We start from the raw sequence: 50,198 nt of genomic DNA, 5'->3' as shown, positions 1-50,198 counted from the left end.
ATCGCGTCCTCGTAGTTGTGGCCCTCCCACGGCATGATCGCCACCAGCAGGTTCTTACCCAGAGCCATCTCACCGTTCTCGGTGCACGGACCATCGGCCAGCACCTGACCCTGCTCCACCCGCTGACCCTCGTCCACGATCGGACGCTGATTCGAGCAGGTGCCCTGGTTCGACCGGTTGAACTTACGCATCCGGTAGCTCTTGCGCGTACCGTCGTCGTGCATCACGGTGACGTAGTCGGCGGAGACCTCCTCGACCACACCGGGCTTGTCGTTGACCACGACATCGCCCGCGTCCACGGCGGCGCGCAGCTCCATGCCGGTGCCGACGATCGGCGCCTCGGAACGGATCAGCGGCACCGCCTGACGCTGCATGTTCGCACCCATCAGGGCGCGGTTGGCGTCGTCGTGCTCGAGGAACGGAATCATCGCGGTCGCCACCGACACCATCTGACGCGGGGAGACGTCCATGAAGTCGATCTCGGTGGGCGCGACGAGCTCGTTCTCCTCGTTGCCGCGGCGGCACAGCACGCGCTCCTCGAGGAAGCGGCCGTCCGCGCCGACCGGCGAGTTCGCCTGGGCGCGCACGTGGCGGTCCTCTTCGTCGGCGGTCAGGTAGACCACCTCGTCGGTGACCCGGCCCTCGACGACCTTGCGGTACGGCGTCTCGATGAAGCCGAACGGGTTGACCCGCGCGTACACCGACAGCGAGCCGATCAGGCCGATGTTCGGGCCTTCCGGGGTCTCGATCGGGCACATGCGGCCGTAGTGCGAGGGGTGCACGTCGCGGACCTCGAGGCCGGCGCGCTCACGGGACAGACCACCCGGGCCCAGCGCCGAGAGGCGACGCTTGTGGGTGAGGCCCGAAAGCGGGTTGTTCTGGTCCATGAACTGCGACAGCTGGGAGGTTCCGAAGAACTCCTTGATCGCGGCCACGACCGGGCGGATGTTGATCAGGGTCTGCGGCGTGATCGCCTCGACGTCCTGCGTGGTCATCCGCTCGCGCACCACGCGCTCCATGCGGGAGAGGCCGACCCGGATCTGGTTCTGGATCAGCTCGCCGACGGTGCGCAGGCGACGGTTGCCGAAGTGGTCGATGTCGTCCACTTCCACCGGCACCTCGACGCCACCGGGGGCGGTCATGAGCTTGTCGCCCGCGTGCAGGCGGACCAGGTACTCGATGGTGTTGACGATGTCTTCCTTGGTCAGCACCGAACCGACGACCTGCTCGCCCAAGTGGATGCCGAGCTTCTTGTTGATCTTGTACCGGCCGACGCGCGCCAGGTCGTAGCGCTTCTCCTTGAAGAACAGGTTCTCCAGCAGGGTCTGCGCCGACTCCTTGGTCGGCGGCTCGCCCGGACGCAGCTTGCGGTAGATGTCCAGCAGCGCCTCGTCCTGGCCGGCGGTGTTGTCCTTCTCCAGGGTCGACATCATGATCTCGGAGAAGCCGAAGCGCTCGACGATCTCCTCGGTGGTCCAGCCCAGCGCCTTGAGCAGCACCGTGACCGGCTGGCGACGCTTGCGGTCGATGCGCACACCCACGGTGTCGCGCTTGTCCACGTCGAACTCCAGCCACGCGCCGCGGCTGGGGATGACGCGCACGCTGTGCAGGTCCTTCTCCGTGCCCTTGTCGACGCTGTGGTCGAAGTAGACACCCGGGGAACGCACCAGCTGCGAGACGACCACGCGCTCGGTGCCGTTGATGATGAACGTGCCCTTGTCGGTCATCATCGGGAAGTCACCCATGAAGACCGTCTGGCTCTTGATCTCACCGGTGTTGTTGTTGATGAACTCCGCCGTGACGAACAGCGGAGCCGCGTAGGTCATGTCCTTGTCTTTGCACTCGTCGATCGAGGCCTTGACCTCTTCGAAGCGCGGATCGGAGAAGGACAGGGACATGGAGCCGGAGAAGTCCTCGATCGGGGAGAGCTCCTCGAGCACCTCCTCGAGGCCACCGACTAGGCCGACGTCGCCGCGAGCGGCCGCACGCTCGCGCCAATCCGGCGAACCGATCAACCAGGCGAACGATTCCGTTTGTAGATCGAGAAGTCCGGGCACCTCCAAGGGCTCACGGATCTTCGCGAAAGACACCCGGGATGGGGCTCCGGGGATTCCGGCAACTGCCTTGGTCTGGGTGGAGACTGCCAAGATGCGTCCTTCCAGCACCTCACGCGCGTCGCGTGGTGGGTCCGCGACCGTCGCTTGTCTGCTACGAATTCCGCTGGTTACAACCCGAACGAAACTCGAACAGGCAACAACGGAAGTAACACCGGAAGGGTGAACTTACGTGTGCAAATCGAGGTATGGACAGGAGGCAGCCAGCGCAACGTCCAAACCTACACCCATCGACACGGAGGTGTCAAAGTACCACCCGTGTGATCCTCCACATGGCTGGCGCGCCGGGCCGAATTCGCTGGCCGCGTCCGGTGCCGCAATGCGCTGGAAGCCACTGTGACAGCTGCCGCTGTTGTGAATAGCGTGACGGGTCGGGCGAAACTCGTCAAGTGGCAGGCCCGACCGAGACGCTAGCGAGATCGCCTGCCGCGCTGGGCCATCCCAGGGGATCCTGGGCAGAGCTGGCGCAGCCGGACGTAGTCCGTCATCAGCCCGCGCATGGCCGGAGCGAAGGCGGAGGTACGCTTACCGGTCGACGATGTCGCTGGCCAGCCAGCGACCGTCCACCTTCTGCATGTGCAGGACGACGGGGCCCGCGACGCTCTGCTGTGCCACGCCGTCCTTGGTGGCGCTCACCACCAAGTTGACCAGCAGCTCCGCGCGATCATCGGTGAGCAACGTCACGGCGATCGGATCTGCCTTGGCATCGGCGCTGGTCTGGGCCTGCTTGACCGCCGAAATGGTGGTTTGGGCGTACTTGTCCAGGTCGGCGAGCATCTTCCCGGTGAGCACCTGCTTCGCGGTGTCCCGGTAGCCGTCGATGTTCTTCACGTCGTAGGCGTAGACGGTCCGCAGCGCGTTGTCGGCGGCCGCGCGTACCTCCTGGGTGGCCTCGTTGTTCACGTACGCCTGGTTCGAGGTGTCCACTCCGGGCCGCTGCGCGGCGAGCCATGCGAAGGCGCCCAGCAGCAGCGCGGCAACCAGCAATCCCGCCACCACGCCCCAGCGTGGACGTCCGGCCTCTCGGCGCTGGGGACGGCTCGCCTTCCACGGCATGCGCAATCGAGACAGTCCCGACTTCTCCTCGATGCTCTCGACGCGGGAGGCACCGGATGCCGTGGCGGGACGGGAAACGCCCGCCACGCGCGGCTTGCGGCCCGGTGCGGTGCGCTCGGTCCGGGCGGACGCGGTGCGCGACGGCTGCTCGGCGGCAGGACGGCGCTTGGAGGTAACCCGGTTGACCGGTCGGCGAGAAGTCATGGCGGTCCTCCTAAGATCCCGGCTTCGGCGCGGCGGGCTGATCCCCCGCGGGCGCGGACGCCTGCTGGACGGGTCCACCGCTCAGCAGCACCGGCTGGCCGAGCGAGGAGATCTGCTCGGCCTTCCACACCTCGCCGTCCTTGGCCACGTCGACGGTCCAGCTGTAGCGGTACTCCGCGGACGGCTTGTCCTTGGCCTGCTCCGTCACCTGCAGCACGACCAGCGCCGACGCCTTGTCCTGCTCGCTGTTGAGCGAGGTGAGGGCGGCGCCGAGCACCTTCGAGGTCATCCCGACCCCGCTCTGCTGGGCCAGCTTCTCCGCTTGGTCCTTGTTCTCGGTGGCCGAGTCCAGCAGCGCGCCGGTCATCGACGACCTGGCCAGAGCGAGCGAGCCGGGCACGTCATCGAGGTTCATCGACGTCATGTTCAGCGCGGCCTGCCGTGCGGCGTCCAAGGCGGTGTCGCGCGCGTCGGCACGCGGGCCGTCGGTGAGCGCGGCACGAACCCAGCCCGTGCCGAACCATGCGGCGGCGACCAGGGCGGCAACCAGCAGCGCCGCCGAGCCGGCGAACGCCACCCTGCCGAGCACCGACGCGGCGCCGGAGCGCTGCGCCGCGGCCTCGGTCCGGTCGTCCGCGGATGCCGCGACGGGCGCGTCACCCGGCTCCACGGTCGCTTCCGCCGTGGCCTCCACGGCCTCCGGCGCTTCCTGCGCGGAATCACTCACGCGAGCCACCCTAACGTCATTGCTCCTGGTCACCGCTTCGGCGTGACCCCCAGCAGGGTCGACAGCTGCACGGCGACCGGAGTCAGATTCAGCTTTTCCGGATCGGACTTGGGATTGCTGTCCCAGGGCTGCACAATGGCCGGATCGGCGAGCTCGGCGCGTTCGCCACCCCGGACGGCGGTCGGATTACCGAAGGGCACGAGACATTTGGCGTCTTTGTTGAACGGGAATTCGTCGCGCGTGTCGTCGAAATCCGGGTTCTGCGCCTTCATCTGTTCGAGGATCCGATACGTGCCCTCGTAGCCAACGGTACAGGCGGGCGGATTGTTGGTCTCCAGCACCAAGCCGAAGTGGCTGGTGCCGTCACCGGGCGCGGTGGAGGACCCGCCGATGGACAACTGCGGAAGGAATTGCAGCAGCGGTCGCAAGGCATAGAACTTCGGCGAGATCGCCTGCAGCACCAGCCGCAGGTTCGCCAGGTCCTGGGTGAGCGCGCCGCCGCTCTCGTTGATCAGCCCGCCGATCTGCTCACCCGCGTCGGTTCCGGTGCCGATCAACCTGCGCACGTCGGGATCGCTGGAGCGCAACTGGGCGGTGAGCTTGTCCAGACCGTCGCTGAACTCCCGGATGGCGGCGGACTGCTCGGCCTGAGTACCGAGCGCGATCCTGCCGTCCTGGATCAACTGGATGGTCTGCGGCAGCGTCGCGTGAAAGGTCTCGGTGAACTGGTTCAGCGATTCGATCAGCACCTGCAGATCGTCGCCCTTGCCGTCGAACGCCTTGCCCAGTTCGCGCACCGTGGTGTTGAGCGCGTTCAGATCCACCGACCGGGTGAAGCTGTCCACACTGGCCACCAGCTGTTCGACCGGAATCGGCGTGGTCACCGAGGTGATCACCGAGTTGTCGTGCAGATACGGACCCTGGTCGGAGGTGGGTTGCAGATCGAGGTACTGCTCACCGATCGCGGATCGGTTGGCCACCACCGCTTTCGCCGAGGCCGGGATATCCGGCGCACTCGAATTGATGATGAGGTTCATCACCACGCCGTCGTCGGTGAGCTCGAGCTCGCCGATCCGGCCGACCGGAACACCACGGTAGGTCACCTCGGCGCCCTTGTAGATGCCGCCGGTCTGCGCCGCCTGCACGTGCACCGTGTAGAAACCGAATCCGAGCATCTGGTCGAGCCGGATGTACTTGGCGCCGACGAACACCACGCCGAGCACCGCGATCACCACGAACGTGATCAGCTGCCACCGGACCAGACGCGTCACCGCGGACCACTCCCTACGCCTAGTTGCTCGAGGATCGCGCCGACCGGACCCGCGGGCACGCCCGGCGCCGGCGGCTGCGCCATGAGCGGCGGCAGGGGCAGGATCGACACCGTCGGCCAGCCGGGCCGCGGGCCGTTGCCGCCGTAGTACGGATTCGTCGGGTCCACCGGCACCGGTGGACCGAGCGGTGGGATGTAGACCGGATCCGGCTTGCCCACACCGAGATTGCTGAGCGTGACGCCGATCTGCTGGTCCACCGACAACCAGGTGTTGACCGACCCGCCGAAGGTGCTCTCCAGCGCTGAGTCGGGGAACGGATAGGTCGGAATCAGCGGGAACGCGCTCACCAGATCGGGCGCGGAGCGGCCGAGTTCCTGCAGCGTGGGCCGCAGCGCGGTGAGATCGCGAATCAGGTCGTTCTTCGAGGTGTTCAGCACGTCGAAGCCGGCCTGGCCGAGGCGATCCAGCTGGGCGAGCAGGCCGATCAATTGCGGTCGCTGCTCTTCCAGGATCTTGATGCCCTCGGGCAACTGCTCGAGGATCTTGCCGATCTGCTCGGTCTGCGTGCTGACTCTGGCGCTGAGCACATCGAGGCCGTCCAGCGCCCTCGTGATGTCGTCCACCTGGTCGTTCAGGCCGTTGATCAGCGTGTTCGCCTGCTCGATCAGCGAGCGCACGCGATCCTCGCGGCCCCCGAAGGTCTTGTTCAGCTCGGTGATGATCGGCTGCAACTGCGCGACACCGCCGCCGTTGAGCAGCAGCGACAGCGCGCCGAGCACCTGCTCGATCTCGGTGGCGTGCCTGGTGCGGTCGATCGGGATCACCGACCCGTCGCCAAGGCGGCGCGGATCCGGGTCGGCGGCGGGCCGGGACAGCTCGATGAACTTCTCCCCGAGCAGATTCGACTGCCTGACCTCGGCGTGCGCGTTCGCGGGCAGGTCCACCGACGACTGCACCAGGGTGCGCACGGTCGCGGTCCACTGATCCTTGCCGATGGTGATCTCCTCGACCCGGCCGACCGGCACGCCGTCGACCTTGACCGCCGACTGCGGCACCAAGTCGAGTACGTCGTCGAACTGGATGTCGATGTGCATCGGGTGCTCGCCGACATCGGCGCCACCGGGCAGCGGCACGCTGTAGATGCCGTCGGCGGCGCACGAGGTGACCAGTGCGGTGGACAGGCCCAGCGCCAGCGCAACGCCGAGACCTCGTGCGATGGAACGGATTCGGGCGGTCATCGGTCCCCTCCCTGCGACGGCGGAAGCCGATCCGACTCGGTGCCGGGCACCGTGCCCGGCACCGGGTCGCGCTGCTGGTTCTCGCCGCTGAGAATGCCGAACGGGAGGATCAGCGTCGGAGTCTTCACCCCGGCGGTGATCTGGTCGGTGATTTCCTTGCAGTGATCGAGAATCGGCCGCATCTGCCTGCCGAGCGCCTCGAACTTGGGGTCGCCGGGCATCAGCTTGGACAGGTCGAGCATCTTGCACACCACGCCGAACGGGTCCTGCAGGTCGGTGAAGTTGGCGCGCATGTCGAGAGTGCCGGATTCGGCGTTGTGCACGTTGATCAGATTGCTCAGCGCCAACGGCAGCACCGGCAGCAGGGCGGCCAGGTCGGCGCGCTGGTCGGCCAGTGTCTTGGTGAGCGTGATCAACCCTTCGGCGTTGCTCGCGATCAGATCCCGGTTGTCGTCGATGAACCGGGCGATGTCACCCAGCGCGATCGACAGCAGATGCAGTGCGGCGCCGAGATCTTCGCGTTCGTCGGCGAGGAACGTCGACAGGTCGGCCAACTGGACGTTGAACTGCCGCACCTGCTGGTCGTTCTGCGCCAGCATGGTGATGAAGGCTTGCAGATTCTTGACCGTGTCGAAGATGTCCCCGCGCGCGTCCGACAGATACCGCACCGCCCGTGACAACTGGGTGAGGCTGTTGGCCAGCGCCTCGCCGTTGCCGGCCAGGTTCGCCGCGCCGGTGCGCACGAGTTCGTTCACCGCGCCATCGGCGTTGGCTCCCTTGGGCCCCAGCGCGTCCGACAGTTCGGTGATGCTCTTGTACAGCTCATCCACTTCGACCGGCGTAACCGTGCGGTCGCGCGGGATCGTCCCGTTGCGCGGCATCTTGGGGCCGTCTTTATAGACCGGGGTCAACTGGATGTAGCGGTCGGACACGATCGACGGCGTGATCTGCGCGGCTCGCGCGCCCGCGGGCACGTCGTACTTGCGATCCACACTCATGACGATCTTGACCTGATCGCCCTGCGGCTCCACCGAGTCCACCGAGCCGACCGGTACACCGAGAATGCGCACGTCCGAGCCTTCGTAGATGCCGACCGAGCGATCGAAGTAGGCGGTGATCTTGGTGGTGTTCAGCCGGTTGAACAGCCACCACAGCACTCCGGCCACCAGCACGGCAAGGACGACGACCAACGCGATGGCCACCTTGGCGCCGCGGCTGGAACCGCGCACCGCGCCGACGGGGTCGCTGCGCCAGTTCTCCGCCACGTCAGTTACCTCCCAGGGTGCGGACCGGCGGACGGTAGCCGGGGATCTCGGGCAGCGCGGGCGGAACCAGGTTGACGATCACCGCGTCGAACCAGCGGCCCGTGCCGAGCACGTTGGCGTAGAGGCCGTAGAAGGGCGCCGCGAGTTCCAATGTCTTGGAGATGTTCTGCTGGTTGGCGTTGAGCAGGTCGATCGAGGCACGCAGGTTGGTCAGCGCGGGCCCGATCTGCTCCTCGTTGTCGTGCACCAGCGCGGTCAGCTCCGCCGACACCGTCCTGGCTCCGTCCAGCAGCCGCGAGATGGACTGCTGGCGGATGTTCAGCTCGGCGAGCAGCTGACCGCCGGAGGCCAGCAGCCGCTCGAACTCGGCGTTGCGGTCGGCGAGGACCTGGGTGGTCTGTCTGGTCGCGGCGAACAGCCGCTTCAGCTCCTGGTCGCGTTTGGCGAGTGTCTCCGACAGCCGGGCGACACCGTCGATGGAGCCGCGGATCTCCGGCGGCGTCGTCGCGAACGCCTCCGACAGCACCTGCATGCTGCGGGCCAGCTGCGCGGTGTCGATCTGGTCGATAGTGCGGGCCGCGTCGGTGAACGCGTCCACCACGTCGTACGGAGACACCGTGCGCGACAGTGGAATCCGGGTGTCCGGGTCGGCGGGCTTGGATCCCCTCGGGTCGAGCGCCAGATACTTCTGCCCGAGCAGCGTCTTGATCTGGATCGACGCGGTGGTCTCGTTGCCGATCCAGGCGTCCTGGGTACGGAAATCCACGACCACGCGGTCGCCGTCGAGCCGGACATCGGACACCGAACCGACCTTCACGCCTGCGATCCGGACTTCGTTGCCCCGCTTGAGGCCAGCGGCCTCGGTGAACTCCGCGGTGTACTTGGTGCCCGCCCCGATGATGGGCAGCCGGTCGAGGAAGAACGCCGACACCGTCACCAGAAGCACGATGGCGATGCCGAGCACGCCCATGAACGCCGGGCTGCGTTTGCCGAGTAGGTTGCGATCTTCCATCAGCGAGCCCTCCCCTGGCAGCGCGGCGCCACGTTGGTGTACAGCGGCTGGTTGATCGTGGGCATGCCGGCGGGCAGGTTGAGCTGCGGCGCGTCGACCGCACCGGGACCGACGACGATATCGATGCCACAGAGATAGAACTGGAACCAGGAGCCGTAGCTGCCGGCGCGGCCGAGCTTCTCCATCTTGATCGGCAGGTTGTACAGCGCTTCGTTCACATCGTCTCGGCGTTCGTCGAGGGTGCCGGTCAGCTGGCTCAGGCCGGCGATCGAGCCTTGCAGCGTCGGACGGACCGGCACCAGCAGGTCGGAGGTGGCCGAGGTCAGGTCGGCGAGCGAGGTCACCGAGCGCCCGATGGTGTCGCGTTCCGCGGCCAAGCCGCTGATCAGCGCCTCGGTGTTCACGATCAACTGGTCGAACTGATCGTCGCGCTGGTTGACCGTGTCCAGCACGGCGGTCAGGTTCCGGGTCAGCTCACCGATCACGGCGTCCTTGTCCGCGATCTTGTTGGTCAGATTCGCCGTGGTCGCGACCAAGTCTTGGATCGTGCCCTGCTCGCCCTGGAAGACCTGGATGATCTCGAAGGACAGCTTGTTCACGTCCTCGGCGGTCAACGTGCGGAACAGCGGCCGGAAGCCATTGAACAAGGTGGTGAGGTTCAACGCGGGCTTGGTGCGCTCCAACGGGATGGTGGCGCCCTCGGTCAGCTTGCGGCCCTGCTCCCCGGTCCCCTGTTCCAAGGCGATGTAGCGCTGGCCGACCAAGTTGCGGTACCTGATCGTCGCGGTGGTCGAGGCGGGCAACCAGTCCCGGTCGGTGAGATCGAACTTCACCTCGGCCACGCGCTTGTCCACGATCCGCACATCGGTGACCTTGCCGACCCGTACGCCGGCGATGCGCACGTCGTCACCGCGATTGACCGAGGTGACGTCGGTGAATCTGGCTTTGAACCCGGTGCCGCCACGGCTGTAGTTGGCGATCGACAACGCGAGCATGGTGGTCACGAACAAGGTCACCACCGCGAAGATGATCAGCTTGGCCAGTGGCCCGCCCAGGCCACGCAACGGCTGCCTCATCGCACGCTCACCTCGCTTCCGCGGAATGCGGGCGCACCAGCCCGGGTCACCCAGCCGGGCACCTGATCCGGCGCGACACCATTGGCCGCGCCGTAGATTGCGCCGAGCGACTGCTGCTCCATCGGCGAACCGGCGATCGTGGGCATCTTGCTCGCCGGGTAGACGCCGAACTGCGGCGGCTCCAGTTTGCCGGTCTCCTGGTCACCGGGGTTGCGGCTGGGCACAGCGTAGGACCCGTCGTTGTTCGGACCGCCGGTGTACTGGCCGGGGTCGACACCCAACGGCATCTCGGGGATACACCACGGTCCCCTGGTGTCCAGCCAGCGCGGTTCGTCCTGGTTCGGCAGGTACTTGCCGCGAGTATTGGTCAGCTCGATGGTGACGCGCGAGCCGGGCCGATCGGTGCCCTTGCCGAAGATCTTGTCGATGCGTGGCTTCAACTGCGCGAAGTTCGCGAATGAGCAGGCGAAGTTCGGCGAGTAGTAGGCGAGCTGTTCCAGTGCCGGACGCGAGTCGGCGGCCACGTCGATGATGTTGTCGCGGTTGGCGATCAGGAACTCGGTGGTGGTCGCCGAGGACGGCGTCAGCGTCGCGTAGAGCACATCGATGTCGGTGCGCCGCTGGACGATCGTCGCGTTGGTGGTGCGCAGGTTGTCCAGCGCCTGGATCAGCTGCGGGGCCGCGTCCGAGTACGTGGCGGCGACCTCGGCGAAGCTACGCAGGTCGGCTCGCAGATCGGGAAGCACGACGTTGATCTGTCGGAAGATCTCGTCCAGCTTGTCCACGCTCTGGCCGAGCGCGGTGCCCTGACCGGCCAGGGCCTGGGACAACGCGCCCAGGGTGGCGGCGAGATCCTGCGGCGGAATCGCCTGCAGCAGCGGCAGCAGGTCATCGAGCAGCTTGCTCAGCTCGACCGCGTTGCCGCTGACGTCCTGGTGCAACGTCACGCCGTCGGTCAGGTGCTTCGGACTCGGGTCCGCCGGGATCACCAGGTCCACATAGCGCTCACCGAACAGCGTCTTGGGCAGCAGCCGCGCGGTCGCGTTGACCGGAATCTGCTTCGCCTTGTCCGGATCGATGGCCAGGCGCAACGTCACCTCGCCACCCTCGGCGCTGCTCGAGCGCACCTCGCCGACGGTGACGCCGCGGGCCTTCACATCCGCGTTCCGGGTCAGCGCGTTGCCCACGGTGTCGGTGATCAGATCGACCTGCACGCTTCGCACGAACTGCTTGTTGTAGATCGCGACCGTCGTCCACAGGAACAGTGCCACCACGGCGAAGAACGCGATGCCAAGCACCCGGACGCGCAGCTTCTCCGTCGAACGCCAGGCCTGGCCGCCGCGGGTCATCCGGCCACCCGCACCGTGGTCGTGGTACCCCAGATCGCGAGGCTCAGGAAGAAGTCGAGGATGTTCACCAGCACGATCGCGGCGCGGACCGCGCGACCGACCGCGACGCCGACGCCGGCGGGCCCTCCGGTGGCATGGAAGCCGTAGTAGCAGTGCACCATGATGATCACGAATGCGAAGACCAGCACCTTGAGGAACGAATAGAGCACGTCCTCCGGTGGCAGGAACAGATTGAAGTAATGGTCATACGACCCGCTGGACTGCCCGCTGAACCAGATGCTGACCATTCGGGAAGCGAGGAACGTGCCGAGCAGGCCCACGATGTACAGCGGGATCACCGCGAGGAATCCGGCGATCACGCGGCTGGTGACCAGGAACGGGATGCCGGGCACGGCCATCACCTCGAGCGCGTCGATCTCCTCGGAGATCCGCATGGCGCCCAGCTGCGCGGTGAAACCAGAGCCGACCGTCGCCGACAGCGCCAGCGCGGCGACCAGCGGTGCGATCTCACGGGTATTGATGTAGGCGGTGAGGAAGCCGGTGAGCGCCGAGCTACCGAGTGCGTCGAGCGCCTTGAAGCCCTGCAGGCCGACGACGACGCCGACCGAGCCGGACATGAACACGATGACGCCGATGGTTCCGCCGATCACCGCGAGCGCTCCGGTGCCGAAGGTGACTTCGGCGAGCAGCCGCATGACCTCCTTGCGGTAGTGCACGGCGGTGCGCGGGATCCACGCGATGGCCCGGGAATAGAACGACATCTGGTCGCCCGCGCGATCGATGACGTTCAGCGGCATGCGGATAACTTCCCCCGCCCGCCGCATCGACCTGGCGACCGGGGTGCGATATGAGGTGGCCATCGATCAGGCACCCTTGGCTGGGACGACTTGCAGGTAAACCAGGGTCAGGATGAGGTTCACGAAGAACAGCACCATGAATGTGATCACCACGGATTGGTTCACCGCGTCACCGACTCCTTTCGGACCCCCCTTGGGATGCAACCCCTTGTACGCGGCGATCACACCGGCGATGAGGCCGAACACCGCTGCCTTGATCTCGCCGATCCACAGGTCCGGCAGCTGAGCGAGCGCGGAGAACGACGCCAGGTAGGCGCCGGGCGTTCCGCCTTGCAGCAGCACGTTGAAGAAGTAGCCGCCCGCGATGCCGACCACCGACACCAGACCGTTGAGCAGCAACGCCACCAGCATCATGCCGAGCACGCGCGGTACGACGAGCTTTCGCACCGGATCGACGCCGAGCACCTCCATGGCATCGATTTCCTCGCGGATGGTGCGCGAGCCGAGATCGGCGGCCACCGCCGACCCGGCCGCGCCGGCGATGATCAGCGCCGTGACGACCGGAGCCGCCTGCTGGACGGTGGCCAGCACGCTGGTTGCACCGGTGAAGGATTCGGCGCCCAGCTGTTTGATGAGCGAGCCGGTTTGCAATGCCACGACCGCACCGAACGGAATCGCGACCAGCGCGCTGGGCAGGATCGAAACACTCGCGATGAACCACGATTGTTCGATGAACTCCCGCCACTCGAAGGGCCGACGGAATGTCTTGCGAAGAACGTCGATGAACAGCGCAAAGATGTTGCCGGCCTGGGCAAACCCCGACTCCAGTGGAGCTCGCAATCGCGCCAGGGTGGAATTCACGATCGCAGATGTTACCCGTTAGTTGTGTTGTGTCGCACGGTGGCGTCGTACGCGCCGCCTTGATAATTCGCCAGGTCGCCACCGTTATATGCCATCACCTGCGTGTCATCGTTCTCAGCAAGTGACTCGCGAATCGCAACCTGAGCCGCGTGCGGCAGGGTGTGCATGATTTCCCGGACGCGCTCTTTACGCCGTAGGACCGCCTGGCGTACCGGCATGCCCGGTGTTGCCCGCATCTGCGGGATGATCCCCTCGACCTCCTCGGCGCCGCCATGGTGGTGCCCGGCGTCCACCAGCGCTTGCTCGCGCGCCATCTGGGCCTCGTCCTTCTCCTCGGACATGCCGATCGGGCCGATCATCCGGCCGTTGAGGAACTGCTTGACCACCGGCTCCTCAGAGGTCAGCAACACCTCGCGCGGGCCGAACATGACCAGTTGGCGGCGGAAGAGCATGCCGATGTTGTCCGGCACGGTACGGGCCAGGTTGATGTTGTGCGTGACGATCAGGATCGTGGCGTCGATCTGGGCGTTGATGTCGATCAGCAGCTGGCTCAGATACGACGTGCGCACCGGGTCCAGACCGGAGTCGGGCTCGTCGACGAGGATGATCTGCGGGTCGAGCACCAGGGCGCGGGCCAGCCCGGCGCGCTTGCGCATACCGCCGGAGATCTCGCCGGGCAGCTTGCCCTCGGCCCCGAGCAGACCGGTCAGCTCGAGCTTCTCCATCACGATCTTCTTGATCTCGGATTCGCTCTTCTTGGTGTGCTCGCGCAACGGGAAGGCAACGTTGTCGAACAGGTTCATCGAACCGAACAGCGCACCGTCCTGGAACAGCACACCGAACAGCTTGCGAATCTCGTACAGCTCCTTATTGGAGCAGGTGGTGATATCGGTGCCGTCGATATAGATGGAGCCGCGCTCCGGACGCAGGAGACCGATCAACGACTTCAGGAACACCGACTTACCGGTGCCCGACGGGCCGAGTAGCGCGCTCACTTCGCCCGACGGCAACGTCAGAGACACATCCTGCCAAATTCGCTGCGAACCGAAGGACTTGGTTACTCCCTCGGTCCTGACCTCGACGCCCACGCCAACCTCCACAATTTCTCAACGAGCTGCCCACCGGCGGAACCGCGCGCTCGGTCATCGCGGTGTGTCACGTCACAGTGGGTGCGGTCACTGTAACCCATGAGAGAGACGGGGCACACCCCTCACTTGACTGAAGAGTAACTCCACAAAGCCGTTTGTATTCAGGACAGTGCCGAAGCCCAAAAAAAGAGCAAAGATTTGCGGAAAAATAACAAACGGGCGGTCCCCTGAGGGGACCGCCCGTTCGCGTGTTTTCGCTCTGGAATTACTTGACCGCGACCTTGGCGCCGGCCTCTTCCAGCTTCGCCTTGGCAGCCTCGGCGGCTTCCTTGGCGACCTTCTCCAGGATCGGCTTCGGAGCGCTCTCGACCAGGTCCTTGGCTTCCTTCAGGCCCAGGCCGGAGACGATCTCGCGGACCACCTTGATGACCTGGATCTTCTTGTCGCCTGCACCCTCGAGGATGACGTCGAACTCGTCCTGCTCCTCGGCGGCCTCGGCCGGGGCGGCGGCACCGCCGACGGCGGCGACGGCGACCGGAGCAGCCGCGGTGACCTCGAACTTCTCCTCGAACTTCTTCACGAAGTCCGACAGCTCGAGCAGGGTCATGTTGCCGAAGACCTCGAGCAGTTCGTCAACGTTGGCCATTGTTGTGTTCCTTTCGGTAGTTGATGTCTATGCGGGCGAGTCTTGCCGCACGGGTTTACTCGGCGGCAGTTCCGCCTTCTTCGGCCTGCTTCTTCTCCTGCAGCGCGGCGGCCAGGCGGGCCACCTGCGAGGCGGGAGCGTTGAACAGACCGGCGGCCTTCGCCAGGTTGCCCTTCAGGGCGCCGGCGAGCTTGGCCAGCAGGACCTCGCGGGTCTCCAGGTCGGCGATGCGCTCGACCTCGGACACGGACAGCGGAGCGCCGTCCATGTAGCCGCCCTTGATGACAAGCGCCTTGTTGTCCTTCGCGAAGGTCTTCAGCGCCTTGGCCGCGTTGACCGGCTCACCACTGATGAAGGTGATCGCGGTAGGGCCGACGAACAGGTCGTCGAGACCCTCCACGCCCGCCTCGGCAGCGGCCCGCTTGACCAGGGTGTTCTTGGCGACGGAGTACGTGGCGTCGGCGCCGAGCGCGCGCCGCAGCTCGGTGAGCTTGCCGACCGACAGGCCACGGTATTCCGTGACGACGGTGGCCGTCGAGCTCCTGAACTGCTCCGCGATCTCCGCGACCGCGGTGACCTTCTCGGGTTTTGCCATACTTCGCCTCCTCTCTGATGGTCGGTTCGTACACGCGAACTACCGATCAGGGTCGGCGACAAAACAAACGCCCCGAACGCAGAGCGTTCCGGGGCGCAATAGAAAACCAATCCAGGACGCAATGCACTGGATCAATTCCCAGCCTCGGCTCTCCCTGCGTGGGCCGCCGGCAATGTCGCCGGACCTTCGACCGAACCCATGCGGGATCGGCGACCAACGGTCTTCGGTAGAACGGATTTGGGTAGCGATCGAACGTGTCGATAACTGACGTCCAATGTACCCGGACGGGTTCCCATCTGCCAAAACGGCCCTGCACAGAAAACGACGCGCTACCCATCCGCCTTCAGGAAATCGTGTGCGGCATCACATTTCCCGCCGAGTGTGGCCGACATCGCCGAAAGAATCTGTTACCGAGAGTGACAGCTACCTCTTAGACTGCCCAGCTATGGCAACCTCCATAGTCGATCCACCGATGCTGCTGGAACGACGCACCGCGCGCTTCGTCGCCCTGGCCGTGATCTGCCTGGCGGAACTGCTGGTCGTCCTGGACAACACCATCGTCAACGTGGCGCTGCCCTCGCTGGGAGTCGAACTCGCCACCGGAATCAGCGGGCTGCAATGGGTCGTCGACGCCTACACGCTCACCTTCGCCGGGCTTTTGCTCGCCTTCGGAAACCTCGGTGATCGCTATGGGCGCCGCCGCGTCATGATGATCGGCCTGATCGGCGTCGCCGTCATGTCGATCGGCGGAGCGCTGTCGAATTCCATGGCGGCGGTCATCGCGGCACGCGCCGCCATGGGCGTCTTCGCCGCCGCCGTCTTCCCCGCGACGCTCGCCCTGATCATCAACATCTTCATCGACCGCAGGGAGCGCGCCCTCGCCGTCGCCGCGTGGACCGCCATGGCGGGCTTCGCGATCGCCATCGGCCCGATCTCGGGCGGCTGGCTGCTCGAGCACTTCACCTGGCACGCGGTGTTCTGGATCAACGTGCCCGGGGCGCTGTTCGCCTTGGCCGCGACGCTGACCTGGGTGCCCGAGTCGCGATCGGATCGGGTGGGACGGCTCGACATGCTCGGCATCGCGCTGTCCATCGCGGGCATCACGCTGCTGGTGTGGTCGATTATCGAAGCGCCGCGCCATGGCTGGCTCTCGGCGACCACACTCGGCGTCGGCGCGTTCGGCATCGTGCTGCTCGCCGCATTCGTCATATGGGAATTGCGGACCGCCGCACCGATTCTCGATATGCGGCTGTTCCGCGACCGCCGCTTCTCGATGCCCGCCTCGGCCATCGCGGTCGGCTATTTCTCGATGTTCGGATTCCTCTTCCTGATCACCCAGTACTTCCAGGGCGTCCGGGAGTACACGCCGCTCGAATTCGGCGTCGCCTCTTTGCCTTTCGCGTTCTCGGTGGCGATCGGAGCGCCGATCGCCACACTGCTCGCACAGCGGCTCGGCACCACGCCCGTCATCGTCTTCGGACTGCTGCTGACCGGTCTGGGCCTGTATCTCGGTGGCCAGGTGACCGTGGACAGCGCCTATGTGACCGAGGTGCTGCCATCCATGGTCTCGATGGCGCTCGGCGTGGCCATCGTGCAGGGCCCGGCCACCGAATCCATCATGGGCTCGCTTCCGCTGAACGAGGCGGGCGCCGGGTCGGCGGTCAACGACACGACCCGTGAGATCGGCGGCACGCTGGGCGTCGCCGTGCTCGGCTCGATCGTGGCCTCGTACTACAGCACCCGGATCGGGCCGCGCATCGATGCCGTACCGGCCGGGATGATGAACGACACCGAGAAGGGCCTGGTGAAAGCCAGCCTGCTGAGCGTCATCGAGATGCGCAAACGACCACTGGCGCCGTTCTTCGAGACCCAGCGGGAGAACTTGATCCTCGCCATGAAGACCGCGATGCTCCAGGGTTCGCACGCCGCGTCGCTGGTGGCCGCAGGCGCGGTCGTCGGGTGCGCGGTCCTCGTGGCGATCTTCCTGCCCTGGGGAGTGCCGGACCGCGATTCAATTCTGCTCGGATGGCGGAAAGCCGCGGAATCGCAGGACGATTCGTCGCGGTAGCGCCGACTGGACACCGCCGCCGACCCAGGATGCCGCGCCTGGGCAGGATACGGGCGGCGGAGCGCCGGTACACGGGTTGCCCGTCCGTGTACCGGCGCGTGCGGTTCTCAGGGCGTTGCGCGTTGCGCATGCCGGACGAGTCGGCCGAGCAAGTCCAATGCACCGGAGCGGAACTCGTCCGCGACCACCAGCCCATCCGGGCCGACGTCCTCGCGAAGCACCGGCAGGCGCCCGCAGGCCTCGAGATGGATGTCGGCGCCTACGTACCCGAGCACGCTCCGCAGCGTCGCGGCCGCACCGTCGCCCCGGCCGAGTGGCGCGACAGTGATCCACGCAACGGGCTTCTCGTAGAGGTCACCGGTGCCGACCGTCCAGTCGAGCAGGTTCTTCAGACTGCCGGGCAGTGTGCCCGCGTATTCCGGAGTGCAGAACAGGACCGCATCGGCGTCCGAAATCTGTTCCCGCAGCGCGAGAACCGATGGATGCGCCGAGCCGTCGTCGTCCGGGTTGAAGGCGGGCAATGCCGCGAGATCGTCGTACCACCGGGTTCCGATGGCGTCCGGCGCAATCGCCGAGACCGTGCGCAATGCGGCGGAATTGGTGGACGCGGCGCGTGTGCTGCCGGAGATCAACAGGACGACTGTCACATCGAACCCAACGCCGCCGCCGGGCGAATTAGTCCGGAAACGGCAATGGCGGGAACGCGATCTGCGTTCCCGCCATTGCGGTGGTGTTCAGGTGCTGCTTACGCGTCCTCGTCGAGGAGGTTGCGGGTGCGGTTCGGGTCCACCGGGATGCCCGGTCCGGTGTTCGTCGAAACCGTCACCTTCTTGACGTAGCGGCCCTTGGCCGTCGACGGCTTGACGCGCAGGATCTCGTCCAGCGCGGCGCCGTAGTTCTCCACCAGCTTGGTGTCGTCGAATGACGCCTTGCCGATGACGAAGTGCAGGTTGGCCTGCTTGTCGACACGAAAGTTGATCTTGCCGCCCTTGATGTCGTTGACGGCCTTGGTCACGTCGGTGGTGACCGTGCCCGTCTTCGGGTTCGGCATCAGACCGCGCGGGCCGAGGACACGCGCGATGCGACCGACCTTGGCCATCTGGTCCGGGGTGGCGATCGCGGCGTCGAAGTCCAGCCAGCCGCCCTGGATCCGCTCGATCAGGTCCTCGGCGCCGACGGCGTCGGCGCCTGCGGCCTCGGCCTCGGCGGCCTTCTCGCCCGCCGCGAACACGATGACGCGGGCGGTCTTACCGGTGCCGTGCGGCAGGTTCACGGTGCCGCGGACCATCTGGTCGGCCTTGCGGGGATCCACACCGAGGCGCACGGCGACCTCGACGGTCGCGTCGGTCTTGGTGGTGGCGGTCTCCTTCGCCAGGCGCGCGGCGCTCAGCGGGGAGTAGAGCTTCGTGCGATCGACCTTCTCGGCCGCGGCGAGGTATGCCTTGCTTCGTTTTGCCATAATTCTCTGTCCTTGTGTGTGGTTCAGACGTGGTTATCGGGCCTGGCCGGCCCTCCCACCGTGCGGCGAGTGCGCTCAGCCCTCGACGGTGATGCCCATCGAACGGGCGGTACCCGCGATGATCTTGGCCGCCTGATCGAGATCGTTGGCGTTCAGATCTTCCTGCTTGGTCTTGGCGATCTCGCGCACCTGGTCCATGGTCACCTTGGCGACCTTGTTGCGGTGCGGCTCGGCCGAGCCCTTCTGCACTCCCGCGGCCTTGAGCAGCAGCTTGGCGGCCGGCGGGGTCTTCAGCTTGAAGTCGAAGGACCGGTCCTCGTACACCGAGATCTCGACCGGGATGACGTTGCCACGCTGCGACTCGGTCGCGGCGTTGTACGCCTTGCAGAACTCCATGATGTTGACGCCGTGCTGACCGAGCGCGGGGCCGACCGGAGGGGCCGGGTTCGCCTGGCCGGCCTGGATCTGAAGCTTGATGATCCCGGCGAGCTTCTTCTTCTTGGGGGGCATCTTTCTTTCCTAGGTGTTTGTTGTCCCTTGCTCTTTGCAAGTCGTGGTGTTGCGATCCTCGACCGGGCGAATTCACCCTGCCGCTGACAGAACTGTGTCTAGATCTTCGCGACCTGGGTGAACGCCAGCTCGACCGGCGTCTCGCGGCCGAAGATCGACACGAGGACCTTGAGCTTCTGCTGTTCGGCGTTGACCTCGGAGATGCTGGCGGGCAGCGTCGCGAACGGGCCGTCCATCACCGTCACCGACTCGCCGACCTCGAAGTCGACCTCGATGACCGGCTTCGGCGCGACCTCGCCGCCCGCGGCCTCGGTGGTCGCCGCGGCGGCGGCCGCGGCGGGCTTCTTCTGCTGCTGTGCGGCCGGAACGAGGAACTTCACCACGTCATCGATGGACAGCGGCGACGGGCGCGAGGTGGCGCCGACGAATCCGGTGACGCCGGGGGTGTTGCGCACGGCGCCCCACGACTCGTCGTTGAGCTCCATCCGGACCAGGATGTAGCCGGGCAGCACCTTGCGGTTGACGTGCTTGCGCTGCCCGTTCTTGATCTCGGTGACCTCTTCGGTGGGGACCTCGACCTGGAAGATGTAGTCCTCCAGGTCCAGGTTCTGCACGCGAGTCTCGAGGTTGGCCTTCACCTTGTTCTCGTAGCCCGCGTAGGAGTGGATGACATACCACTCGCCGGGCGCGCGCCGCAGCGCTGCCTTCATCTCGGCGACGGGATCGGCGGGCTCGGCATCGATGGCAGCGGTGGGGGCGGACGCAGCGGGCTCCGATTCCTCGACCGGGGACTCGTCGGTCGCGAACTCCTCGACGGAGTCGGTGGGCTCGGCCACCGCGTCGTCGGCCGGGAACTTGTCGTGTGTGTCGTTCTCCGGGGTGCTCACTGGGGCACTCGCTTCCTGTGTCGTCACGTACATCGTCTGCGTGCCGGGCCGGGCGCGGCGAAATGCTTCCGCCCGTGTCCGCCCCGGGATCGGCTACCGGCTGCGGCGTCGTTCAGCTAGCCGAACAGCCAGTTGACACCCTTGATGAACGCCAGATCCAACCCGCTGATGAACGCGACCATGAAAATCACGAACACCAGAACAACGCTCGTATAGGTGACCATCTGCTTCCGGTTGGGCCAGATCACCTTGCGCAGTTCCGCGATGACCTCACGCAGGAACTTGATCAAACGCTTGAACGGATTACCCGACTTGCGCTCGGCCCGATCGGTTGTCTTGGCTGCCTTCCGCGACGGGCGATCGAGCGTGGCGATCGCGCCCGTGTCGGCCGGCGAGGACGTGCGAGTCCGCCGGGCGGACCGCTTGCCGCTCGGCCGAGTCGCTGCAGCGGTGCCATCGCCTTCGTCGGCATGCGCGCCGCGGCGAGTGTCCCGCTCGTCCACGTCGATCCTCTCTCGTCGCTGGCATCCAGGGCAGGGGCGACAGGACTTGAACCTGCAACCTGCGGTTTTGGAGACCGCTGCTCTGCCAGTTGAGCTACGCCCCTTCGGTCGGACGGTGTGAGCTGTCCAACCACTCTTCGGTATTCAGTTGTGTCCTGGTGTCACACAACACGCGCGCCACTCCGGCAGTTGCCGGCCCCGTCGGCGATCCGGGTGGACCGCCTGGAACCAGCCCTACAGAGCAGCGCGCAGCGGCTGGTGACCCCAGAAACCTGAGTGTACGTTACCGCGCGCGGCATTAGCCAATCAGGGTCGGCCGACCAGGTCAGGCCAGTTGCACCGTCGCGGTGGCGCGGCCGAAGATCTTCTTTCCCGCCGACTTCGCCACGATGGCCACGACCGCGGTCTTGGCTTCCGGATCGACCGATTTCACCTTACCGGTGTACTCGACCTCGGCGGCCTCGTCGGTGCCCACGTAGACCGGGCTGGTGAAACGGACGTTGTACTCCTTGACCGCACCGGGATCACCGAGCCAGGAGGTGACGAAACCGCCGCCGAGGCCCATGGTGAGCATGCCGTGCGCGACGACGTCGTCCAGGCCGACCAGTTTCACGACCTCGTCGCTCCAATGGATCGGGTTGGCGTCGCCGGAGACGCCCGCATAGTTCACCAGATCGCCGCGGGTGAGCCGGACGGTACGCGGAGGCAGCTCGTCGCCGACCGAGACGTCCTCGAAGCGGATGGCGTGCTTGGTGCGGAGCCCTTCGGCGGCAGGGGCGACCGGCGCGGGCGCCTGGCTCGCGGGAGCCCCGGTGCGCGGGCGGTGTCCGGGCTCCTCCTCGCCGATGCCGTGCATGAGCACGTTGCGGACGGCGGCGGTGAGGTTCGGGTCGATGTCGCCGCCGCTGCGGCCGACCAGCGTGGTGTAGGTGGTGAGCACCAGTTCGTCGTTCTGCGCGGTGACGATGTTCTTGGTCACGATGATGTCGCCGCCGAAGGCCTGCCGGAACGAGTGCAGGTAGACGTCGCAGGTGAGCTGGTCGCCGACCTTGATCGGGCGGTGGAACTCCAGGATCTGGTCGGTCTGCATGATCTGGCTGAGGTCGTAGCCGGTGACGACCTGTTCGAACAGCTTGCGCTGGGCCAGGATGCCGACCAGGGAGATGAACGTGACCGGCGCGAGCAGGTTGTCGTAGCCGTATTCCTGGGCCACGTCCTCGTCCCAGTGCACCGGGTGGTAGTCCTGCACGGCACGGGCGTATTCCCGCACCTTCTCGCGGCCGACCTCGTAGTAGTCGTCGACGCGGTAGTGGTGACCGACCATCGCCGCGGCGTGGGCCGCGGGGTCGAGCGCCTCGCCCGTCTGGACCGCTTCGTCTGTACCGGTGTTGATTGTCACGGGAGGACTGTACCTATCTGACCCCGATGCACGGAGTCGGTGGAGCGCTCACCACCGCACCCACACCGTGAAAATGCGTCAGGGCCGGACTATTGTCCGGCCCTCGCGGTGTCACGGCCCGAGATACCGGGATGCGACTCCCGGCGCCATTCCACGCGGTAGTTCACGCGTGGAGAACTAGCGGGATTCGCGGTGCGCCCGGTGGGTGCCGCAGTTCGGGCAGAACTTCTTCAGCTCCAGCCGATCCGGATCGTTGCGCCGGTTCTTCTTGGTGATGTAGTTGCGATGCTTGCACTGCTCGCAGGCCAAGGTGATCTTTGGCCGGACATCGGTGGACTTCGCGGCCACGATATGCCTTCTTTCCGGTACCTGATGGGCTTGATCGGTTGTGGTAGCGATGGCCGGACTTGAACCGGCGACACAACGATTATGAGTCGTTTGCTCTACCGACTGAGCTACACCGCCACGGCGTCGCATTGCCATGGTGCCGAGCCCAACCCGCAACTACGGAAGCGATGCCGAGTCGGTCACCACCGGCAATCCGGCGAGCCCCCTAACGGAATCGAACCGTTGACCTTTTCCTTACCATGGAAACGCTCTGCCGACTGAGCTAAGGGGGCATGACTACTTCCGCACCGAGCCCCAAACGCTCGACCTCAGCGCGGTGAAGTCTTGAACGAGGTTACACACTCACCGGTCGCACCACCAAACCGCGTGGTCAGAGCTGCATTTTTGGCCGCGCGGGCGCGGCGTGTCCGCTCTCGCTTCGCTCGAAAACGAGAGTTGGGCCTATCGGGTCGCGTGAAGTGGCAATGGCGACCGTGGTGTTTGCGAATCTTTGGCCGCGCCTAGTTGCACTGCGTGTTCCCGTTGTAGCTCGCGTCCGAACGACTACGGTGCCGTGCGCTTGGAAAACCCGCGCCCGGCCGACCAACGCAACCACGGGAAGGGGGGTCCGGGGGGCGAAGCCCCGCCGGGCGGGGCGTGGGGGTTGCACCCCCACAAGAGAAGACGAAGCGAGCCCCGTACGCGCATTCTGCGTACAGGGCTCGCCTATCGAGCGGAGTGGCAGGTGTAGGATTCGAACCTACGTAGGCTTTCACCGACAGATTTACAGTCTGCTCCCATTGGCCGCTCGGGCAACCTGCCTTTTGCGCATTGTTTCTGCGCGCTGAGCAGAATACATCGAACCCGCACCCTGAATGCAAACCGGCTGGCTATCGGCTGTGCGGCGCGACTACCCTCGGCCCTGGCGGGTAGAACTGACGAGGGCCGGAAGCCTCCGGTTCAGATGACCTCCTCGACCGTCAGAACAGGAGCGCAGCGTGGCTGATTCGTCTTTCGATGTGGTGAGCAAGGTCGACCGGCAGGAGGTCGACAACGCCCTGCATCAGGCGGAGAAGGAGCTCAACACCCGCTACGACTTCCGCGGCACCGGCGCGTCCATCGAGTGGTCGGGCGAGGACAAGATCGTGCTCACCGCCGAGGCGGAGGAGCGGGTCAAGGCCGCGCTGGAGGTGTTCAAGGAGAAGCTGATCCGGCGGGACATCTCGCTGAAGGCGTTCGACGCGGGCGAGCCGGTGTCCTCCGGCAAGGTGTACAAGATCACCGGTTCGCTGGTGCAGGGCATCGATTCCGAGCACGCGAAGAAGATCTCGAAGAAAATCCGCGACGAGGGCCCCAAGGGTGTGAAGGCACAGATTCAGGGTGACGAGCTGCGGGTCACCAGCAAGAAGCGCGACGATCTGCAGGCGGTCATCGCGCTGCTGAAGGGCGAGGATTTCGGCATCGCGCTGCAGTTCGTCAATTACCGCTGACCGCGGGTCGCAGCGCGGCCGGGTCGGTCGCGTTGAGCGCTTCGACCAGGGTGTCTTCCTCGTAGTCGAAGTGGGTTTCCAACGCCGTTGCCAGGCGGTCGAATTCAGTGCGCAGCCGAGCCGGGTCGGCCGGTTCCGGCTCGTCCAGCAGGGTCCGTAGCCCGGTCAGTGCCGTGGCCACCGTGCCGTGTTCGCGATGCAGTCGCTCCACCACTGGCGCGAGTTCGGGCCGCAGCCGGATCAAGGCCGGAAAGACACCGTCTTCGCTGGTGTGGTGCTCGCCGAGCGCACCGCAGAAAGCGACGCAGTGGGCGCGCAGATCCTGCGGGAATGCGGGTTTCGCCTTGGCGTCGGGTGCGCGGAGGTATTCGTCGAGACCTGTGCGGACGGTGGTGAGGTCGCGGCGCAACTGGGCATGCACCTGGCGCAGGTGGTCGCCGATGGCCGCGGCACGCTGCCGAGCAGGCGCGGCCGCATCCGGCGAGCCGCCCGTGAGCACCCCCGCGGCTCCGGCCGCGACGGCCGCGGTGGCGCCCGCGCCCGCCAGGAAGCGCCGCCTGCGCAGCTTCGGCTCCGCTACCCGATCCAGTGCGACCACCGGGATGATTCGCTCTGTCGCCGCTTGGTAAGCGGCGAAGGCCGGATCGTCGCTCGCCTGTGCGGCGTAGTGGCGATCCCGTTCGGCGCCTTCGAGGATTCGGGCGTGTGCGGGATAGGTCTCGATCCGGTCCCCCATGCCGATCTCCACGGTCACTTCCGGATTCGCCCGCACGTTGTGAAACCAGGTGGGATGGGCGTCGGCGCCGGCGTTGGACCCGAACACGAGGACGCGTGCGCCGTCGCGGCGGTAGACGACCGGCACGGTGTGCCGACGGCCGGTTCTGGCCCCGACAGTGGTCAGCAGCAGGAGCGCAGCCCCTTCGAACATCCCGCCGACCTCGCCCGCGTTGGCGCGGAACTCCGTGATGATCGCGCGGTTGAAATCCGCTGGCCGAGCCTCCGGATCGGTCATCGCCGACGCTCCTTCCCGGCGCGGCGCACTCGCCGCGACCGCTGGTTATAGCCTGATGTCGAAATCGAATTTTGCTTTGCAAGCAAATCTACTTTGTAAGCAAAGACTATTTGGGAGGTGCGTGGCGTGTCAACCGAGGAGCGGGCGGGACTCGGCGTCGATGAGGGCATCCGCACTCTGCTGTTGCTCATGCCCAGGGTGGTCGGGCGGGCCAAGAAGCTGGGCATTCCGAAGGAACTGGAAGCCTTCTCACTCGCCCCCCGGCACCTATCGCTGCTGGCCAACCTGGTATTCGATGGACCGACCACGGTGACCGATCTGGCCGCGCGCCTGGAGGTGGCTCCGACCACGGTGAGCCTGATGGTCGGTGAACTCAGCAGACAGGGTGTGCTCGAGCGCGGCGCGGACCCGGACGACCGCAGGCGCACCATCGTCGCCATAGCGGCGGCTCACGAGACGTCGGTGCACAAGTGGCTGGGCCGCAGCGCGCGGGCTTGGCGAACGGTGCTGGAGCCGCTCACGCCGGAGCAGCGGCGATTGTTCGTCGATACCTTTCGCGCCTACGAAGACCAGTTGGCCATGGACGACTGAGGCGAACGCCGGGAAGTCAGTACCGGCGCGGGCCGCCCGCCATCTCCTCCAGCCGTTCGACGCGTTCGGCGATGGGCGGGTGCGTGGAGAACCAGCGCGTGGCCCGCTCACCCGGGCGGAACGGGTTGGCGATCATCAGGTGCGACTGTGCCGCCAGCTTGGGCTCGGGCGGCAGCGGAGCGGCGTGGACGCCACGCTCGATCTTGCGCAGCGCAGAGGCGAGCGCCAGCGGGTCGCCGGTGAGCTCGGCGCCGGACTGATCGGCTTGGTATTCGCGCGAACGGGAGACGGCCAGCTTGATCAGCGTGGCGGCGATCGGACCGAGCAGCGACACCAGCAGCACGCCGAGGATGTTCGGGCCCTCACCGTTGCGGTTCCCGCCGAACATGGACGCGAAGAAGGCCAAGTTGGCCAGACCGGAGATGACAGCCGCCAGCGCGCCGGCGATCGACGAGATCAGGATGTCGCGGTTGTAGACGTGGGAGAGTTCGTGGCCGAGCACGGCGCGTAATTCGCGCTCGTCGAGAATCTGCAGGATGCCGCTGGTGCAGCAGACCGCGGCATGCCGAGGGCTGCGTCCGGTGGCGAACGCGTTGGGCGCGTTCGTCGGGCTGATGTACAGCCGCGGCATCGGCTGGCGGGCGGTGGTGGCCAGCTCGCGCACGATCCGGTAGACGACCGGCGCCTCCAGCTCGCTGACCGGCTGGGCGTGCATCGCCTTCAACGCGATCTTGTCGCTGTTGAAATAGGCGTACGCGTTCATGCCTACCGCCAGCAGGATCGCGATGACCAGGATGGTCGGGTTGCGGAACATCGCACCCGCGAACACGATCAAGGCCGAGAGACCCACCATCAGCCCGAAGGTCTTCAGTCCGTTCGCGAACCCGTGCACCTGCTGTCCCGCCTCACTCCCCCGCCTCTCCGAGTATTCAGGCCGTATTGCATGACACAAGGTCAACGATAGGAGCCCTGGGCAAAGTTCCGGTGAACCATGGTGGCCGCGCGGCCGACGGTTCAGCCGACGCGTTCGATGGTGTAGCGGACCAATCGCTCGAGTGCGTCGTTGGCTGGGCCGTCGGGCAGCGCGGACAGTTCGGTGTAGGCGAGCTCGGCGTAGCCTTGCAGCTTCTCCTTGGCCAGCACCATGCCCCGGGAGCGGGAGAGCAGATCGAGCGCCTCGGCCACTTCGTCATCGGTTTCCAGCGGCCGGGCGAGCAGCTTGCGCAGGCGGTCGCCTTCGACGCCCTCTTCGCGCAGCGCGTACAGCACCGGCAAAGTGTGCACGCCTTCGCGCAGGTCGGTGCCCGGTGTCTTACCGGACTGCTCGGCGGCCGAGGAGATGTCGATGATGTCGTCGGAGATCTGGAAGGCGGTGCCGACCGCGTCGCCGAGCCGGGCGAGTCGCTCGACGTGCTCGGGGTCGGCGCCGGAGAAGGTGCCGCCGAAGCGTCCGGCGGCGGCGATGAGCGAACCGGTCTTCTCCCACACCACGCGCAGGTAGTGCTCGACCGGGTCCTGGGACTCGCGGGCGCCCATGGTCTCGCGCATCTGACCGGTGACGAGTTCGGCGAAGGTCTCGGCGATGATGCGCACGGCATCGGGGCCGAGGGTGGAGGTGAGCCGGGAGGCGTGCGCGAACAGGTAGTCCCCCGCGAGGATGGCGATGTTGTTGCCCCACCGCGAGTTCACGCTGGGAGCGCCGCGGCGCATCGGGGCCTCGTCCATGACGTCGTCGTGGTACAGCGTGGCCAGATGCACCAGCTCCACCACGGTGCCCGCGGTGATCAAGTCGGGATCGGCCGGGCGCGGGCCGAGCTGGCCGGTGAGGATGGTGAACAACGGCCTGAACCGCTTGCCACCGGCCTTGGCCAGGTGCAACGCGGCTTCCTGGAGGAATTCCGCACCGTCGGACAGCTCGTCGACCAGGAGTTTCTCGACTTGCTCCAAGCCGTCGCGCACCGTGGCGGCGAGCTGGTCGTCACCGAGATCGACGCCGGCCACCACCGTGTTCCCGGCGTTGCCTGCGCCGTCGTGCGCATCCACGATTCGCTCGCTGCGCTCGGCTGTGTCCATGTTTCGCTCGCTGCGCTCGCTCATGCCTGCGCCTCGCTGACGCTCGGCTCCGGCACGAGCGAGATGCTCGGCTGTGTCCATGTTTCGCTCGCTGCGCTCGCTCATGGCCGATCTGCTCATTTCTTCTCCCAGCGACGCGTCCGACCCCACGGTAGAGAACCTAGCGTGTCCCCGGCCGATGGCCCATGAACACCGTCACTCTGCGGCGGATCTGTCTTGTCGCCGTTCGCCGTCGGGGCCCTCGGCGCGGCCGCCGTCGACAGCGACGAGACGGCCCTGCGAGTATGGACCGCATGGGTTCACCGGAAGCGACTCCCGCGGGCGGCGACGAGGACGCGCTGCCCAGCCGGGCCGAGGTGCTGGTCGTCGGTGCTGGTCCCGCGGGCGCGGCGTCCGCAGCGTGGGCGGCCAGGGCGGGACGGGACGTGGTGCTCGTCGACTCCGCCGTGTTCCCCAGGGACAAGACCTGCGGTGACGGACTGACCCCGCGCGCGACCGCGGAACTGGAGCAGCTCGGCCTCGGCGAGTGGGTGCGGGCACACATCGTCAACCACGGTCTACGGATGACCGGCTTCGGCCGCGAGGCGCTGCTGAGCTGGCCCGGCGGTTCCTTCCCGACCTACGGAAGCGCCGTTCCGCGAACCGAACTCGACGACAAGCTGCGCGAGACGGCGGTGAAGTCCGGCGCGCGCATGGTGGACGGAACGAAGGTGGTGGACGTCACCCGGGATGGCGACCGGGTCACCGGCGTGACGGTGCGCACGGCCGATGGCGTGCGAACGATCGCCTGCCGGACGCTGGTGGTCGCCGACGGGGTGCGCTCGCCGATCGGGCGGCTGCTCGGCCGCACTTGGCACCGGCAGTACGCCTACGGCACCGCGGCGCGCGCTTACATCAAATCCGGCCGCAGCGATGATCAGTGGATCACCTCGCATCTGGAGTTGCGCGACGCCTCCGGTGCGCTGGTTCCCGGTTACGGCTGGGTGTTCCCGCTCGGGAACGGCGAGGTGAACATCGGCGTCGGCTCCCTGGCCACGGAGCGGCGGCCCTCGCATATCGCGCTGAAACCGCTTCTGGCGCATTACACGGCGTTGCGCACGGAGGAATGGCAATTCGAGGGCTCGCTGCGCGCGGTGGCCTCGGCGCTGCTCCCGATGGGCGGCGCGGTGTCGAATGTCGCGGGCCGCAACTGGGTGCTGGTCGGCGACGCCGCGGGCTGTGTGAACCCGCTCAACGGCGAAGGCATCGACTACGGCCTGGAAGGCGGCCACCTGCTGGCCGATCTGCTGGACGAGCCCGACCTCACCACGATCTGGCCGCAGGTGTTGCGCGCACGCTATGGCCGGACCTTCTCGGTCGCGCGCCGGATCGCGGGCCTTGCGACCCATCCGCGCATGGTTCCGCTCGGCGGCCCTCCGGTGATGCGCTCGAAGTACCTGCAGCGCACAGCCGTTCGCGTGATGGGCAACCTGGTCACCGACGAGGACGTGGACCTGACCGCGCGGGCATGGCGCGCGGCCGGACGGACATCGATGCGTTTCGACGAACGCCAGCCGTTCGCCTAGGAATCCTGGTGGCGCGATGGGCGAACAACCAGCTCGCGGATTGCCGGCGCTGTATCTGCTCCCGCATCTGCGCCGCGCCAGGGACCTCGCGGACCGGCATTACGCCGACCCGCTGAATCTGGACGAGCTGGCGGCGGCCGCGGGGGTATCCAAGTATCACTTCTTGCGCGCCTTCGCCGCGGTCTACGGCCTGACTCCCGCCGCGTATCTGGCGCAGCGGCGCATCGAGCGCGCGCAGGATCTGCTGCGCGCGACCAATCTCACGGTCACCGAGGTGTGCATGATGGTCGGCTACAGCAGTCTCGGCTCGTTCAGCAGCAAATTCCGCCAGCTGGTCGGGATCACACCGTCGCAATATCAGGCGAATTTCGCCGACGGCGCACCGCGCATTCCCGGCTGTTTCGTCTTCATGCACGGCCTGTCCGACCGCAAGCCGGCGGACTGAGCGAACAACGCAATTTCGGAGAAGCCTCGGCAATGTGTCCCGCCATAGCCTGGGCGCATGACGACGATCACAAATGTTTCCCTGGTCACGGTGTATGTGACGGATCAGGACGCGGCCAAGCAGTGGTACATCGACAAGCTCGGATTCGTCGAGACCGCTGACGTCACGATGGGCGATAACGGCTTCCGGTGGGTCACGGTCGCGCATCCGGCACATCGGGAGCTGGAGATCGCGCTGATGCTGCCGGGGCCGCCGCTGGACGAGCACTACGCCGACGCTGTCCGGCGCGCGCTGGCGAGCGGCACGCACGGCTCGCTCGGTCTGCGGACCGAGAACTGTCAGAAGACTTTCGAGGAACTCACCGCCAAGGGGGTCGAGTTCATTCAGCCGCCCGCCGAACGGCCCTACGGGACCGAGGCGATCATTCGGGACAACTCGGGGAACTGGCTGGTCCTGGTGGAGCCGAAGGAGTACTCGACGGAGGACTTCGCGTAGTACCCGGCCGGGCGATCGAGGCGTTGCCCCGGCTCGCGCTGGGGCAACGGACGGATTCGTCAGGCGGTCGGTTCGGTGGTCAGCCACTCCTCGATGAATTTGCGCTCGCTCTTGAGCACCCGGTGGTGCAGTTGTTCGGCGAGCGGCTCGATGGCGCCGCCGACCAGAGGGACCTTCACCTGCACGGTGCCTGCCACCTCGAGCTCGGAACCTTCGGCGGTGGAGCGTATTTCGTAGGTCCCGGACATGGCGGTGTTGATGCCGCCGGTACCGGCCTCGAAGGTGCCCTTGGCGACCTCGCCGGCCAGGGGCTGCCAGTTGTCGGTGCGGGAGAAGGTGAGCTCGCTTTTGAGCACCTTGCGCACCAGCGCGGGAATCTTGTCCTCGGCGGCCTTTTCGGTCATGTGGATGCGGATGGTGCCCGCGCCGTCGGGATGCGATACCTGCAGCGTCGCGGTCGGGGCGTCGGCGAAGCGGGCCTGCCAGACGTCGTCGGTGATGAGTGCCCGGTGGAGATCTTCGACCGGGACGGTGTAGGGCACGGTGAAGCTGAATTTTCGGGACATGGCCGCCACCGTAGCCGAGCGGGTCGGTAGCCTGTGGCGGTGTCGGAAACCAGCCAGTCCACCGGGCGGCCGATCCGCCTGCGACGGGCCAGGATCGGCGTGCTGATCGCCGCGACCGCCGTCAGCGTGCTGGTCGCGCTGCTGGTGCTGGCCGCGTGGCGCAACGACTACCTGATCAGCTCCGACAAGGGCAGCACCACGGCCGAGGTGCTCTCGGCGGGGCGGCTGCGCTCGGCCGTCATGTACGTCACACCGGACGGTGAGACGCACAATCCGAAGGTCGGCGTGCTGTATCCGACCAACCTCACCGCGGGCGAGCGCATCCGCGTGGAGTACAGCCGCAGCGACCCCGACCTGGTGCGCGTGGAGGGCCGCGACGTGCGCGTCGCGATTCCGCCCGCGCTGTCGGTCATCGTGGCGGTCTGGCTGCTGGCGCTTCCGGCGTTGTGGCTGCTCACGCGGGTGAGCAAGCGCAGGCCGACGCCGGTCGGCTGAGCCGTCCCGGTGCGGCTCGCATATCCAGGGTCGAGTGTTCCGGCGCGTTGATCTGACCGGCGGGTCGAGCGTTGCGGTGGCTGCACACTTCCCGGCCCACGACCGTTGCCGGTGACTTGCGGCGCCGATAGTTCGCCGGAACTTTCCGTGCGCTTCACTTCGGCGTGACGGCGCGGCGCGATGCGGCGGTCAGGCTGGGAGCGTGCGAGTTGCGATCGTCGCGGAGTCGTTTCTGCCGAATATGAACGGCGTGGTCAACTCCGTGCTGCGGGTGCTGGAGCACCTGGACCGGCACGGACACGACGCGCTGATCATCGCGCCGGACACCCCGCGCGGGCTACCCGCCGCAGCGCCCAGCTACGAGCGGTTCCCGGTCCACCGGGTGCCTGCGATCATGGTTCCGAAGGTCAGTTCGCTTCCCGTTGGACTGCCGCAACCGGGCATCGTCTCGGCCATCGACGACTTCGACGCCGACGTGGTCCATCTGGCCTCGCCGTTCCTGCTCGGCGCGGGCGGCCTGGGCGCGGCGCTGCGTTTGGACCTGCCGACCGTGGCGGTGTACCAGACCGACGTCGCGGGCTTCGCGAAGAGTTATGGACTCGGACTGGCGAGCCGGGCGGCCTGGGCATGGACCCGGCGCATCCACGAGGGCGCCACCCGCACCCTCGCCCCGTCCCGGGCAGCGGCTGAGGACCTGGCCAGGCACGGTATCCCGCGTGTGCACCGGTGGGGCCGCGGTGTCGACATCGCGCGTTTCACACCCAGCGCCCGATCCGCCGAGCTGCGCGACGCCTGGCTCGCCGGACGCGAGCGGTTGCTGGTCGGTTTCGTGGGACGGCTCGCGCCGGAGAAGCATGTCGAGCGGCTCGCGGTGCTCGCCACCGACCCGGACATCCAGCTGGTCGTCGTCGGCGACGGGCCGGAGCGCCAGCGGCTGGCCCGGATGATGCCGACCGCGGTGTTCACCGGCGAGCTCGGTGGCGACGAGCTGGCCCGCGCGTACGCCAGCCTGGACGTGATGGTGCACGCGGGCGAGCACGAGACGTTCTGCCAAGGCGTGCAGGAGGCGCTGGCGTCGGGCGTCCCGGTGATCGGTCCCGACGCGGGCGGTCCGCGCGATCTCATCGCGCACTGCCGCAACGGCTACCTCCTTCCGGTGGACCGGTTCTGCGAGCTGCTGCCCAGCGCCGTGGGAGCGCTGCACGATCCAGCGCTGCGGACCCGATTCGCGGGCGCGGCCAGGAAATCGGTGCTGTCGCGCACCTGGCCCGCCATTTGCGATCAACTGATGGGCCACTACGCCGAGGTGACCGGGACCCGGATCCGCTTGCCGCATACGGCTTGACCGGGACGCGGATCCGCTTGCCGCATACGGCTCGAGACCGCGATCGGACGTGACCGACGTATCGTCGTGCCGTGCTGGGTTCGTCCCGGGCCGGGAGTTAGTGTCTTGGCGTGGCGAAAACGCAATCGAACCGGGCCTCGTTGGACAAGCAGCCGCGGGAAGTCGCGGCGATGTTCGACGGCGTGGCCCGGCGATACGACGTGACCAACACGGTGATCTCCGCGGGTCAGGATCGCTACTGGCGCTGGGCGACCCGCAAAGCGCTCGCGCTGCGACCGGGTGAGCGGTTGCTCGATCTGGCGGCCGGGACCGGCGTGTCCACCCTGGAGCTGCGGAAATCCGGCGCGTGGTGCCTGGCGGCCGACTTCTCCAAGGGCATGCTCGCCGCAGGCCGGTTCCGCGACGTGCCGATGGTGGCGGCCGACGCGATGGCGCTGCCGTTCGCCGACAACTCCTTCGACGCGGTGACCATCTCGTTCGGGCTGCGCAACGTAGCGGACACCGACCTCGCGCTGCGGGAAATGCTGCGGGTCGCCAAACCGGGCGGCAGGCTGGTGGTGTGCGAGTTCTCCACACCCGTCATCCCGGTGTTCCGCACGCTGTACCTGGAGTACCTGATGAAGGCGCTGCCCAAGGTGGCACGCGTGGTCAGCAGCAATCCCGACGCCTACGTCTACCTGGCCGAATCCATCCCGGACTGGCCGAACCAGCGCCGGCTGGCGATGCGGATCGCGGCCAACGGGTGGGCGTCGGTGAAGTGGCGCAACCTCACGGGCGGTGTCGTCGCCTTGCATCGCGCGTACAAACTCGGCTGATCCGGAGACCCCCATCACACCTCACCGCCAAATTTCTGCGCGGTGAGGTGGAATGTCACCTGCCGATAACGCGGGGTAAATCCGGCGCAATCGGCGGTCCGCATGATCGAAGGCATGTCTGACGCAGTGACCGGCCGCAGCGACGGCAACGCCCGAACGGCGTGCTCGTACTGCGGCGTCGGCTGCGGGATGACGGTGCAGACCAGCTCCGGCGGCGTGGGCAAGCCGGTGATCGCCAAGGTCAGCGGCGACAAACTGCACCCGGCGAACGCGGGGCGGCTGTGCACCAAAGGCGCGACGCACGCGGAGCTGATGCGCACCTCCGGCCGGATGGAGACCGCATACCGGCGGTCGGAGCGTGGCCAGGTCCCGGTGCCGTTTCCCGTCGACGAGGCCGTGCACGAGGCCGCCACCCGGCTGCGGGCAATCCTGGACGAGCACGGTCCGGACGCGATCGCCCTGTACGTCTCCGGGCAGATGTCGCTGGAAGCGCAGTACCTCGCGACCAAGCTCGCCAAGGGCTATCTGCGCACCATGCACATCGAGGCCAACTCGCGGCTGTGCATGGCCAGCGCGGGGACGGGGTACAAACAGTCGCTCGGCGCGGACGGGCCACCCGGCTCCTACGACGACTTCGAACACGCCGATCTGTTCTTCGTGATCGGCGCGAACATGGCCGACTGCCACCCGATCCTCCATCTCCGCATGGCCGACCGACTCAAGGCGGGTGTGAAGCTCATCGTGGTCGATCCGCGCCGCACCGAGACCGCCGCGCGCGCCGACCTGTTCCTCCAGATCGCACCCGGCACGGATCTCGCGCTGCTGAACGGGCTGCTGCACCTGCTCGTCGAAAACGGCGACATCGATGCGGAGTTCATCGCCGAGCACACCGAGGGCTGGGACGCGATGCCGGAGTTCCTGGCCGACTACCCGCCTGCGCGGGTCGCCGAGATCACCGGACTCGCCGAAGCCGACATCCGCACCGCCGCGCAGTGGATCGGCGCGGCGGGTGAGTGGATGTCGCTCTGGACGATGGGCCTCAACCAGTCCACGCACGGCACGTGGAACACCAACGCCCTGTGCAACCTGCACTTGGCCACCGGGGCCATCTGCCGTCCCGGCAGTGGGCCGTTCTCGCTCACCGGCCAGCCGAACGCGATGGGCGGGCGCGAGATGGGCTACATGGGGCCGGGACTGCCCGGTCAGCGCAGCCTGCTCTCCGCCGACGACCGCACGTTCGTGGAAACCGAGTGGGGCCTCGAACCGGGCACGCTGCGCACCGAGGCCGGGCCTGGCACGATCGAGATGTTCCGCGCGCTGGCCGAGGGCACGATCAAGGCGGCGTGGATCATCTGCACCAATCCCGTTGCCACCGTGTCGAACCGGAAGACGGTGATAGCGGGCCTGGAGGCGGCCGAACTGGTGATCGCCCAGGACGCCTACACCGAAACCGCGACCAACGCCTACGCCGATCTGCTGCTGCCCGCCACGTTGTGGGCGGAAGCCGATGCGGTGATGGTGAATTCCGAACGCAACCTCACCTTGTTGCAGCAGTCGGTCCCGCCCACCGGCGACGCGCGGCCGGACTGGCAGCTGATCGCCGATGTCGCCACCGCGATGGGGTTCCCCGGCTTCGAGTTCGCCTCCAGCGCCGAGATTTTCGAAGAGATCAAGCGGTTCGCGAATCCCGCGACCGGCTACGACCTGCGCGGCGTGAGCTACGAGGCGCTGCGCGACGGGCCCATGCAGTGGCCGTGCGCGCAGCCCGAGCGCAGGCGCAACCCGATCCGGTACATCAACGATGGGGTCAGCCAGACGCTTTTCGTCGACGAGAACGGCCATCAGCCCCGGCTCGCTTTCGCCACACCGAGCCGCCGGGCGGTGTTCTGGCCGCGGCCGCACATGCCGCCGCGGGAGATGCCGGACGACGACTACCCGTTCTTGCTCAACACCGGCCGCCTGCAGCACCAGTGGCACACGATGACCAAGACCGGCAAGATCGACAAGCTGACCAAGCTGAACGGGGCGCCGTTCGTCGAGGTCCACCCGGCCGATGCCGAGCGGCTCGGCCTGCGCAAAGGTGACCAGCTCGAGATCGCCTCGCGTCGGGGTCGAGCCGTGCTGCCGGTGCAGGTCGGCGACCGGGTTCGCCAGGGCGATTGCTTCGTGCCGTTCCATTGGAACGACGAGCAGGGCGAATACCTGACCATCAACGCGGTCACCAACGACGCGGTCGACCCGGCGTCGCTGCAACCGGAGTTCAAGGCGTGCGCGGTGGCGCTGCGCCGGATCGCCGCCGCGCCGCAGCCGGAGATGCCCGCCGCACTGCCCACGGTGGAGTCGGCGCACCCGCTGGCGGCCGTGCTCGGCCTGGACAGCGGCACCGCACCCACGCTCAGCGAGACCGAGCGGATCTACCTCAGCGGCTATCTGGCCGCGCTGCAAGCGCTTCCGGTGACCGGGCAGCCTGTGCTTCCGGAGTCGGCGCCGATGTCCGCACACACCAGGCTGTGGGTCGACGGCCTGCTCGCCGGCATGTACTCGCGCGACACGGCGGTCCCGGTGGCCGCGCCGAGCGCGAGTGCCGCCGCACGTGTGATCACGGTGTTGTGGGCTTCCCAGACCGGCACCGCGGAGGAATTCGCCGCCAAGGCCGCCGCGCGCTTGGCCGAGGGCGGTTTCGCGCCCCGGCTGCTGGACCTGGATTCCTGCGACCTAGCCGCGATCAGCGGCGACGTGGTGCTGATCAGCAGCACGTTCGGCGACGGCGGGCCGCCGGACAACGGAGCCGATTTCTGGGATCGGCTGGCCGAGAGCGCGGCGCGGCTGACCGGTGTGCGCTACGCGGTGTTCGCTCTCGGCGACTCGTCCTATGACGACTTCTGCGGCTACGGCCGCAAACTGGACCAGAAGCTGGCCCAGCTGGGCGCGACACGGCTGCTCCCGCGCGTCGACAGCGAACCCGACTACCAGGACGCCGGCGAGCGCTGGCTCGCTGACGTGCTCGCCGCGTTCGGCGACGGTCCGGCAGGCCCGTCCGACGAGCCAGGGTCCCCCGCCGATCCGCCGGCACGCGGCGGGCTCGGCTCCGTGCGCACAACAACTCACACCGGTTCGGTAGCCACGATGGAGCGTCCGACCGCCGCGCCCGCGCTCGGCCGGACCCGTACCGCTCCCGCGCCGTTCACCCGCAGCGCGCCGCTGCGCGCCCCGCTGGTGCGCAATGAATTGCTGTCGGCGGGGGATTCGCCGAAGGAGGTGCGCCGGTTCGGGTTCGATCTGCGTGGTCTCGAGGCCGGATACGAAGTGGGCGATTCACTGGGCATCTGGCCGGTGAACTGCACCTCGCTGGTCACCGAATGGCTGACCGCCACCGGCCTGGACGGCCGCCGGGTGGTCGAAGTCGACGACCGCGAACTACCGCTGGCCGAGGCGCTGCGCACGCATTACGACCTCACCAAGGTCAGTCACGACCTGCTCGGATTCCTCGCCGAGCGCAATCACAGCGGCAGGCTCGCCAAGCTGCTGCGCAGGGACAATCGCAACGAGCTGGCCAACTACCTGTGGGACCGGCAGGCCGTCGACGTGCTGCGCGATTTTCCGGTGCGGGCGGACCTGGTGGAGTGGCTCGGCACGCTGAAGAAGCTGCAGCCACGGCAGTATTCGATCTCGTCGAGCCCGCTGGTGAGCCCGGATGAGGTGGAGCTGACCGTCGGCATCGTCCGCTACGGCGACCCAGCGGCCATCGGTTCGGCCGCGCGCCGTGGCGGGGTGTGCTCGACCTTCCTGGCCGACCGGGCGGGTGCCGACCTCGCCGACGCGGCGGTGCCGATCTTCTTGCAGCGGGCTCCGCACTTCCGTCCGCCCGCCGACCCGGCCACGCCGATGATCATGGTCGGGCCGGGCACCGGCATCGCGCCGTTCCGCGGGTTCCTCCAGGAACGCAGAGCCCTCGGCTGCACCGGACGCAACTGGCTGTTCTTCGGCGATCAGCACGCGGCACACAACTTCTACTACCGCGCCGAACTGGAGGACATGTTCCGCTCCGGCTTCCTGACCCGGCTCGACCTGGCCTTCTCCCGCGATCAGCGCGAGCGGATCTACGTGCAGCACCGGATGATCGAGCACGGCGCCGAGCTGTGGTCCTGGCTGCGCGAGGGCGCCCACTTCTATGTCTGCGGCGACGCCAGCCGCATGGCGAAGGACGTCGACGACGCGCTGCTGCGGATCGCGCGCATCCACGGCAAACTCGACGAGGACGGCGCGCTGGCGTTCAAGAAGCAGTTGGTCGCCGAAAAGCGCTACGTCCGCGACGTTTACTGAGCTGGAACGCCAGTTCCTGGGTGCCGCCCGCGTTGTGCCGACCGCCGGCTAGTCGGCCAGCAGGTATTCGCGGAGTTTCGCGCGGTCGGGCTTGCCAGGGCCGCGGAGCGGGATCTCGTCCAGCACGGCCAGCTCGCGCGGGGCGGCGATGGTGTCCAGTTCCGCGATCACGTGTTCGCGTAGCTCGTCCAGGCTGGGTGCGGCACCAGAGGCGGGCACAACGGCGGCGGCGACGCGCTCACCGAGCCGTTCGTCCGGCAGCCCGAGTACCACCACCTCGCTGATCGCGGGATGGGTGCTCAGCACCGCCTCGACCACCTGTGGGATCACCAGCAGGCCGCCGGTCGTGATCGCCTCGTCCAGCCGCCCGGTGATGGTCAGCACGCCGTTCTGGAACGTGCCCGCGTCCTCGGTGCGGAACCAGCCCGGTTCCGCGAAGGCGGGATGGTCGGGCTGATTGCGATAGCCGGAGGCGATCATGGCGCCGCCGATCACCACCCGGCCGTCCTCGATGCGCACCTTCGTGCCGTCCAGCGGCACGCCGTCGTATACGCAACCTCCGCAGGTTTCGCTCATGCCGTAAGTGCGGACCACGGTAATGCCAGCGGCTCGGGCGCGCTCGTACACCGGAAGCGGTGTGGCCGCGCCGCCGACGAGCACGCCGTCGAGCTCGGCCAGCGCCGCGGCGGCGAGCGGGGAGTCGAGCGCCTTGATCAGCTGGGTCGGGACCAAGGCCGTGTACCGGCGCTCGCCGCGCATGCCGGAGATGGCGCCCGCGAGCGCTTCGGGCAGGAATCCGCCCGACACGTCCAGCACCGTGGGTTCGGTGCCGGCCAGGATGCTGCGCAGCAGCACTTGGATGCCCGCGATGTGATGGGTGGGCAGGGCCAGCAACCAGTTGCCGGGCCCGCCGAGCCGCTCATGCGTCGCGGTGCAGCTGGCGCGCAGGGCCGCCGCGCTGAGCATCGCGCCCTTCGGCACACCTGTGGTGCCGGAAGTGGTCACGACCAGGGCGACCTCGTCGTCGATCGGTTCTCCCGGCGACAGCGCGTCGCTCAGCCGTCTCGCCTCGCGCCGGTCGCTGGTGGGAATCGGCAGCCACGCGGCCCCATTGCCCTCCAGCGCCTGCCGCAGGTGCGGCATGACGTCGCCGAGACCCGATCCGGTGGGCATCGGCAAGGTTCGCAGTGTCTTACTCATGACCGATCTCGCCGTTCGCCCGGCTCGGTCGTGCCCAGAGCCGCTGTGCCCATGGCTCGCTCGCTGCGCTCCCTCACAGTAGGGATCGTGTCATGCCCGCGTCGCCGCACGCGGAACGGGTCGGTTTGCTGGGGTGGCGCCGCAGCGGTGCGGCCACCCGGACGGATCGGGGCTCGAGTACGACTGGCATCGGGACTGCGATTCACTCGTCGGACGGGACGCGGACACGGCACCCCGGACGTCGGCGGTCGGGTGGCCGTCTGAGCGTTATCGTCCTCGCCGGTTGTCGCGTTGGCAACTCGACGCGACCCGCCGAGCTACCGAACGGAACCGATGTCACGAGGGTGACCAGCGAGAATCCCGTCGTATCGGATGGGAGGGCGGTACTTCGACGAACACGATCGGCACGCCGTCGGGATCGCGCACCCACATCTCGACCAGGCCCCATGGCTCCTCCACCGGGGCACGGTCGATCACGATGCCTTTGAGCGAGAGCTCCGCGGCGGCATCGGACAGATCGCGGACCTGGAGCCAGATGGCGCCTTCGAACGACGACGAGCTACCCGATCCGCCGTGCGCCGCCACCTCGATCAGCGACTGTCCGGCGAAGAAGACCGTGCCGCCGGGATACTCCCGCGCGATGGCCAGCCCCAGCCCGTCCCGGTAGAAGGCGAGCGTGGCCGCGTAGTCGGCGGGACGCAGGATGATCCGGCTGCTGAGGATGTCCATGTCAGAAATACCAGGGATAGGGGGTCCAGTCCGGCTTGCGCTTCTCCAGGAACGCGTCGCGGCCTTCGACGGCTTCGTCGGTCATGTACGCCATCCTGGTCGCTTCGCCCGCGAACAGTTGCTGGCCGACCAGACCGTCGTCGAGCAAATTGAACGCGTACTTCAGCATGCGCTGCGCCTGCGGGGACTTGCCGTTGATGTCGGCCGTCCATTCCAGCGCCACGTCTTCCAGCTCGGCGTGGTCGACGACCTTGTTGACCGCGCCCATCTGGTGCATCTCCTCGGCGGTGTAGGGACGGCCGAGGAAGAAGATCTCGCGGGCGAACTTCTGGCCGACCATCTTGGCCAGGTATGCGCTGCCGTAGCCGCCGTCGAAGCTGCCCACGTCGGCGTCGGTCTGCTTGAAGCGGGCATGCTCGCGACTGGCCAGGGTGAGGTCGCAGACCACGTGCAGGCTGTGGCCGCCGCCCGCGGCCCAGCCGTTCACCAGCGCGATCACCACCTTCGGCATGAAACGGATCAGCCGCTGCACCTCGAGAATGTGCAGCCGGCCCGCGCGGGCCTGGTCGACCGTGTCCGCGGTGTCGCCACTGGCGTACTGGTAGCCGTTGCGTCCGCGGATGCGCTGGTCGCCGCCGGAACAGAAGGCCCAGCCGCCGTCCTTGGGGCTCGGGCCGTTCCCGGTGAGCAGCACCGCGCCGACGTCCGGCGTCATCCTGGCGTGGTCGAGTGCCCGGTACAGTTCGTCGACCGTGTGCGGGCGGAACGCATTGCGCACCTCCGGCCGGTCGAACGCGACCCGCACGGTGCCCTGATCGATATGCCGGTGGTAGGTGATGTCGGTCAGGTTCTCGAATCCCGGAACGGGGCGCCACAGCGTCGGATTGAACGTCACGCTCGTGATTATTGCTGTTGTCCAATTTGCAGTGCCTGCGGCATTCCCCGTTCGCGGCCCCCTCGTGGCTCGCCTTCGAGCGACCGCCGCCGGCGACTGCGTCGCGGACGCGGCGGCCACTCGGACGCGAGCCGGGCCGCGCAACGGGGAATGCTCGGTCCCGCTGCGCTCGAAAAGGGAAACTGCGCCAGCGTGGTTGGGCGGCGAGGTGTGGTGTCCGACCGCGCCCGCGGTACGGCGTGTCCGCTGTGTCAGCGAGGTCACGACTTGACGGTGTAAAACGACGCGTTACCGTGCAGGTATGAGCGAACGAGTGAAACCTGTTATCGACCGGAGCGCGGTGGACGAGTCCCGGTACGAGAAGCACGGCGGATTCCCGAAGGTCACCGCGGCGCGGGTCGGGCCGAACTTCGGCGCGTTCGTCGAGGCCATGCGGACGCTGCAGGATCTCGCGGTCGCCGTGGACGCGCCGGACGACGTCTTCGGAGCGGCGCAGGCCAAAGCCCGGGAGCTGATCGACCTGCTCGAGCCGTACCGCGCGCCGGAGTTGCAGGGCCCCGCGGGCCGGGCCGTCGAATTGCCCGGACGCGGGAGCCTTTTGCTGCTGCCATGGCGGGTGGTCGAGGCCGGACCGGACGGAATCGAGATGACCGGCGTGTTCCGCCGCTTCCACCTCGGTGGGAACGGGGCCGCGCACGGCGGCGTGCTTCCGTTGCTGTTCGACGACCTGCTCGGCATGATCGTGCACTACGCCGGACGGCCGATCAGCCGCACGGCGTACCTTCACGTGAACTACCGCAAGATCACCCCGCTGGAGGCGCCGCTGACCGTTCGCGGGCGGGTGGACCGGATCGAGGGGCGAAAAACTTTCATCACCGCCGAATTGCGCGATGAGCAGGGCGATCTGCTCGCCGACTGCGAGGGATTGATGGTGGAGTTGCTGCCCTGGCAGCCGTAGCCGGGTGAACGCTGGCGCGGGTGCGTATAGTTGCCCTCGCTCGTTCATCGATATCGATCCCGGAGGAACCCCAAAGTGGTTGCAGCACTGTCTGAATCCCTGCTCGACGACGCCAAGCGCCCGGCTTTCCTTGCCGATGCCGTCGAGGTTCTCGACGCCGAGGTCTCGGACAAGGGTGGTGCGTCCGGCCTGGCCGTGAAGGGTGGCTACGCGGCGGTCAAGAAGATCAGCCCGACCATCGTGTCCGATGCGCTGGAGTCGTTGGCGCCCAAGCTCGTCGCGCAGCTGGAGCCGTTCTGGCAGGAGTACGCCGCGTCGGGCTCCGGCAAGTTCGCCGATCTGCTCGTCGCCAAGTCCGACGAGGTCGCCGAGGCGTTGCTCGCCGTCACCGACGCGCGCGCCGATGCCTCCACCCGGCCCGCCCTGAAGAAGGTCTACTCCTCGATGCGCTCGTCGGCGAAGAAGAACGTCGTCGAGGCGCTGCCGCGGGTCGGCGACCTGATCCAGAAGCACGCCAACTGATTGCGAGGTCGCACATCGGGGCGCTCCGGCCTCCCGGCCCTCGATGTGCGACGCACGCGCGACATATCGATCCGCACCGAGCAGCCGAGATCGACTCCCGGACCCAGAACATCACGAACGGCGCTGCCGCTCGCCCAACAGCACCGCTCGAGCCGGACCCACGTCCAGCACGAATCCGGTGCCGCCGACGTGGCCGAACAACGTCGCTCCGGTCCGGGCCAGGGCTCGCGAATCCTGCCGCGCTGTGGACGTGGCCCAACAGACACTGAGATATGCCCCTCCCGGACGTCGAACAGGCCGAACTGTCTGCCAGTCTGGAGGCGTGAACCCGTCTACAGCACAAGCGCAGGTCGTCGTCGACGAACTCGTGCGCGGGGGCGTGCGGGATGTCGTCCTGTGCCCCGGCTCCCGGAACGCTCCGCTGGCCTTCGCCCTGCAGGCCGCCGACGCGGCCGGGCGGTTGCGGCTGCACATGCGGATCGACGAACGAACGGCGGGCTTCCTCGCCGTCGGACTCGCCGTCGCGAGCAGGCTCCCGGTCCCGGTCGTGATGACCTCGGGCACCGCGGTGGCCAACCTCGGGCCCGCCGTGCTGGAGGCCAACTACGCCAGGGTCCCGCTGGTGGTGCTGAGCGCCAACCGGCCCTACGAGCTGCTCGGCTCCGGCGCCAACCAGACCATCGAGCAGTTCGGCCTGTTCGGCAGCCAGGTGCGCGCCACCATCTCGCTCGGCCTGGCCGAGGAGGAGGCGGGCGACGCCGACCATCCGCCCTACGGTAAGCAGAACAGCCAGTGGCGCTCGACGGTGTGCCGGGTGCTCGCCGCGGCACGCGGCACCCGCTCCGGCAACGCGGGTCCGGTGCACTTCGACGTCCCGCTGCGCGAACCGCTCGTCCCCGACCCGATGCCGAACGAGTCGGCTCCCGCGGGCCGCGCAGGCGAGTGCGCCTGGACCGAGACCCAGTACGCGACGCTGGACGTACCGCTCGATCTCGATCTGTCCCCCGACACCGTGGTGATCTCCGGACACGGCGCCGGGCTCCGGCCGGAACTGGCGGCGTTGCCGACCGTCGCCGAGCCGACCGCACCCATGCACGGCCCCGCGCTGCACCCGCTCGCGCTGCCGCTGCTGCGGCCCCGGCAAGCGATCATCACCGGCCGTCCGACCCTGCACCGCCAGGTGTCGAAGGTGCTCGCCGACCCGGACGTCCGCGTGTACGCGCTCACCACCGGCCCGCGCTGGCCCGACGTGTCCGGCAACGTGGTCGGCACCGGAACGCGCGCGGTCACGACGGGCGAACCGAGCGCCGAATGGCTGAACCACTGCCACGAACTGAACGCGAAAGCCGACCAAGTGGTGCGCGCCGAACTCGCGCGACACCCGAAGCCGACCGGACTGCACGTCGCCGCGGTCGTGATGGACGCGCTGCGCGACGGCGACCAGCTCCTGCTCGGTGCGTCGAACCCGGTGCGCGACGCGGCGCTGGTATCCCACCCCCGCCCCGGCATCAAGGTGCTGTCGAATCGCGGCGTTGCCGGTATCGACGGCACGGTGTCCACGGCGGTCGGCGCCGCACTGCACCACCCGGGCCGCACCATCGCGCTGATCGGCGACCTCACGTTCCTGCACGACGCCTCCGGCCTGCTCATCGGGCCCGGCGAACCGCGACCGGCCGATCTGACCATCGTGGTCGCCAACGACGACGGCGGCGGCATCTTCGAGTTGCTCGAGCAGGGCGATCCGCAGTACGCGGGCGTGTTCGAACGGGTCTTCGGCACGCCGCACGGCATGGATCTGGCCGCGCTGTGCGCCGCCTACCGCATCCCGCACCGGCAGGTCGATCCCCAGCAGCTGGCCGTCGAGCTGACCGGGCACGCACACGGCATGCGGGTGCTGGAGGTCGCCACCGAACGGTCGAGCCTGCGTGAACTGCACGCGACGGTGCGAGCGAAGATCCAGCCCTGACCGGACTCGGGTCCGGTCAGTAATCGAATTCGTCCTCGACTTCGTCATCCAGCGGGACCGAGATGGATTGTTCGACCACGTCCGCCGGATTGGCGTCCCACACGTCGCGCTCGATGACCGCCCGCTCCGCGCTTTCTTCCCGCTCCGAGACGTCGTCGGGTAGGACCGGCTCCTCCGGATACGCCGGAATGGACTGCTCCGCGAGATCGGCCTCGGGAACCGCGTCCGCAAGGGGATCTGTCATCGTGCGCTCCTTTCCGCGTAGGACTCTCGATCGGCATACCCGCCGTGGCACGCCGCAATCATGTGCGTTATCCCGCCTCGTCCGCACGCGGGGCCGCTGTGTTCGCGGGATGCTCCACCAGTGCGAGTGTGCGCCCGGCCATGAACCGCGCGGTGCGCACCGCCGTCCCGGACCGCGTCACCTCACTGACTTCGACCACGCCGCGCGCGATCCGCACCTCGACGCGCCGCCCGGCCCGCGTAGCCGCGATCTCGTAATTGCGAGACCCGTCGCCGACATCGACGACGATCTCAACCCGATCACCCTTCATCCTCCAATTGTCCGCTTTTCCAGGGGTTTTCGCCGCTACGGCTGGATAACGGCGGTACAGCGCGGGTCGTCTCGAGCGCTGGTCAGGACAGCCGCGTCAGGCACGGGCGGCTACGCCGCCGCCCGGCGCAGACCGAGTCCCAGCATGCGCGCGATGCGGCTCATGAGCTGGGACATCGCGGCCGGAAAGGAATCCGGCTCGGGGACCGTGACCGGGCGGACCCGGCCGTTGTGGATCGCGCTGACCCGCCAGCCCCCGGGCGTGCACACCAGCACGAGCGTCTGACGCGAGAGCCTGCGCTTGGGCAGCCGGGAACGCCATGGCATCAGCACCGACGCGGTGCCGTGCAGGATCGCGACGTCCGGAGTGACGAAGCGGATCGACTCCACATCGCCGACCAGTGCCGAGCCCGCCAGCACGCCGCGAAAAAGCTTGTCGTGATTGCGCTGATGCTCGGCGCGGCCGATCGCGCGGGTGCCGTCGTAGGACACATAGTCGGAGTCTTCGGTGAACAGCGCGGCGTACGCCGCGGCGTCGTTGGCGGTCCAGGCCCGCATGAGGTCCTGGAACAGCGCCCGGATCTGGGCGGCGTCGGTGGCGGTCTGGTCGGTCATTTCTGGTGTCCCTGCCTGTGCTATCGTTTCGATGAACGAAATATACGCTAACAGAAAGTTTCGAATGTCGAAAGATGACCTCATCGGCGAGATCGGTACGCAGTTGCGGCTGCTTCAGCAGAGCTTCGACCTCTTCGACGAGGCGGTCGCCGCGCGTCTCGGTGTGAACCGCACCGACCTGCGGTGCTTGGATGTCGTGCTCGGCCGCGGCCCGCTGCCCGCCGGCGAGCTGAGTGCCGCGCTGAAACTCAGTCCGGCGGCAACGACTACGGTCATCGATCGCTTGGAACGTGCCGGGTTCGTCGCTCGCGGCCAGGATCCGGCCAACCGGCGCCGGGTGCTGGTGACCGCCACCGACGCCGCGAGCGAGGTGGCGCAGCGGATCTTCGAACCGGTCGGCCGCGCGGGCGCACAAGCTCTCGGCCGCTACGACACCGGCCAGCTCGCGCTGATCCTCGACTTCCTGCACACCGCGCTCGCCGTCCATCATGAGCAGACCGATCGCGTCGTGTCGGAAGGCTGACCCGGTCCGCGCTGTCAGCCCACGGGGCGTAATTCGCTGCCGATGAATTTCGGGAGGCTTGCGCGTCCAACCAGGTGGAGACGTCCCCTCGCTCAGGAGATTCGATGAAACCGGAATTCGATTTCGAACCGGCGGCTACCGCGCTCGAGGCGGTGGTCGCCGGCATAGCCGATGATCAGCTTGCCCTGCCGACGCCCTGTGCCGGTACCACAGTGCGCGACCTGCTCGTGCACGTCATCGACCTGACCGAGGCATTCCGGCAGGCTGCCACCAAAGAAGCCGTCGGCCGTTCGGTCGCCCCGAACACGAGCCCGGATCGGCCTCTCGTGCCCGAGTGGCGCGGTAGGATTCCCGCGCAGCTGAAGGCACTCGTCTCCGGGTGGCGGGAACCCGCGGCATGGGACGGCGTGACCGAAGCGGGCGGCGTCACCATGCCCGCCTCCGCCATGGCCAGGGTCGCGCTGGACGAATTGGTCATCCACTGCTGGGATCTGGCCAAGGCGACTGGTCAGGAACCGCGCTATGACCCCGCCGACCTCACGGTGCTCGTCGAATTCCTGGCGGATACGCCGCCCGAAGGCACACCGGGGCTCTTCGGCCCGGTCGTGCCGGTCCCGGCCGAAGCACCTGTCCTGCACCGGGTGCTGGGTCTCACCGGGCGCGACCCGGCTTGGACCCCCTAATCTGCGTCGCGTCCGGCCGGCGGAACGAACATTCCCGCTTGCGCCGCACTGGCTGCGGCCGCCGCGGTGGTCCGAATGGTGTTGTCGTCGATGGGATCGCCGCTGGCCAGCAGCCTGTAGTAGAGCGGACCGGATACCGCGGACAGGACGGCGCGAGGGTCGGTGCCCGAGGGAGCCTCGCCCCGCGCTATCGCGGCCGCGACGCAGGGAGCCCATTCGGTGAGCCGGATGTCGTAGAAGCGGCGCAGCGCGGTGGCGGCGGTCTCGTCGCAGGTGGCAGCGGCGATGACGGCCTGGAACAGCCGCCCTTGCCGAGGGTCGGTCAACGTCGAGGCGACCAGATGGGCGTTGGCGGTGAGATCGCCGAGCAGGGAACCGGTGTCGGCGTGCGGCAGCGACTGTTCGGCCATGTCGGCCAGCAGATCGGCGACCAGCCCGGCGGGCGTGCGCCAGCGGCGGTAGACGGTGGTCTTTCCGACCTCGGCGCGCGCCGCGACCTCGGCGAGATCCAGCTGGGCGAAGCCGCGTTCGGCGAGGACGTCACCCGCGACGCGCAGCACGGCCTCGCGGACCCGCGCTGTGCGTCCACCAGGGCGAATCGATCCGGGCGCGGACTCTCCTTGCTCCATAACGGGACTCCAGTTTCATTTACTGCTCAATGGGTGTAATGTCCAAGTTGTTAATGGAACTATAGACCCTTTAGTGGTCGCTTGGATGTCAGGAGGGCGGTTCCTGTGAACCTTCAGACAGTGGACGCGCAGATGGAGTACCGGCGGCTCGGCGCATCGGGTCTGCTCGTCCCGGCCTTGAGCTTCGGCGCGGGCACCTTCGGCGGACGGGGTGAGTTGTTCAGCGCGTGGGGCGACACCGGTGCCGAGCAGGCCCGGCGGCTGGTCGATATCAGCCTGGACGCCGGTGTCACGATGTTCGACACCGCCGACGTCTACTCCGACGGCGCCTCCGAAGAGGTACTCGGCGCAGCCGTCAAGGGCAGGCGTGATCAAGTGCTGCTGTCTACCAAGGCGACGTTGCCGACCGGCCCCGGCCCGCTGGACGCCGGTTCCGGACGGGCCAGGTTGATCGGTGCGGTCGAAGCGTCGCTCCGCAGGCTGGGCACCGACTACATCGATCTGTTCCAGTTGCACGCCTTCGACGCGGGCACCCCGGTGGAGGAAGTCGTCGCCGCATTGGACGACCTGGTGCGCGCGGGCAAGATCCGCTACGTCGGCGCCTCGAACTTCGCGGGCTGGCAGCTGATGAAATCCCTTGCCGCGGCCGATCGCAACGGCCTGACCAGGTATGTCGCGCACCAGGTCTACTACTCGCTGATCGGGCGCGACTACGAATGGGAGCTCATGCCACTCGGGCGGGACCAGGGTGTCGGCGCGGTCGTCTGGAGCCCGCTCGGCTGGGGCAGGCTCACCGGCAGGATCCGGCGCGGCCAACCGCTTCCGGAAGGCAGCCGTCTGCATCGGACCGCCGAAGCCGGTCCTCCGGTCGACGACGAGAAGCTCTACGACGTGGTCGACGTCCTCGACGAACTGGCGGCCGAAACCGGTAAGACGGTCCCGCAGATCGCCCTGAACTGGCTGCTGCGCCGCCCCACGGTCGCGACCGTCATCGTCGGCGCCCGCAACGAGGACCAACTGCGCCAGAACCTCGGCGCCATCGGCTGGGAACTCGACGCCGGCCAAATCGCCCGCCTGGACAAAGCAAGCGCCACCACCCCGCCCTACCCCTACTACCCGTACTACCGCTTACCGGACTTCACCCGCCTGAACCCGCCCGCGGTGTGAGCGAACGCGCTGTCCCCCGATCGGCGAGGCCCTGCGGCCGGTCTCGCCGGTCGCGATGACCCGACGCACCCGGCACGACAGGGCCGCGCAAGGGCCGCGCAAGCAGAGACCGGCACAGTCGTCGGCATGACTTCTTTCACACCATATTCAGCGCTCGCCGTGGAGGCGGACGGCCTGGTCAAGGTGTTCGGGGAACAGCGCGCCGTCGACGGTGTGAGCCTGGCGGTGCCGCGGGGCTCGGTGTACGGCGTGCTCGGACCGAACGGCGCGGGCAAGACCACGACCATCCGCATGCTGGCGACCCTGCTGCGCCCGGATGGCGGCAGCGCCCGGATCTTCGGCCACGACGTGGTGGCGGAGCCGACGGCGGTCCGCTCGCTGCTCGGCGTCACCGGACAGTACGCCTCGGTCGACGAGGACTTGACCGCCACCGAGAACCTGATCATCTTCTCCCGCCTGCTCGGCCTGAGCCGGATCGACGCCCGGCGCAAGACGGTCGAACTGCTGGAGGAATTCGACCTTGTCGAGGCGGCGGACAAGCCGCTGCGGAACTTCTCCGGCGGCATGCGGCGCAGGCTCGATCTGGCCGCCAGCCTGATCGCGACGCCGCCGCTGCTGTTCCTGGACGAACCGACCACCGGCCTCGATCCGCGCACCCGCGCCCAGATGTGGGAGACCATCCGCCGCCTCGTCCGGGAGGGCGCGACGGTGCTGCTGACCACGCAGTATCTGGACGAAGCCGATCAGCTCGCCGATCGGATCGCGGTGATCGACCACGGCAAGGTGATCGCCGACGGCACGGCCGACGAACTCAAGGCATCGGTGGGCGGTTCCTCGCTGCACTTGACCCTGGCCGATCGCGGCCAAGTGGACGAGGCGCGCCGGATCATCGGCGATTTCCTGGGCACCGAAACCCAGATCACGCCGGAGGCGGGACGGCTCACCGCGCCGCTGCCCGACGCCGGTATCACCGCCGATCTGCTGATCCGCCTGCGCGAGTGGGAGATCGGGATCGACGAGATCACCGTGAGCAAGCCGAGCCTGGACGAGGTCTTCCTCACCATCACCGGCCACCCGGCCGACGACACCACCGACGAGTCCGAGAGGAGCGCGGCATGACCACCATCACCGCGACCGAGACGCGCCGTACCCCGCCCGCCCCGATTCCCGAAGTCGGCAACCGGATTTCGATCGGGCAGGCGGTGGCGAACTCGTTCACCATGGCCTACCGCGGCCTGCTGAAGGTCAAGCACAAGCCCGAGCAGCTGTTCGACGTCACGATTCAACCGATCCTGTTCACCGCCTTGTTCGCCTACATCTTCGGTGGCGCCATCGGCGGCAGTGTGCGGGACTATCTGCCGATCCTGATCCCCGGCATCCTGGTGCAGACCGTGCTGCTCACGTCGGTCGTCACCGGCACCCAGTTGCGCGAGGACATGGACAAGGGCGTTTTCGACCGGTTCAAATCGCTTCCGATTGCCCGCATCTCGGCCCTTGCCGGAGCGTTGATCGCCGACATGGTGCGCTACGTCATCGCGACCGTGCTGACCATCGTCGTCGGCCTGTGCATCGGCTATCGGCCGGAGGGTGGCGTGTTCGGCGTCGTCGCGGCGGGTGTGGTCATCGTGGTCTGCTCGTTCGCGATCAGCTGGATCTGGGCCCTGGTCGGCGTCACCGGCAAGAGCGCGGCGGGCGTGCAGGGCATCTCGATGATGATCATGTTGCCCTTGACCTTCATGTCCGGCGCGTTCGCGCTGGTGAGCACCATGCCGGGCTGGATCCAGGGGCTCAACCACGCGAATCCCGTGTACTACATGGTGAACGCGTGCCGCGGGTTGATGAACGGCGGCGCGTACGGCAGCGACCTGGCCTGGTCGCTGATCGGCTCGCTGGTCGTGATCGCGATCTTCGCCCCGCTCACCGTCAAGGCGTACATGCGCCGGGCGTGAAACACCCGCCGCGGGGCCACTCCAACGCCGACGTGGCCGCGAAAGCGCCGGGGTGATCGGCACGCCGGGTGACAATCGGTCACTCGGCGTACGGTCGTGTGGCGAAGTTGCTCACCGCCGACGGGGCCGGCGAATGAAACCG

Annotated in this window: 50 protein-coding genes and 4 tRNA genes; 18 read left to right on the top strand and 36 right to left on the bottom strand. The window is 67.6% G+C overall.

Annotation, left to right across the window (positions count from 1 at the left end; translation table 11 throughout):
• From rpoB to rplJ, 14 genes are all read right to left on the bottom strand, one after another.
• Positions 1-2,165 (bottom strand): DNA-directed RNA polymerase subunit beta (rpoB, locus tag IU459_RS11160; protein ID WP_195129383.1); only part of this gene is annotated, 2,165 nt, incomplete at its 3' end.
• A gap of 474 nt (positions 2,166-2,639) precedes the next feature.
• The gene (locus IU459_RS11155; protein ID WP_195129382.1) at positions 2,640-3,374 is read right to left on the bottom strand and encodes a hypothetical protein; all 735 of its coding nucleotides are present in this window, start codon (positions 3,372-3,374) and stop codon (positions 2,640-2,642) included.
• Between the two features lie 10 nt (positions 3,375-3,384).
• A complete protein-coding gene (locus tag IU459_RS11150; protein WP_228837692.1) occupies positions 3,385-4,101 on the bottom strand; it encodes a hypothetical protein in 717 nt (238 codons plus the stop codon).
• A gap of 29 nt (positions 4,102-4,130) precedes the next feature.
• A complete protein-coding gene (locus IU459_RS11145; RefSeq protein WP_195129381.1) occupies positions 4,131-5,372 on the bottom strand; it encodes an MCE family protein in 1,242 nt (413 codons plus the stop codon).
• Positions 5,369-6,610, bottom strand: coding sequence for an MCE family protein (locus tag IU459_RS11140; protein ID WP_195129380.1), 1,242 nt, complete (start codon positions 6,608-6,610; stop codon positions 5,369-5,371). Before IU459_RS11140 ends, IU459_RS11145 begins: the two co-directional genes overlap by 4 nt.
• Entirely contained in the window at positions 6,607-7,875 is a 1,269-nt protein-coding gene (locus IU459_RS11135) for an MCE family protein (protein ID WP_440446479.1), read from the bottom strand. Before IU459_RS11135 ends, IU459_RS11140 begins: the two co-directional genes overlap by 4 nt.
• Before the next feature lies 1 nt (position 7,876).
• The gene (locus IU459_RS11130; RefSeq protein ID WP_195129379.1) at positions 7,877-8,887 is read right to left on the bottom strand and encodes an MCE family protein; all 1,011 of its coding nucleotides are present in this window, start codon (positions 8,885-8,887) and stop codon (positions 7,877-7,879) included.
• Entirely contained in the window at positions 8,887-9,963 is a 1,077-nt protein-coding gene (locus tag IU459_RS11125) for an MCE family protein (protein ID WP_195129378.1), read from the bottom strand. Before IU459_RS11125 ends, IU459_RS11130 begins: the two co-directional genes overlap by 1 nt.
• The gene (locus IU459_RS11120) at positions 9,960-11,312 is read right to left on the bottom strand and encodes an MCE family protein (RefSeq protein ID WP_195129377.1); all 1,353 of its coding nucleotides are present in this window, start codon (positions 11,310-11,312) and stop codon (positions 9,960-9,962) included. Before IU459_RS11120 ends, IU459_RS11125 begins: the two co-directional genes overlap by 4 nt.
• Positions 11,309-12,172, bottom strand: a complete 864-nt coding sequence (locus IU459_RS11115) for an MlaE family ABC transporter permease (RefSeq protein ID WP_436838212.1) — start codon at positions 12,170-12,172, stop codon at positions 11,309-11,311. Before IU459_RS11115 ends, IU459_RS11120 begins: the two co-directional genes overlap by 4 nt.
• A 3-nt stretch (positions 12,173-12,175) precedes the next feature.
• The gene (locus tag IU459_RS11110) at positions 12,176-12,970 is read right to left on the bottom strand and encodes an MlaE family ABC transporter permease (protein ID WP_195129376.1); all 795 of its coding nucleotides are present in this window, start codon (positions 12,968-12,970) and stop codon (positions 12,176-12,178) included.
• An 11-nt stretch (positions 12,971-12,981) separates the two neighbouring features.
• Positions 12,982-14,058, bottom strand: coding sequence for an ABC transporter ATP-binding protein (locus tag IU459_RS11105; RefSeq protein ID WP_195129375.1), 1,077 nt, complete (start codon positions 14,056-14,058; stop codon positions 12,982-12,984).
• Between the two features lie 265 nt (positions 14,059-14,323).
• Complete coding sequence (rplL, locus tag IU459_RS11100) at positions 14,324-14,704, bottom strand: 50S ribosomal protein L7/L12 (RefSeq protein WP_067468960.1); 381 nt, start codon at positions 14,702-14,704, stop codon at positions 14,324-14,326.
• Between the two features lie 55 nt (positions 14,705-14,759).
• Positions 14,760-15,299 (bottom strand): 50S ribosomal protein L10, encoded by a 540-nt coding sequence (rplJ, locus tag IU459_RS11095; protein ID WP_040783820.1) that lies wholly within the window; start codon positions 15,297-15,299, stop codon positions 14,760-14,762.
• Positions 15,300-15,744: 445 nt separating this feature from the next.
• Here rplJ and IU459_RS11090 point away from each other — a divergent pair, with 445 nt between their 5' ends.
• Positions 15,745-17,367: a DHA2 family efflux MFS transporter permease subunit gene (locus IU459_RS11090; RefSeq protein WP_228837691.1), complete on the top strand. Its 1,623-nt coding sequence runs from the start codon at positions 15,745-15,747 to the stop codon at positions 17,365-17,367.
• 107 nt (positions 17,368-17,474) lie between these two features.
• On the opposite strand, the gene IU459_RS11085 is transcribed toward IU459_RS11090, so the two are convergent.
• The 11 genes from IU459_RS11085 to IU459_RS11035 all read right to left on the bottom strand — a co-directional run bounded on the left by IU459_RS11085 (position 17,475) and on the right by IU459_RS11035 (position 23,274).
• Complete coding sequence (locus IU459_RS11085) at positions 17,475-18,014, bottom strand: NADPH-dependent FMN reductase (protein ID WP_195129374.1); 540 nt, start codon at positions 18,012-18,014, stop codon at positions 17,475-17,477.
• A 98-nt stretch (positions 18,015-18,112) separates the two neighbouring features.
• Positions 18,113-18,826, bottom strand: a complete 714-nt coding sequence (gene rplA / locus IU459_RS11080) for a 50S ribosomal protein L1 (RefSeq protein WP_195129373.1) — start codon at positions 18,824-18,826, stop codon at positions 18,113-18,115.
• A gap of 75 nt (positions 18,827-18,901) precedes the next feature.
• Positions 18,902-19,336: a 50S ribosomal protein L11 gene (gene rplK / locus IU459_RS11075; protein WP_039802009.1), complete on the bottom strand. Its 435-nt coding sequence runs from the start codon at positions 19,334-19,336 to the stop codon at positions 18,902-18,904.
• 98 nt (positions 19,337-19,434) lie between these two features.
• A complete protein-coding gene (gene nusG, locus IU459_RS11070; protein ID WP_324198831.1) occupies positions 19,435-20,223 on the bottom strand; it encodes a transcription termination/antitermination protein NusG in 789 nt (262 codons plus the stop codon).
• Between the two features lie 116 nt (positions 20,224-20,339).
• Positions 20,340-20,726 (bottom strand): preprotein translocase subunit SecE, encoded by a 387-nt coding sequence (secE, locus tag IU459_RS39645; RefSeq protein ID WP_067468945.1) that lies wholly within the window; start codon positions 20,724-20,726, stop codon positions 20,340-20,342.
• Positions 20,727-20,757: 31 nt separating this feature from the next.
• Positions 20,758-20,830, bottom strand: a tRNA-Trp gene (locus IU459_RS11060).
• Positions 20,831-21,051: 221 nt separating this feature from the next.
• Positions 21,052-22,119, bottom strand: a complete 1,068-nt coding sequence (locus IU459_RS11055) for a fused (3R)-hydroxyacyl-ACP dehydratase subunits HadA/HadB (RefSeq protein WP_324198832.1) — start codon at positions 22,117-22,119, stop codon at positions 21,052-21,054.
• 183 nt (positions 22,120-22,302) lie between these two features.
• Complete coding sequence (rpmG, locus tag IU459_RS11050; protein WP_011211653.1) at positions 22,303-22,473, bottom strand: 50S ribosomal protein L33; 171 nt, start codon at positions 22,471-22,473, stop codon at positions 22,303-22,305.
• 41 nt (positions 22,474-22,514) lie between these two features.
• Positions 22,515-22,590: transfer RNA gene (locus IU459_RS11045), tRNA-Met, on the bottom strand.
• 82 nt (positions 22,591-22,672) lie between these two features.
• Positions 22,673-22,745, bottom strand: a tRNA-Thr gene (locus IU459_RS11040).
• A gap of 446 nt (positions 22,746-23,191) precedes the next feature.
• A tRNA-Tyr gene (locus IU459_RS11035) sits at positions 23,192-23,274 on the bottom strand.
• 176 nt (positions 23,275-23,450) lie between these two features.
• Here IU459_RS11035 and IU459_RS11030 point away from each other — a divergent pair.
• Positions 23,451-23,942, top strand: coding sequence for a YajQ family cyclic di-GMP-binding protein (locus IU459_RS11030; protein WP_195129371.1), 492 nt, complete (start codon positions 23,451-23,453; stop codon positions 23,940-23,942).
• Here the strand turns inward: IU459_RS11030 and IU459_RS39640 are convergent.
• Positions 23,929-24,954, bottom strand: a complete 1,026-nt coding sequence (locus IU459_RS39640; RefSeq protein ID WP_195129370.1) for a nitroreductase/quinone reductase family protein — start codon at positions 24,952-24,954, stop codon at positions 23,929-23,931. The two genes, IU459_RS11030 and IU459_RS39640, sit on opposite strands and share 14 nt — an antisense overlap.
• Before the next feature lie 126 nt (positions 24,955-25,080).
• On the opposite strand from IU459_RS39640, the gene IU459_RS11020 reads away from it, so the two are divergent.
• Positions 25,081-25,545: a MarR family winged helix-turn-helix transcriptional regulator gene (locus tag IU459_RS11020; RefSeq protein WP_324198830.1), complete on the top strand. Its 465-nt coding sequence runs from the start codon at positions 25,081-25,083 to the stop codon at positions 25,543-25,545.
• 16 nt (positions 25,546-25,561) lie between these two features.
• Here the strand turns inward: IU459_RS11020 and htpX are convergent, their stop codons facing one another.
• Positions 25,562-26,437, bottom strand: coding sequence for a zinc metalloprotease HtpX (gene htpX / locus IU459_RS11015; protein WP_195129369.1), 876 nt, complete (start codon positions 26,435-26,437; stop codon positions 25,562-25,564).
• Between the two features lie 122 nt (positions 26,438-26,559).
• A complete protein-coding gene (locus tag IU459_RS11010) occupies positions 26,560-27,618 on the bottom strand; it encodes a polyprenyl synthetase family protein (RefSeq protein WP_195129421.1) in 1,059 nt (352 codons plus the stop codon).
• A 293-nt stretch (positions 27,619-27,911) separates the two neighbouring features.
• Here IU459_RS11010 and IU459_RS11005 point away from each other — a divergent pair, with 293 nt between their 5' ends.
• The 3 genes from IU459_RS11005 to IU459_RS10995 are packed head-to-tail and all read left to right on the top strand — an operon-like array spanning position 27,912 to position 30,123.
• Positions 27,912-29,183: a geranylgeranyl reductase family protein gene (locus IU459_RS11005; RefSeq protein WP_195129368.1), complete on the top strand. Its 1,272-nt coding sequence runs from the start codon at positions 27,912-27,914 to the stop codon at positions 29,181-29,183.
• A gap of 16 nt (positions 29,184-29,199) precedes the next feature.
• Positions 29,200-29,628, top strand: coding sequence for a helix-turn-helix transcriptional regulator (locus IU459_RS11000; protein ID WP_195129367.1), 429 nt, complete (start codon positions 29,200-29,202; stop codon positions 29,626-29,628).
• A gap of 57 nt (positions 29,629-29,685) precedes the next feature.
• On the top strand, positions 29,686-30,123 hold the full coding sequence (locus IU459_RS10995; RefSeq protein WP_195129366.1) for a VOC family protein: 438 nt from the start codon (positions 29,686-29,688) through the stop codon (positions 30,121-30,123).
• A gap of 59 nt (positions 30,124-30,182) precedes the next feature.
• Here IU459_RS10995 and IU459_RS10990 read toward each other — a convergent pair whose 3' ends face one another.
• A complete protein-coding gene (locus tag IU459_RS10990; RefSeq protein WP_195129365.1) occupies positions 30,183-30,689 on the bottom strand; it encodes a DUF2505 domain-containing protein in 507 nt (168 codons plus the stop codon).
• A 39-nt stretch (positions 30,690-30,728) separates the two neighbouring features.
• Between IU459_RS10990 and IU459_RS10985 the strand changes: the two genes are divergently transcribed.
• The 4 genes from IU459_RS10985 (at position 30,729) to IU459_RS10970 (ending at position 37,667) form a co-directional block, all read left to right on the top strand.
• Positions 30,729-31,184 carry a DUF3592 domain-containing protein gene (locus tag IU459_RS10985; RefSeq protein WP_195129364.1) on the top strand — a complete coding sequence of 152 codons (456 nt, stop codon included), beginning with the start codon at positions 30,729-30,731 and terminating at the stop codon, positions 31,182-31,184.
• A 202-nt stretch (positions 31,185-31,386) separates the two neighbouring features.
• A complete protein-coding gene (locus tag IU459_RS10980; protein ID WP_324198829.1) occupies positions 31,387-32,529 on the top strand; it encodes a glycosyltransferase family 4 protein in 1,143 nt (380 codons plus the stop codon).
• Between the two features lie 110 nt (positions 32,530-32,639).
• Positions 32,640-33,344, top strand: coding sequence for a demethylmenaquinone methyltransferase (locus IU459_RS10975; protein WP_195129363.1), 705 nt, complete (start codon positions 32,640-32,642; stop codon positions 33,342-33,344).
• A 114-nt stretch (positions 33,345-33,458) separates the two neighbouring features.
• The gene (locus IU459_RS10970; protein ID WP_228837690.1) at positions 33,459-37,667 is read left to right on the top strand and encodes a bifunctional nitrate reductase/sulfite reductase flavoprotein subunit alpha; all 4,209 of its coding nucleotides are present in this window, start codon (positions 33,459-33,461) and stop codon (positions 37,665-37,667) included.
• 48 nt (positions 37,668-37,715) lie between these two features.
• Here IU459_RS10970 and menE read toward each other — a convergent pair whose 3' ends face one another.
• The 3 genes from menE to IU459_RS10955 all read right to left on the bottom strand — a co-directional run bounded on the left by menE (position 37,716) and on the right by IU459_RS10955 (position 40,491).
• Complete coding sequence (gene menE, locus IU459_RS10965) at positions 37,716-38,867, bottom strand: o-succinylbenzoate--CoA ligase (protein WP_195129361.1); 1,152 nt, start codon at positions 38,865-38,867, stop codon at positions 37,716-37,718.
• A gap of 336 nt (positions 38,868-39,203) precedes the next feature.
• Positions 39,204-39,596: a VOC family protein gene (locus IU459_RS10960; protein ID WP_195129360.1), complete on the bottom strand. Its 393-nt coding sequence runs from the start codon at positions 39,594-39,596 to the stop codon at positions 39,204-39,206.
• A gap of 1 nt (position 39,597) precedes the next feature.
• Positions 39,598-40,491: a 1,4-dihydroxy-2-naphthoyl-CoA synthase gene (locus tag IU459_RS10955; protein ID WP_195129359.1), complete on the bottom strand. Its 894-nt coding sequence runs from the start codon at positions 40,489-40,491 to the stop codon at positions 39,598-39,600.
• A gap of 301 nt (positions 40,492-40,792) precedes the next feature.
• Between IU459_RS10955 and IU459_RS10950 the strand changes: the two genes are divergently transcribed.
• From IU459_RS10950 to menD, 3 genes are all read left to right on the top strand, one after another.
• The gene (locus IU459_RS10950) at positions 40,793-41,449 is read left to right on the top strand and encodes a PaaI family thioesterase (protein ID WP_195129358.1); all 657 of its coding nucleotides are present in this window, start codon (positions 40,793-40,795) and stop codon (positions 41,447-41,449) included.
• A 75-nt stretch (positions 41,450-41,524) separates the two neighbouring features.
• Positions 41,525-41,971, top strand: a complete 447-nt coding sequence (locus tag IU459_RS10945) for a DUF6918 family protein (protein WP_195129357.1) — start codon at positions 41,525-41,527, stop codon at positions 41,969-41,971.
• Between the two features lie 322 nt (positions 41,972-42,293).
• Positions 42,294-43,937 carry a 2-succinyl-5-enolpyruvyl-6-hydroxy-3-cyclohexene-1-carboxylic-acid synthase gene (gene menD / locus IU459_RS10940; protein WP_195129356.1) on the top strand — a complete coding sequence of 548 codons (1,644 nt, stop codon included), beginning with the start codon at positions 42,294-42,296 and terminating at the stop codon, positions 43,935-43,937.
• 16 nt (positions 43,938-43,953) lie between these two features.
• Here the strand turns inward: menD and IU459_RS10935 are convergent, their stop codons facing one another.
• The 3 genes from IU459_RS10935 to IU459_RS10925 all read right to left on the bottom strand — a co-directional run bounded on the left by IU459_RS10935 (position 43,954) and on the right by IU459_RS10925 (position 45,105).
• The gene (locus IU459_RS10935; RefSeq protein ID WP_195129355.1) at positions 43,954-44,181 is read right to left on the bottom strand and encodes a hypothetical protein; all 228 of its coding nucleotides are present in this window, start codon (positions 44,179-44,181) and stop codon (positions 43,954-43,956) included.
• A 67-nt stretch (positions 44,182-44,248) separates the two neighbouring features.
• Entirely contained in the window at positions 44,249-44,491 is a 243-nt protein-coding gene (locus tag IU459_RS10930) for a hypothetical protein (RefSeq protein ID WP_067468900.1), read from the bottom strand.
• Between the two features lie 110 nt (positions 44,492-44,601).
• Positions 44,602-45,105 carry an SgcJ/EcaC family oxidoreductase gene (locus IU459_RS10925; protein WP_195129354.1) on the bottom strand — a complete coding sequence of 168 codons (504 nt, stop codon included), beginning with the start codon at positions 45,103-45,105 and terminating at the stop codon, positions 44,602-44,604.
• Positions 45,106-45,169: 64 nt separating this feature from the next.
• On the opposite strand from IU459_RS10925, the gene IU459_RS10920 reads away from it, so the two are divergent.
• A complete protein-coding gene (locus IU459_RS10920; RefSeq protein WP_195129353.1) occupies positions 45,170-45,628 on the top strand; it encodes a MarR family winged helix-turn-helix transcriptional regulator in 459 nt (152 codons plus the stop codon).
• A 104-nt stretch (positions 45,629-45,732) separates the two neighbouring features.
• Positions 45,733-46,311 (top strand): TIGR03086 family metal-binding protein, encoded by a 579-nt coding sequence (locus IU459_RS10915; protein WP_195129352.1) that lies wholly within the window; start codon positions 45,733-45,735, stop codon positions 46,309-46,311.
• On the opposite strand, the gene IU459_RS10910 is transcribed toward IU459_RS10915, so the two are convergent.
• Positions 46,308-46,940: a TetR/AcrR family transcriptional regulator gene (locus IU459_RS10910; RefSeq protein ID WP_195129351.1), complete on the bottom strand. Its 633-nt coding sequence runs from the start codon at positions 46,938-46,940 to the stop codon at positions 46,308-46,310. The genes IU459_RS10915 and IU459_RS10910 overlap by 4 nt on opposite strands.
• Before the next feature lie 132 nt (positions 46,941-47,072).
• On the opposite strand from IU459_RS10910, the gene IU459_RS10905 reads away from it, so the two are divergent.
• The 3 genes from IU459_RS10905 to IU459_RS10895 all read left to right on the top strand — a co-directional run bounded on the left by IU459_RS10905 (position 47,073) and on the right by IU459_RS10895 (position 50,056).
• A complete protein-coding gene (locus IU459_RS10905) occupies positions 47,073-48,107 on the top strand; it encodes an aldo/keto reductase (protein ID WP_195129419.1) in 1,035 nt (344 codons plus the stop codon).
• Between the two features lie 126 nt (positions 48,108-48,233).
• The gene (locus tag IU459_RS10900) at positions 48,234-49,226 is read left to right on the top strand and encodes an ATP-binding cassette domain-containing protein (RefSeq protein ID WP_195129350.1); all 993 of its coding nucleotides are present in this window, start codon (positions 48,234-48,236) and stop codon (positions 49,224-49,226) included.
• On the top strand, positions 49,223-50,056 hold the full coding sequence (locus IU459_RS10895) for an ABC transporter permease (protein WP_195129349.1): 834 nt from the start codon (positions 49,223-49,225) through the stop codon (positions 50,054-50,056). The genes IU459_RS10900 and IU459_RS10895 overlap by 4 nt, the downstream gene beginning before the upstream one ends.
• Positions 50,057-50,198: the final 142 nt, after the last annotated feature.

Source organism: Nocardia amamiensis, assembly GCF_015477605.1.
GTDB lineage: Bacteria > Actinomycetota > Actinomycetes > Mycobacteriales > Mycobacteriaceae > Nocardia > Nocardia amamiensis_A.
The sequence above is the reverse complement of the archived record's forward strand: the minus strand, read 5'-3'. Positions and strand labels throughout refer to the sequence as shown.

Coding starts and splice junctions, on each gene's coding strand:
- IU459_RS11155 (WP_195129382.1), bottom strand. CDS start 3,374: ATGACTTCTCGCCGACCGGTCAACCGGGTTACCTCCAAGCGCCGTCCT.
- IU459_RS11140 (WP_195129380.1), bottom strand. CDS start 6,610: ATGACCGCCCGAATCCGTTCCATCGCACGAGGTCTCGGCGTTGCGCTG.
- IU459_RS11130 (WP_195129379.1), bottom strand. CDS start 8,887: ATGGAAGATCGCAACCTACTCGGCAAACGCAGCCCGGCGTTCATGGGC.
- IU459_RS11125 (WP_195129378.1), bottom strand. CDS start 9,963: ATGAGGCAGCCGTTGCGTGGCCTGGGCGGGCCACTGGCCAAGCTGATC.
- IU459_RS11120 (WP_195129377.1), bottom strand. CDS start 11,312: ATGACCCGCGGCGGCCAGGCCTGGCGTTCGACGGAGAAGCTGCGCGTC.
- IU459_RS11115 (WP_436838212.1), bottom strand. CDS start 12,172: ATGGCCACCTCATATCGCACCCCGGTCGCCAGGTCGATGCGGCGGGCG.
- rplL (WP_067468960.1), bottom strand. CDS start 14,704: ATGGCCAACGTTGACGAACTGCTCGAGGTCTTCGGCAACATGACCCTG.
- rplJ (WP_040783820.1), bottom strand. CDS start 15,299: ATGGCAAAACCCGAGAAGGTCACCGCGGTCGCGGAGATCGCGGAGCAG.
- IU459_RS11090 (WP_228837691.1), top strand. CDS start 15,745: ATGGCAACCTCCATAGTCGATCCACCGATGCTGCTGGAACGACGCACC.
- rplA (WP_195129373.1), bottom strand. CDS start 18,826: ATGGCAAAACGAAGCAAGGCATACCTCGCCGCGGCCGAGAAGGTCGAT.
- rplK (WP_039802009.1), bottom strand. CDS start 19,336: ATGCCCCCCAAGAAGAAGAAGCTCGCCGGGATCATCAAGCTTCAGATC.
- IU459_RS39640 (WP_195129370.1), bottom strand. CDS start 24,954: ATGACCGATCCGGAGGCTCGGCCAGCGGATTTCAACCGCGCGATCATC.
- IU459_RS11010 (WP_195129421.1), bottom strand. CDS start 27,618: ATGGACACAGCCGAGCGCAGCGAGCGAATCGTGGATGCGCACGACGGC.
- IU459_RS11005 (WP_195129368.1), top strand. CDS start 27,912: ATGGGTTCACCGGAAGCGACTCCCGCGGGCGGCGACGAGGACGCGCTG.
- IU459_RS11000 (WP_195129367.1), top strand. CDS start 29,200: ATGGGCGAACAACCAGCTCGCGGATTGCCGGCGCTGTATCTGCTCCCG.
- IU459_RS10995 (WP_195129366.1), top strand. CDS start 29,686: ATGACGACGATCACAAATGTTTCCCTGGTCACGGTGTATGTGACGGAT.
- IU459_RS10990 (WP_195129365.1), bottom strand. CDS start 30,689: ATGTCCCGAAAATTCAGCTTCACCGTGCCCTACACCGTCCCGGTCGAA.
- IU459_RS10970 (WP_228837690.1), top strand. CDS start 33,459: ATGTCTGACGCAGTGACCGGCCGCAGCGACGGCAACGCCCGAACGGCG.
- menE (WP_195129361.1), bottom strand. CDS start 38,867: ATGAGTAAGACACTGCGAACCTTGCCGATGCCCACCGGATCGGGTCTC.
- IU459_RS10960 (WP_195129360.1), bottom strand. CDS start 39,596: ATGGACATCCTCAGCAGCCGGATCATCCTGCGTCCCGCCGACTACGCG.
- IU459_RS10950 (WP_195129358.1), top strand. CDS start 40,793: ATGAGCGAACGAGTGAAACCTGTTATCGACCGGAGCGCGGTGGACGAG.
- IU459_RS10935 (WP_195129355.1), bottom strand. CDS start 44,181: ATGACAGATCCCCTTGCGGACGCGGTTCCCGAGGCCGATCTCGCGGAG.
- IU459_RS10930 (WP_067468900.1), bottom strand. CDS start 44,491: ATGAAGGGTGATCGGGTTGAGATCGTCGTCGATGTCGGCGACGGGTCT.
- IU459_RS10925 (WP_195129354.1), bottom strand. CDS start 45,105: ATGACCGACCAGACCGCCACCGACGCCGCCCAGATCCGGGCGCTGTTC.
- IU459_RS10920 (WP_195129353.1), top strand. CDS start 45,170: ATGTCGAAAGATGACCTCATCGGCGAGATCGGTACGCAGTTGCGGCTG.
- IU459_RS10915 (WP_195129352.1), top strand. CDS start 45,733: ATGAAACCGGAATTCGATTTCGAACCGGCGGCTACCGCGCTCGAGGCG.
- IU459_RS10910 (WP_195129351.1), bottom strand. CDS start 46,940: ATGGAGCAAGGAGAGTCCGCGCCCGGATCGATTCGCCCTGGTGGACGC.
- IU459_RS10905 (WP_195129419.1), top strand. CDS start 47,073: ATGGAGTACCGGCGGCTCGGCGCATCGGGTCTGCTCGTCCCGGCCTTG.
- IU459_RS10900 (WP_195129350.1), top strand. CDS start 48,234: ATGACTTCTTTCACACCATATTCAGCGCTCGCCGTGGAGGCGGACGGC.
- IU459_RS10895 (WP_195129349.1), top strand. CDS start 49,223: ATGACCACCATCACCGCGACCGAGACGCGCCGTACCCCGCCCGCCCCG.